We start from the raw sequence: 51,482 nt of genomic DNA, 5'->3' as shown, positions 1-51,482 counted from the left end.
CCCGCGTCCCCCGCTCCACGTTCTGGTCCCCTAATTGGGGGCACTCACGGGTACGCGGGCCCCGACATGATCACCCGTTCGCCCGGGGTGCCGGGCCCGGAGCCGCCGCCGTGACGGTGGGCGGCGGCTCTCTCTAATTCGTTTGTGAGAGTGGAGGAATCGTGCGTATCGGTGTGATGATCGGACCCGAGCGCGGCGACACCGCGCGCAAAGCCGCCCGGATGGTCGACGACATCAAATGGGCCGAATCGGCCGGTATGGATACCGCCTGGATTCCGCAGATCCCCACGGATTTCGACGCGCTGGTGACGGTCGCGCTGCTCGGGTCGGTGACCGAGCGGATCGAACTCGGTACCGCCGTGGTGCCGCTGCAGGCGCAGCACCCGATCGCGCTGGCCCGGCAGGCACTGTCCGCGCACGCGGTCGCCGGCGGGCGGCTCGCGCTGGGGGTGGGGCCCTCGCACCACTGGATCGTGCAGGATATGCTCGGCCTCCCCTACGAGAAGCCTGCCGCCTACACCCGCGACTACCTCGAGGTCCTCGAGCCGGCGCTCAACGGCCCGGGGACCGTCCAGGTCTCGAACGGCACCTTCACCGTGCACAACCAGCTGGATCTCGGCCCGATCGCGCCGCTGCCGGTGCTGGTCGCCGCGCTGGGCCCGGTCATGCTGCGGCTCGCCGGCGAACACACCGACGGCACGATCCTGTGGATGGCCGACGAACGCGCTATCGCCGATCATGTCGTACCACGGATCACGAAGGCCGCCGCCGATGCCGGTCGCGCGGCGCCGCGGATCGTGGCCGGGCTGCCCATCTGCCTGTGCGCCGCGGGTGAGATCGACACCGCCCGCGAGCGCGCCAACCGTATTCTCGGCGAAGCCGAGGTCTCCCCGAACTACCAGCGGCTGCTGGAAAAAGGCGAGGCCAGGGATATCGGCGATATCTGCATCGCCGGTGACGAGGAAGCCATCGCCGCCGGTCTGCGCCGCTACGCGGAGGCGGGCGCCACCGACCTGTCGGTGCGGCTACTGCCCATCGGCGACAGCCGCGACGAACTCATCGCCTCCAAACGCCGCACCCGCGAGACGATCGCGCAGATCGCGAAGGACCTCCGATGAGCTGGTGCCTCCGCCGCGGTGCCGGCCGCCACCGGCCGCATGCATCCGCACCGCAGGAGCTCCGATGACTTCGGGGCCGTTGAGCGGTATCCGGGTGCTCGAGGTGGGCACCATGCTGGCCGGCCCCTACGCGACCATGATGCTGGCCGATCTCGGTGCCGAAGTGACCAAACTCGAACCCCCCGGCGGCGATATCTCGCGTAAGGTCGGCGATTCGTATTTCGCCAGTCTCAACCGCGGCAAACGCAGTATCTGCCTGGACCTGGCCGCACCCTCCGGGCAGCAGCGGCTGGGTGAGCTGGCCGCGCGATCCCATGCGCTGCTGGTGAATCTGAAACCGTCGGCGATTCGCAGACTCGGACTCACCTACGCGGCATTGCGCCGATACAACGAACGCATCGTCTGTGTCGCACTCACCGGGTTCGGTCTCGACAACGGCGACGACCCCGCCTTCGACTATGTGGTCCAGGCCTCCACCGGGGTCGCCGCCCTCACCGGTGACCCGGCCGGGCCACCCACCCTGCCGGGCTATTCGTCCGCCGACAACTCCACCGGTCTCACCGCGGCCCTCGGTCTGCTCGCCCAGATAGTCTCCGGGCAGGGTGGCCAGATCGACGTCTCGCTCCGCGACGTGATGTTCTCCCAGCTGAACTATCACGCCGCCGCCTACCTGGACAACGGGATCGAACCGCAGCGGCGCCCGTACGGCGCGCATTCGTATTACGTCCCCGCGCAACTGTTCCCGACCGCGGCCGGTTACCTGGCGCTGTTCGTGACGCACGACGGATTCTGGAGGGCTTTCGCGAAGGAGGCGGGCATCACCGGTTACGAACTCATGGCCGAACGGGCGGCCCACCGTGCCGAGGTGCTGACCCTGGTGACCGAAGCGCTGGCTTCCGATACCGCGGTCTCCTGGGAGGCCCGCCTCCGCCCGCTCGGCGTCCCCGCCGCCGCGGTACGCACCCTGCCGCAGGCGCTGGAGGCCACTCCCGAGGTGGTCGTCGGCGCGGGTACACACCGCCTGGTCCGGTCCCCGATCCGGGTGTCCGGCTGGACACCGGAGTACCGTCGCCCGCCCCGCCTCGGCGAACACGGTGATTCCGGCTGACGGGGTAGTGGCACAACGCGAACGTGGCGAGCTGCTGTCCCGCGGATCAGCAGCGCTCGCGGGCCCGCAGACCCTCCTGGGTCGCCGCACGGTTGCGGTAGGTACGCTCGGCGAAGTCGAGGAAGGTTTCGATATCGGCGAGGTTGGACGGCGCCCCGAGGGATACGCGGATAGCGCCGCCGCTGGGCAGCCCGAGGGCGGTGACGTACTCGTCCATGGTGGCGAGCCGGGTACCGAACAGGCGGCGCAGGACGGGCAGGCTGATCCCGAAGGCGGCCTCGCCGGCTCCCGGGTTACAGAAACACCCGGTACGCAGGGATATTCCCGCCGCCGCGGACTCCGCCGCGATCAGGCGCTCGTCCAGGACGGTGCCGTCGGGGTCGAGGAAATTGAAGGCGACGGTTCCGCCCCGGCGCACGGTATCCGCGGGACCGTAGAGGCGGATCATCGGTGCGCCGTTGTCGTGGGTCAGTGCGGTCAATCCCGCGAGCAGCCGGCCGGTGAGGGCGGTGACCCGGCGATGGATCGTGTCCATGCCGATATCGTGCAGCCAGCCGATGCCGAACGTGATATCGGGAATGGACAGGAAGTTCAGTGTTCCATCCTCGAAGGCGGATTCGTCGCCGGCCATGACATGCCAATTGCCGTGTAAGCTCGCCGCGGCGATGGTGCCACCGGCGAACCACGGCCGGCGCAGCGCGGCCAAGGCGGTACGGCGCGCGACCAGACAGCCGACGCCGGTGGGGTAACCGAACAGCTTGTACCAGCTGATAGGTACGAAATCCGGTTTCACCACGCCGAGATCGAGTGTATTGGCCGGGAGGTACGCGGCCGCGTCCAGCAATACGTCGTAACCGTATTCGTGCGCGATATCCACCCATTCCAGTGGATGCTGCACCCCGGTGAAATTGCTCTGCGCGGGATAGGCGAAGAGGCCGCGGCGCGCAAATTCCGTGCGCCGGAAATAATTGCGTGAATGTAACGCTCTGTAAACCGTATCGTCACTCGTCCGCAGATCGGGTGTGTCCAACGGGACATAGGTAATCGGTGTTTTCCGAGCCCGGGCGAACTCGCGAATGCCGAGGACAGAATTGTGGTTGTCGGCGGTGACGACGAATCGGGACCGGCGAGTGAACCCGTACGCTTCACCGACCAGACGGCAGGCCGCGGTGGCGTTGGCGGTGAATATCACACAGTATTCCTCGGGGTCGGCACGCAGATGCGACAGCACCGCGTGCCGCGCTCGATCGACCACTTCGGTTGCCGCCGTGGACGTGGGATTCTCCGAGTGCGGGTTACCGAAACATTGTGCGGCCAGCCGTTTCCGATGAGCCCGGTGTTGCGCGTCCGCGGCCAGCCCGGCGCCGGCGAAGTCGAGATACACCACCCCGCCCTCGTCGAGATACCGGTACTCCGTATCCCGCAGCAGGTCGAGGGAGTCGGTGGGCTCGTCACCGGGCCGGGTGGCGAGGAGATCCGCCGGTCCGGCCACCTCCTGCGCATCATTTCTGGTCATATCGGTTCCCTTCTGCCACGAATATCGGCTGGACATTCGTGGCCGGTGCCGATCAGAGTTCCGCAAAATCGGCGCCACCGCCACTCGGGATTGTCATTCATGAGAAGGCTGCCCAGCGCCTCGGCACGGCCGGCCGGGTTACTGTGTGCGGCGTTCGCCCGATTTCCGTTCCGCACCACCTGGACAAATCCCTATGAGACACACACTCGACCTCTGTCAGGAAACTCGATGAACCCGCGGCCCACGATCCGGTACCGGAGCGTGAATTCCGGTCGACGTTTCCCGATCAGGTGTTGAGTATGCGGTCCCGGTGGAAGACGGTGGCTTCGGTTGGTTGCGCCGGCTTCCGGGGCGGCGAACTGTTCGATGTTGCCGAGCAAGGCCGGAGCGTATCCGATGAGAATTTCCTCCTGGGCAGGTCGCCGATCTGCCCCCCGCTATCGAATCGGCCTGTGCGTGGTGGCCGCGGCCGCGCTCGCCACCAGCGTGACCGTGGTCCTGACCGGTGAACCCGATGCCGGCGCGACGGCGAATGTGGTTGTCTGTCAGGCGGGTCTGGACGGTCCCCACGAGCACACGATGGAGATGCCTCGGCAGGCGGCAGACGCGCTGGTGGTCACCACCAAGTCCTACTTCGGCCCGTGTGCCCGTTACGGCGAGAGCAAACCGCTCGGAAAGGGCGCACTCACCGCTTTCTCGCAGACCGCCGCCGACGGCACCCCGCTGGTGATCGGCGTGGCCGCCACCGACGGGGTCTTCGACGCCCTGCCCTACGATCCGCCGACCGACGAGCAGTACTGCTACGACAAGAACGGTGACGGCACAGTCGCCCATCACGGCGAATGCGCCGGCGGTTACGAGCACATCATGGCCTTGCATCCTGACGTCGCCGGCCGCGAGGACATTCCGTTCACCTACGCCATGGTGAACTGGAACCCGCACGGCCACATTCCCGCCGGGGTCTGGGACAGCCCGCATTTCGATCTGCACTTCTATCTGAACGACAATGCCGACCGCCTGGGCATCCGCCCAGGGCCGTGTCTTCAGTTGACACATTGCGACGACTACCCGCTCGGCAAGCTTCTGCCCGCGGCGCAATACCGCCATCCGGACTATGTCGATCTCGACGCGGTGGAACCGGCCATGGGCAACCACCTGATCGACAGCACCACCCCGGAACTGCACGGCGGACCGTTCACCCACACCTTCATCTACGGTTCCTGGAACAACGAGATCACCTTCTACGAGCCCATGGTCAACCTGGATGTCTTCACCGGAATGCGCAGCGGCGCCGCCGGTGATTTCTGTGTCGATCTGAAGCTGCCGCAGGCGTGGCAGAAGCCGGGCTTCTACCCGACCCAATGGTGTATGCGCCATCGGGACAACCGCGCGGAAACCCTCGTCACCTTGGAGAATTTCGTCTACCGCACCGCGGCGTAGCTCCGCGTCCGCTCGTACAACGCGTTTCGGGCGGTCAGACGCGTGCGAGGCCGGCGGTCCCTGGGCACCGCCGGCCTCGTCGAGCGGCCGGGGAACTCCTACCTTTTTGCGGGTCAGGTCGTCCGGCCGGCGCGCAGGGCGAAGCCGTCGCACAGGGCGGTCAGGCCGAGGTGGAGCAGGTCGAACTGGGCGAACCGGTCGCCGGTGCCGTGGAGTTCGGCGAGCGCGGGCGGGGTCGGGTGGACCGGGTTGCCCGCCAGTAGTGAGCGGAGCCCGTTCTCGTCCGAGTCGTCGACCCCCTTGCGGGCCAGGAGCGCCGAACTGATGTGGGGGAGGGTGGCGCCGGAGATGTAGTTCCAGACCGCGAAGGACATCTCGGTGGCTTGGTGGGTGGAGACGCCGAGTTCGCGGAAACCTTCGACGAGCCAGGCCAGGCATTGCAGACTGCTCGGCCCGAAGCTGTAGCGGGGGGTCGCGAACGCCAGGAGGACCCAGGGGTGGCGCTGGTACAGCTCCCAGTCGATGTCCCCCGCGATCCGGACCCGGTCACGCCAGGTCCAGTTCTTACCGCCGACCGCCGGGTAGGGGTAGCGGCCGGCGACCTCGTCGGCCATGGCGGCGATCAGCACGTCTTTGTTGGCGATATGCCGGTACAGCGACATCGCGCCCACCCCCATCCGGTCGGCGATCCGGCGCATGGACAGCGCGTCGAGGCCGTCGGAATCGGCGAGGGCGATGGCGGTATCGACGATGGCGGCTCTGGTGAGCTTGGGTTCGGTCATCGGACGCCTGACTTCGACCTCGGAACTGACATGCGTACACTGTACCCCGGACCATGCGTACGCCGTACGCGTCAGGGAAAGGGAACCACTGATGACGAACCTGGAGGCACTGCACGCCGCGCCGGAGGCGGGCGGCTCGCGCCGTGCCTGGCTCGGCCTCGCCGTCCTGGTACTGCCGGTGCTGCTGGTGTCGATGGATATGTCCGTACTGTTCCTGACCTTGCCGACCCTCACCGTCGACCTGGACCCGTCGGCCGCCGAGCAGTTGTGGATTCTCGATATCTACGGGTTCCTCATCGCCGGCCTGCTCATCACCATGGGCAACCTGGGCGATCGCATCGGCCGGCGGCGCATCCTGCTCGCGGGTGCCCTCGTTTTCGGGATCGCCTCGGTGCTCGCCGCCTTCGCGCCGACCGCTCCGGTGCTGATCGCGGCGCGGGCGCTGATGGGTATCGGCGGGGCGACCCTGCTGCCGTCCAGCCTGGCGCTCATCAGCACCCTGTTCCCGGACGCCCGGCAGCGCGCCACCGCGATCGGGGTATGGACCGCGTTCTTCGCGGGCGGTTCCGCGGTCGGGCCGATCATCGGCGGGGTGCTGCTGCATCACTTCTGGTGGGGGTCGGTGTTCCTGATCAACGTCCCGGTGTTGCTGGTACTGCTCGTCTTCGGGCGGCTGGTGTTGCCCGAGCACCGGGCCACCGCGCTGGGCCCGCTGGACCTGCCGAGCGTGGCGCTGTCGATCGGCGGCATCCTGCCGGCGGTGTACGCGGTCAAGCACGCCGCCGAATTCGGGATCGACTCGCCGGCGCTGGTGTCGGCGCTGATCGGTGGCACACTCCTGACCTTGTTCGTGCGCAGGCAACGGCGGATCAGCGAACCACTGCTGGATCTGCGGCTGTTCGGGCACGGCCCGTTCTCCGTCGCGATCGGGTCCAGCCTGGCAGGCATGATGTCGCTGGCGGGGCTGAGCTACCTGTCGAGCGTCTACCTGCAGTCGGTCACCGGCCGTGACCCGCTGGCCGCCGCGTTGCTCGGTATCCCGATGGCTGTCACCGTATTCGTGTTCTCGATGACCGGTTCGCGGGTCGCGCAGTGGCTGGGTGTCCGGGCGGCGTTCACGTCGGCGCTGGCGGCCGCCGCGGCCGGCAACCTGATGCTGTTCGGCGTCGGTGTCGACGGCGGCACCGGCTGGTATGTGGCGGGGTCGGCCCTCGCCGGTGTCGGCTACGGGATCGTGTTCACCCTGGTCTCGGAGGTGGCTGTGTCCTCGGTGCCGCCGGAGCGGGCGGGTTCCGCGGTGGGCATCTCGGAGACCAGTTTCGAACTCGGCAACGCGCTCGGGCTGGCACTGCTCGGCTCGCTGGCGGCGGCGATCTTCCGCTCCGGCGGTGATTTCGCGCCGACCATCGGCGAAACCATCCAGTTCGCGGACAACAACCCCGCACTTGTGCATACCGCGCGGGAATCGTTCGTCAGCGGTATGCACGTGGCGACCACGGCCGGTGCGGCCGTACTGCTGGCCATGGCGGTGGTCGTGCTGGTCGCCCTCCCGCGCCGGACCCGTTCGGCCCCGCCGGAACACCCGGCCGTCCACGGGTAGCGATATCGCTTCACCGTGCGCGGAACCTGTTGCGATACTCGGCCGGAGTCACGTTCAGCCTCCGGCGGAAGGCCCGGGTGAGCGTATCGACGGTGCGCAGCCCGCTGAGCGTCGCGACCCGCTCCAGCGTGTCGTCGGTGGTTTCCAGGCGGTGCCGCGCGGCTTCGACCCGCGCGGCTTCGATATAGCTCGCCGGTGTGGTGCCGAGTTCGCTTTTGAAGATCCGGGTGAGCTGTCGTTCGCCGACGTGTATGCGCTCGGCGAGGTCGGCCACGGTGAGCCGGTCGGTGACGTGCCCGGTGATGAAGTGGCGCAGTTCCTCCACACGCCGGGTGGTGGACACGGGCTCGAGCGGCACGCTGAACTGGCTCTGCCCGCCGGGCCGCTTCAGGTACACGACGAGTTGCCGCGCGACCCGATGCGCCAGCTCCTCACCGTAATCGTCGGCCACCAGCGCGAGTGCCAGGTCGATACAGGCACTCAAACCGGCGCCCGTCCAGACCTGTCCGTCGCGGATGAAGATCGGATCGGGGTCCACCGTGACCGCGGGATGCTCGGTCGCCAGCTGCCCCGCGGTGGACCAATGGGTGGTGGCGCGCTTCCCGTCCAGCAGACCCGCCGCGGCGAGGATATGCGCGCCGACGCAGACCGACGCGACCCGCCGCGTCCGGCCGGCGACCAGGCCGACCCATTCGACGACCGCCGGATCGGCGCGGGCCGTGATCCGGCGCCGCGCGTCGACCTCCACCGCACCGGGCACGATCAGGGTGTCGATCGGACCGGCCGCGACCGAATCGAAGGTGATGTCGGGTAGCACCCGCACTCCGGCCGACGTGGTGACCGGGTGGAGGGTCTGCGCGGCCAGCACCACCCGGTATCCGGTGGGTTCGTCCGATTCGCGCCGGACGAGCCCGAATACCTCGGGCGGCCCCGTCACATCCAGCAGATCGACCTGGTCGAACAGGACCACGACGATCAGCCGTTCCCGCGATCCCACGGCAGCCATAGGGCACCACCTCCTTCCGGACTGCGGCAGGCCCGCTTCCGGTTGATGTCGGAATTTGCAGGTTACATGACATTGGCGACATCACCGGTCGTCCCTAGCGTGGAAACAGCCACCCACCCGGGGTGGTTTCGATTGATCACTTCAGGAGAGAACACCTATGAGCACCACGCTGCGCGAGCTCAACGGCTTGAACCAGGAACCGGCGTCGCTACGGGAGGCGACACTCATCCTGGTCGACTACCAGAACACCTACACCCGCGGCGTGATGGAGCTCGACGGCTGGCGGCCCGCCCTCGCCGCCGGCGCGGATCTGCTGGCCCGTGCGCGGGCCGTGCACGCGAAGGTCATCCATATCGTCAACGACGGTGGTACCGGATCCCCCTACGACCTCGGCGCCGAGATCGGCCGGATCCATCCGGAACTCGCGCCGGTGGACGGTGAACCCGTCGTGGTGAAGACGACGCCGAACGGTTTCCTCGGCACCGATCTCGGCGAGCATATCGACGCCGCGGGTCGTGAACAGGTCGTCCTTGCCGGATTCATGACCCATATGTGTGTCGCCTTCACCGCCGCAGGGGCCTTCCTCCGCGGTAACAAGCCCACTGTCGTCGCCGATGCGTGCGCTACCCGGCCGCTGCGGACCGCCGCCGGGGAGGTATCGGCCGGGCAACTACACACCAGCGCACTCGCCACGATCGGCGATCTCTACGGCGTGGTAGTTCCCTCGGCGGCCGGCCTGTCGTGACCGCACCGCGGCGCAGGACATCGGACCCCGGACAGTAGGCCTGTGTTCCGCCGGCCGCTACCGGTCGCGCCCCCCCCCGACCGGGCCGGGGGGGGGGGGGGGTTGTGTTTTTCGGGCGCCGGGTTTTCTCGCGCGGGGGGGGGCCACTCTGCTGTTCAGCGGCGCCAGAACAGGTGGTGCACCATTCCGCTCGGGCTGGGGACCTTCTCCAGATGGAACCGGTCCAGTAGTTCCTCGGGACGTTCCCACAGGCGTTCACCGGCGCCGAGCTCGTTCGGGGCGACGGCAATGTGCAGGGTGTCGATCAGATCGGCGGCCAGGAACTCGCGGACCGTCGCCACGCCGCCGCCGATCCGCACATCCTTGCCGTCGGCGGCGGCGAACGCCTGCTCCAGCGCCTTTTCCGGGGCGGCGTCGAGGAAATGGAAGGTGGTCTCGCCGCGGGTGAACGAGGGGCGCGGATAGTGGGTGAGGACGAACACCGGGGTGTGGAACGGCGGTTCGTCACCCCACCAGCCCTGCCAGTCGTAGTTCTCCCAGGGTCCGCGTTGCGGGCCGAATTTGTTGCGGCCCATGATCTCCGCGCCGATATTGCGGGCGAAATCGCGGGTGAAGTAGTCGTCGAGGCCGCGCGTGCCGCCGGGATCGGTGCGGTTGGGCCAGCTGGCGGTGGCACCGGCCCACGCCATCATGACTGCCGGATCCGCGTGGCCGAAGGGCCGGTCGAGGCTCTGTCCGGTGCCGGCGCCGTAGCCGTCGGCGGAGATGGTGAAATTCTGCACGCGCACGAGTGGGCTCATCTGAAACTCCTTCTGATTTCGTTCTGCAACCAGTTGCGAACCTAGCCTAGACTGATCTCATGACGCAACCAGTTTCTCCGGCGGTGCTGCCCGTAGCACCCGGCAAATCCGGCTGCCCGATCAATATGACCATGGAACTGCTCGGCGACCGCTGGAGCCTGATCGTGCTGCGCGACATCATGTTCAGCACCAACACCCACTTCCGGGAACTGCTCGGCGCCTCCATGGAAGGGATAGCGTCCAATATGCTCGCCGCCCGGCTCGCCAAACTCGTCGACGCCGGACTGCTCAGCCGCGAGGACGACCCCAGCCACCGGCAGAAGGTCGAATACCACCTCACCGAAGCCGCCATCCAGCTCGTCCCCCTCATCACCGAACTGGGTGCCTGGGGCGCCCGCTGGCTACCCACCACACCCGAACTGGCCATCCGCGCGCAACTGCTCGCCGACGGCGGCCCCGCGCTCGGGCAACGCTTCATGGACGAACTCCGCGATATCCACCTGCACCGGCGCCGGCCACCCGGCGACGGAGTACTCGCCGAACTCACCGCCGCCTACCAGGAAATCGCCCGAGCCGAAGCCCATCCGGACACGTAAGGCACCGAACCCGACCACCGCCAGTAGCGTGCAGGGTATGACCCTCGCACTTCCCGCGTTCGCCCGGCAGGCGTGGACCCTGCTCGAACCGCTGCACGCTGTCACCTACTTCTCCCCCGAACCGCTCCACGCGCTGAAAACCGCCGGATACCGCGGATTCTGGATGGGCTATTTCGCCGGCCGCAGCGCACCACTCGGACCGGTAGGCCCGGAAATCGTGCACGCGCTGTTCTACAACTTCCCCGTCGACCGGATCGCGAAAGCACTACCGTCGGCGTGGGAATTCGCCCCGCCGGAGGCGGCGCTCACCGCCCGGGAACAGGGCGCGACCGCCGCCCTGCGCCGCCAGCTGGGCGGCCTCGCCACCGGCCCCGACCTGGCCGCGGCCGCCGACCTCGCCTGCCGCGCCGCCGCGGCGGCCCCGCTGGAAGGCCGGGCCCTGTTCGCCGCCAACCGGGCATTGCCCGAACCCGCCGACCCCCTCGCCCGCCTGTGGTACGCCGCCACCCTGCTGCGCGAACACCGCGGGGACGGGCATATCGCCGCCCTGCTCGCCGCCGGAGTCGGCGGCCGGGAATCCCATGTCCTGCAAGCCCTGGCCAACGGCACCGACCCCGGGATCTACACCGTCTCCCGTGACTACGACGACCAGGAATGGGCCGCGCGCCACGACACCCTCCGCAACAGAGGGTGGGCCGGCGACCACGGTCTCACCGACACCGGCGCCGCCGTGAAACAGGAGATCGAGGCCCGGACCGATACCGCCGCCGCTTCCGCCTACACGGTCCTGACAGCCGAGGAACGAGACGAACTGCTACGCCTGCTGCGTCCGCTGGCACGCGCAGTGATCGCCGCCGGGGAAATACCCCGCGTCACCCCGATCGGCCTGGACCTGGGCGAGGCCGCGTCCGCCCGCTGAACCGAGTCGACGAGCGCCGCCCCGGCCCGGCAGGATCGCGGATATGACGCGCACCCACCATTACGAATGCCGCACCGACTGGACCGGGGCCGGCGCCACCGGAACCGCCGACTACCGCTCCTACGAACGCTCCTACGTCACCCGGGCACCCGGCCTCCCGGAGTTGCACGGTTCCTCCGACCCCGCCTTCCGCGGCGACGACACCCGCTGGAACCCAGAACTCCTGCTGGTCGCCGCACTGAGCCAATGCCACCTGCTGTGGTGTCTGCACCTGTGCGCAGTGAACGGGGTGACGGTCCTCGGCTACCACGACGACGCCCGGGCGACCATGGCCGAAACCGGCGACGGCGGCGGCCACTTCACCGGAGCCGAGCTCCGGCCGATAGTGACCGTCGCGACCGCCGACATGGTCGAGCGGGCCCGCGCACTCCACCACGATGCCGCCGCGAAATGCTTCATCGCGGCCTCGGTGAACTTCCCGGTGACCCACACACCGCAGGTGACGGTGGCCGGCAGGTGAACTCACCGGCGACACCCAGGCCGGCCGCGCGGGATGCCGCTACCAGACCAGAGTGAGCTCCGGGATGCGGACGCGGCCGAAGAACCGTTTCGCGATATCGCTACCGTCGAAGTTGTAACCGTTCATGATCTCCGCCAGCTCCGTGGCCAGCTCCTGCAGTTGCGGGCTCACCCGCTCGATACCGTCCTCCTCGACCCAGCCCCAATCCCGGGGCACATTGTCGATGGTGATATCGATACACCCATGATGCGGCAGATCCACCGTGATCTCGATCTGCACCGGCGCATCACCCAGCGGATCCCGCAACGCCGGCTCGCCGGGCCGGCTGGGGCGCGCGAACATGAGCCGCGCCAGCGCGATATCGGCGCGGATCATCTCCGCCACCGCCGGCAGATCCGCATGCTTGCCCACCCGATGATGGCGATCACCGTAGGTGCGGTCACCGATCGGCGCGTCGCCGCTGCGGGCCAGCAGCCGATCCAGCATGCGCTGGGCTGTCGCCCGCTCGCCGACCCCGGTATTGGGGTGCTCGATAAGAGCACGCAGGCGCATGATCCGATGGCTCGCAATGATCGCCATAGCAGCAAAGAGTAGCGAAACTCCGACGGATCCGGCGGCTCAGTCGGGGGCGCGTCCCCCCGAACCTCCCGCACTCGCGATCACCGAGGTCAGATGCTCCTCCGGGCTCAACGCCTCCCCCTCCCCGGACGACACCGCCAGCGGTGAACGCAGCGCCGTCCACACCTCCAGCACACCGAACGCCGTCATACCGCAGCCGGCCACCACGGCCAGCATCTCGATACTGCCGAACGGCGCGATCGCGATCACCAGACCCGCGGTCAACGTCGCCAGACCGAACAACTCCTGTTTCCCCCGGCCGGTCACCTCGTCGTCGTCCCATACACCCGCCACCGCATGCGCGATACCGCGCACCGACCACGCCAGCCCCAGCCACATCGCCAGCAGCAGCGTCCAGTTACCCGCCCGGAAACACAGGGTCGCCGTCACCAGCGAGACCACCGCCGCCAGCAACAGCAGCGCCCGCGGGAAACGACTCAACCCGCTGCCGAACGCCACCGCCGCCAGCGACACCGCCCCGCACAGCAGCGAGAACATGAACAGGTTTCCCACCACACCCAGCGATTTGTCCGGCCAGGCTACTGTGGCCACCCCGATCACCACCGAACAGACACCCATAGCCAGTACGGTCTGGCGAACTCCACGACCGAATACCGGAGCGTCCCCCGCTTCCTCGTAGGTCGGCATAGTTGAATGATATGGCCAACAGGCCCGGATTGCCGAACGGTTGCCATTACCCGCGGTATGTCGCGAACCGGCGGCGGCGACCCGCACTCGCGACACCACCCGCCAAACGCCGCCACCGAACGGGTACGGCACTACAGTCGCAGCCAGACACCTGCCCAGGGCGCCGATCAGGAGGGCCGTCGTGACCGTTCCCGCACTGGCCTGGGCGTGCACCCTCGTCCTGATCGCCGCGCTGTTGCTGTTCGACTTCTTCTTCCACGTCCGCAGCGCCCACACCCCCACCCTCCCCGAAGCCGGAATCTGGTCGGCCGCCTACATCGGGATCGCCGTCGCGTTCGGATTCGCGGTCTGGGGATTCGGCGGAACCACCATGGGCGTCGAATACTTCGCCGGCTACATCACCGAAAAAGCGCTGTCGGTCGACAACCTCTTCGTCTTCCTGATCATCATGACCACCTTCCGGGTGCCCAGCGCCGCCCAGCAGAAAGTACTGCTCGTCGGGATCGTGTTCTCTCTCATCGTGCGCACCGGATTCATCTTCGTCGGCGCCACCCTGATCAACCGCTTCGCCTGGGTGTTCTACCTGTTCGGCGCCGCACTGCTCATCACCGCCGGAAATATGCTGCGCCCCGAAGGGGAAGACAGCCACGCCACCGACAACATCGTCCTGCGGCTCGCCCGCCGCTTCCTGCGCACCAGCGACGCCTATGACGGCGACAAACTGTTCACCACCGTCGACGGGCGCCGGCATATGACCCCGATGATGCTCGCCATGGTCGCCATCGGCGGCACCGACGTCCTGTTCGCACTCGACTCCATTCCCGCCATCTTCGGGCTCACCCAGAACGTCTTCATCGTCTTCACCGCCACCGCCTTCTCCCTGCTCGGCCTGCGCCAACTGTTCTTCCTCCTCGAAGGCCTGCTCGACCGCCTCATCTACCTCGGCTTCGGACTCGCCGCGGTCCTGGCCCTCATCGGCGTCAAACTCGTCCTGCACGCCCTGCACGAGAACAACGTCCCGTTCATCAACGACGGCGAACCGGTACCGGTCACCGAGATCTCCACCGGTCTCTCGCTGGCCCTGATCGTGCTGATCCTGGTCATCACCGTCATCGCCTCACTGCTCAGCCCCGCCGGGCGCGCACAAACCGCGGTCGCCAACGCCCGCCGCCACGCCACCCGCTACCTCGACCTCGGCTACGAAGCCGACCAGAACCTGCGTGAACGCACCTACAACAAGATGCTCGACGAAGAGAAAACCCTCACCGGACTACCGGTCAAATACCGGCGGCGCATCCGGGAAGGCGAAAAAGAACTGATCGCACTGCTGAAACGTGCGCACGTCGTGCACGCGGACCGGATCGCCCGGATGCAAGCCGGGCTACCACTACGCATGTGAGTCCGGCGCCCCCTCCTGCTGCTCGTCGAGACGAGCCACCAGCGTTTTCGGCGCGACGACCCGGTAGGCGTCGGTGACGATTTCGGCGATCTCCGCCCAATCCACCGGAACATCCAGATAGACGCCGAGCCAGCCGCGATGCCCGACATACGGCGGGCGGAAAAACCGTTCCGGTTCCGCGGTCACCAGCGCCTCCTGCGCGCCCGGCGGCGCGGCACACCAGAAACTCAGCCGATCGTCGTGATGGTGATCGGCGTAGGTGACGAACGTCTTCTTCCCCCGAATGAACCACGTCGGCTCACCGTGACTGAGCCGTTCGGTGGTCTCCGGCAACGCGGTACACAGTCGGCGCAGATTCGACAGCGGGTCCTCGGGCATGCGCTCACCGTAGCGCGCGGAGCGCCACGCCGGCGTGGACGAATGGAAACCGCCGGGACCGGCGCCCGGTCACCAGGGAAGGATCTGCTCGACACCGTCGCCGCGGGCCCCGGCCTGCACCACCGGCCTATCGGGCCGGCTCGGCGAACCACCGGCAGATCGCTAGTAGGACGGTATCGTGCGCCGCTCGGCGCGACGGCGCAGGATTTCGGCGGTGTGGTCGTCGGCGGGCAGGAAAGCCTCCAGGAGGAGTTCGGAAAGGGTGATGTCGACGGCGGTGGCGAAGCTGGTGATCGTGGTGATCAGCCGGAGTTCGCCCTCGGGGCTGCTCAGGCGTAGGGGGACGGCGAAACCGAGGTGGTCGGGGCCCAGGTGTGCCTCCGGGAGATAGCTCTCGAGTTCGGCAATGAACTCGTCCAGCCCGGGATCGGGGCTGCGCAGGGCTTTACCACGCAAACCTTCGGTGACATGGCGGCCCCATTCGGGCAGATTCTGTACGCGCCGCGCCAGCCCATCGGGATGCAGGGCCAAACGGAGCACGTTGATCGGCGCGGTGATCAGCTGCGCCGCGCACCCTTCGGTGAGGATGTCGATCGCGGCATTGGCGGCGACCAGCCGGCCGTAGGGCCGGGTGACGACCGCGGGGTAGGGCAGATGTCCGTCGAGAATACGCTCCAGCGCGATGCGGACCGGACCCAATTCCGGCGTATTCAGGTCGGATTCGGGGAAGATCGGAGCGTATCCTGCTGCGAGCAGCAAACCGTTGCGCTCACGGAGCGACAATTCCAGCGATTCGGCCAACCGCACCACCATGGTGCGACCAGGTCGCGAGCGTCCCTGCTCCAGAAAGCTCAGATAGCGCTGGCTGGTATCGGCGCGAACGGCCAGATCGAGCTGGCTCATATGCCGTCGGGTTCGCCAGCGCCGCAACTGCTGCGCGAACGCACTCGGCTCCACCACCGTGGTCATGACTCCAGTGATATCCGACCCGACGCGCCCGCGCCATTCCCTGCAGGGAATCGCGCCGCAGCATCGAGTTCGCAAAGCTCTGAGCCATGAGCAAGCGATTCGATGACACTGAACTGACCGCCTTCGCTGAGCGTTACACGGCCCAGTGGAACGAGGCCGACCCGGAGCTGCGGCGTAAGCGGATCCATGAGATCTGGGCGCCGGCCGGTGCGCAGATCCTGGTCGATCCGCCGGTGGAAATCCGGCAGGCGGCCGCACAACTGGGCTTCGTGGTGCCCACACTGGAAGTACGCGGCCACGACGCGATACAGGCGCGGGTGGCTCGCGCCTACGAGATGTTCGTCGCCCCCGGCGACCACCTCTTCGAGGCGGGCCAGGCCACCGAACTGCCCACCGGTCTGATCGGCCTGTCGTGGTCGATGGTCGCGCGCGCCGACGGCGCAGTCGCCGGCGGCGGCTACGAGGTCATCGGCCTCGACGCCGACGGCCGCATCTGCTTCGACCACCAGTTCATCGAGGGAGTGCGATGAACTGGTGGTCGCAAGCGGCCCCCTCTGCCCCGGCGGCCCGGCCGTGAGCGCGGGTGGCCTCACTGAACCCGGCTGCCCGCTTCGTACTTCGTGCGCTTCGTCCTCTCTGTGCCCGGAATCCGGGGCAGCCATCGAGTTCGCGTAGTACGGCGTTCTATCGGTCCGTCCCGGTGGACGACAGCAGCGCGTCGAGTTGGCTCTCCGCACGTTCGGCGCGGGCCAGAGTCTGCGCCCGCGCCTGATCCAGCGCCTCGATCCGCTGCGCTGCTTCGGCGCGGAGCTTCTCGACCTGGGCGGCCGCCTCGGCGCGGGCAGCGGCCGACTCCGCCGCCGTCGAACGGCGCAATTCGGCGAGCTCGGCCCGGACGGCATCGTATTCGGTGCGCAACCGCTGCAATTCCGCCCGCGCCTCCCGCGCCGCCTCCGCACGTTCGGCGGCCGACTGTTCGGCCCGCTCCAGTGCACGGTCGATATCGGTGGCCCGCTGCACCGCAAGATCCCGATCGGCCGTGGCAGCGCGCACTTTCTGAGTGCACTCACGGCCGGCGCGTTCGATATCGGCCTGGGCCGCGCGGCGGATGCGGTCGATCTCCGTGGTGCATTCCGCGCGCACCCGCTCCACCTCGGCGGCCGCCTCGCTTTTCGCGGCACGCACATCTTCCTCCGCGATCCGGCGGGCCTCGAAAACCTCCTCGGCGGCGCGGGCCGAGATCTTTTCCACCTCGCTCAGTGCGTCGTCACGCGCGGCCTCTGCCTCGGTGACCCGCTCCTGCGCGGCGGCGATGCGGGCCTCGGCGGCTTCCGCCGCCGCGATCGCATCCTCGGTGGTTTCCTCGGCGCGGGCGCGCGCCTCTTGGGCCTCGCGGCGAGCCTTTTCAGCCGCGGCCGCGGCCATCTCGGCTTCGGCTATCCGGTGGGCGGCGGATGCCTGAACCGCCTGTACCTGTGCTTCGGCGGCCGAGGGATCGGCGAGCGTGCCCATCTCTTTGACCGCCGCGTCGAGCGTGGTGCCCAGTTGTTCGGCCAGGCTGCGGAATTGAGTGAGGAGTTCGTCGGCGCGGAGGCGGGCCGCGGTCACCGGGCCACTTTGCGTCACTGTGACGGAATCGGGCGGGGTTTCTGCGTCTTCTTGGAGCCGTTGCCTTTCGCGCCATGCGCGCCACCGGGTGTGGTCGGGACGGTCGCAATACTCCGACGGCCGCCCGGGGCCGGTGGGGCGTGGAATCGGCTGAGAACAGCCCGGATAGTTGCAGGTACTCGGCACCGGGAAATCGTAGCGTTGGTTTCGTCGAATCAAACGTAACGACACGAAACGTAATTCCGGGAAACCGACTGAGGCCCTGGCGGACTCGCCGGATCCTGACCTCCGATAAGTGAACATTATCGGCAGCCAGGACGATAGGGTTGCGGGAGAGACATTCCTGACCAATACGTTTCGTTACGTTGGCGCAAACCAAACGTATTGTGCGACTCAATTACCGAGGAGAACCCAGGTGACCGAACCGGCCGTGGAACTACCCGACACCGTCCGCACCGAACTCCGCCGCGGCGTCACCAGCGTCCTCGTCGACACCGCCGCACTACGCAGCGTCCGCGAACGCTTCGACAGCGAACAAGCCACCGCGCTCGGCCGCTACCTCACCGCCTCCCAATCCCCCAACACCCTGCGCGCCTACCGCACCGACTGGGTCGCCTGGGCAGCCTGGTGCGCCCGCGAAAACCGGCAAGCACTCCCCGCCGACCCCCTCGACGTCGCCGTCTACCTCGCCGCCGCGGCCGACGCCCGCACCACCACAGGACGCCCCGCGTACAGCCCCGCCACCCTGGAACGAAAATCCGCCGCCATCGCCGCGGTCCACGCCGCCAACGGATTACCCGCACCCACCCGCAGCGACGTCGTCCGGCTCACCCTGCGCGGCATCCGGCGCACCCGCCGCACCAGACCCGACCGCAAACGACCGATCCTGCTGCATACCCTCGGCGAACTCCTCACCGGCCTACCGGAACCCGGCTGGCCCGGCGAACCCGCCCGCCGCCGCGACACCCTCCTCCTACTCCTCGGCTTCGCCGGCGCACTGCGCCGCAGCGAACTCGCCGGCCTGCGCCTCGCCGATGTCCACTTCGGCACCGATCACGGCACCGGCGAACCACTCCTGCTGATCCACCTGCCCACCACCAAAACCGATCCCACCGGAATCACCGAACAACACGTCGCACTCCCCCGCGGCCGCCAGGCACACACCTGCCCCGTCTGCGCCTGCGCCGAATGGCTACGCCTGCTCGCCGCACACACCGACAACCCGGCACATGTCCGAACCTGGATCGAGGAACTCCCCGGCCGCGAGCCCCATATCCACCGCTGCCACGGCTACCACCCCGACCCGCGGCTCACCCCCACACAATCCCTTTTCCCCGCGATCAACCGGCACGGCGGCATCGGCGACACCGCCCTCTCCGGACGAGCCGTCGCCGAAATCGTCAAACGCTACGCCGCCCGCGCCGGACTCGACCCCACGCTCTTCTCCGGCCACTCCCTCCGCGCCGGCTTCGCCACCCAGGCCGCCCTCGGGGGCGCCGCCGACCGCGAAATCATGCGCCAGGGCCGGTGGAGCAACCCCCGCACCGTCCACCGCTACATCCGAACCGCCGACCCCCTCGCCGACAACGCCGTCACCAAACTCGGCCTCTGAACACCGAGCCGCCCTACCGCGAGGGCCGCGCGGTCATGACGGTGCGGTCTCGATCCGGCATCGCCCGGTGCCGGGGGTGCGCAGAGCGCCCGCCGTCGCGACCCGGTCGCGTCCGATAACCGCGAGTGAGTGTCCTACCAGCGAAAACACCGCGGATTTCGGACAAACTCGGAGGGGTTCGAGGGGGCCGCACTGTGCGAGGATATTGAGCGCTCCACGAGTCAGTCCGTTTCAAAACCCCCCTTTGGAAGGATGCTCAGATGGCGCAAGACACCAGTACCGCCGCCCGCACCAGCACCGGCAACGGCAGCGGTCAGCAAGTCCAGAACATGGAAATGCTGCGCATGGGCCTGGACGAGATCCGGCAGGAAGCACAGCAGGCGCGGCAATACGCCCAGCAGGCACAGAATCTCGCCCGCCAGGTGCAACAGCAGGCCCGGCAGGTCCAGCACCAGTCCCAGATCGCGCAGAGCGCGGCCAACCAGGCCGCCCAGCAAGCCCAGCAAGCCCGCCAGCAGGCACAGCAGGCACAGAACCAAGCCCAGCAGGCGCAGAGCGAAGCCGACCGGTCGCAGAGCCAGGCCCAGCAGGCCCAGGCCGATGCCAACCAGGCCAACCAGCGCTGTCAGTCGGCACAGGACCAGGCCGACCAGGCCGCCTACCTCGCCCAGCAGGCCGAGGAACAGTCCAGCCGGGCCCAGGACCGCGCGATGCAGTGGGAACTGCAGATGCACCAAATGCGCCAGCAGGTCCGCCAGATGTAGTTCGACCGGGCACCCGCAGGGCAGTAGCCCCGCAGGCCCGTGCGGGGCCCGGTGTATCACCGGGCCCCGCACTCGTCGACGGGCACGGGCACGGCCGAACGACGCGATCGGACCGCAGGCTACGTGTTCGGCGGCTTACATGAGCCACCGCAGGGGTGCGGCGGATTCCGGTATAGATAATCGAGGCAGCTCACAATTGCGCTTTTGATAATCACCGCGTGTCGCGGTCGACGTCGGTCTCGGTCGTGAGGGTACGCGCCGAACGCTACCTCGTAGGACCTACACCGTACGAAAGCGTGCGACAGCTGGTTCGACGCGACACGGCGTCTTATCAATCCGATCGAATACGGGAGAAGATCATGCGGGAGAGCGCTTCGGGAGCCTCCTCGGGGATCCAGTGGCTCACCCTGTGCAGCACCTCCAAGCGGTATTCCGCCGCCACATACTCCACCGACGCATCCACACCCGACCGGGTCACGGCCATATCGCCATCACTCCACACGAAAGTGGTCGGCACCTCCACCACGGGCACCGAACTCCACGAATCACCCGCCGCGCGATACCAGTTGAGCGCCGCCGTCATTGCCCCCGGCGCACTCAGCCGGGCGATATGCCGCGCCACGAGATCCGCCGGAACCGCGTCCCCGAAACCGGCCCGCAATCCCGCGCATCCGTCGGCCAGCAGTAACTCCTCGGGCGCATCGGGCTGCTGGAAAAACGCCATATAGCCGGACCGTTCCGCCTGCTCCGGGTCGATCTCGCGCGCCCGGGCGAAAGCCGCCGGATGCGGCACCGATACCGCGGTCAGCGACGTGATCCGCTCCGGATGCCGGGCCGCCACCTCCCACGCCACGATCGCGCCCCAATCGTGGCCCACCAGATGGACCCGCTCCAGGCCCAGCGCATCACAGAGTCCGACAACATCGGCGCGGAGTTCGGACAGGCTATAGGAGTCCACGTCATCGGGCCGGGCGCCCGGAGAATAGCCGCGCTGCTCAGGTGCATAGGAACGCACACCTTGTGCCGTCAACCGCTCCGCCACCAGGTCCCACGATGCGGCGCTCTGCGGAAAACCGTGCAGTAGCAGCACATCGGCCCCGCGGACCGGCTCGCCCGGGTGAATCCGCACCTCGAACTCGAACTGGGCGACGGGCACCGTGCAGACTTCGGCCATGCGGGCATGCTAGCCAAACCCGCGGCAAGCTGCTAGACAGCTGTATAGATAGTTGTCCGAAGCGGTCGGCGGTCCCGCCCGGCCCGGCACGGAGGAATCCCTATGAGCACACCCGGGCAAGTCGCGATCATAGTCGGCGGCGCCTCTGGAATCGGCTGGGCCACGGCCCGGCTCATGGCCGGCCGCGGCGATACCGTGATCATCGCCGACCTCGACGGCCACGCCGCGAGCACCCGCGCCGCCGAGCTCGGCGGAAACGCCGCCGGCCATCAGGTGGAAGTGACCGACGAGGGCGGTATGCGGGCACTCTTCGACACGGTCACCGCCGACCACGGCCCGATCGGCATCGTCGTCGACTGCGCTGGGATCTCCCGGCCCGGAACCATCGCCGATCTCTCACTCGCCGACTGGAAAGCCACCGTCGACGTCTGCCTCACCGGGGCCTTCCTCACCGTCAAAGAGGCCGCCCGCACCATGCGCGACGGTGGGTCCATCGTGCTCGTGGCCTCCCTGAACGGCCGGCAACCCGGCGTGGGAATGAGCGCCTACTGCTCGGCCAAGGCCGGGGTTCTGATGCTCACCGAAGTCGCGGCCATGGAACTCGCACCACGCGGAATCCGCGTCAACGCGGTCAATCCGGGCTTCGTCCACACACCACTCACCTATGGTGCCACCCTCGTTCCGGGGCTGGTCGACGAATATATCGAGAACACACCACTCGGCCGCGCCGGAACCCCGGAGGATGTCGCCGGCACCATCGGTTTCCTGACCTCCGCCACCGCAGGTTGGATGACCGGCGCCGCCGTCGACCTCAACGGCGGCGCCCACACGATGCGGTACCCGGACATCGTCCAGCGAGTCGCCGATATGACCGCATCCGGCAACGACAACTGAGGTGGCCCCCTCTGTCCTTGTAGTGGGTGGGAGGGTTGCTGGATTGGTTGGTGCCACTGGATGGTTAATACAGTTATTAATGCGCATATCGCAGTAGGGCAAAGATATGCCTGAAAGGCTCCCAGAGGATCAGCCGGATATCCCGGGTGCTGGGCCCTGTATGCGATACCGGGCCCAGCACCCGGGATACGTCGCCTCCTCGGTGCCCCGGTCTCGGCTCGTCGCAGCCACTCCCCTCCCCTGGTTCCGGGGAGACAACGCCCCTACGCCGGCACCTGGACACCACCGATTTCCCGCTCGAGCAATTCGGCCAGCCGCAGGGGGGTCCGGTCCTCGTACATCGGACCGATGAGCTGCACCCCGACCGGCAGCCCCTCGGGCGAGCGGCCCGCGGGAATTGCGGTGGCGGGCAGGCCTGGCATGGTGGCCACGCCGGCCAGGACGAGTTGGTCGAAATACGGGTATTCGACGCCGTCGATTTCGATGCGCCGGTCTTCCAACCCCCCGTCGTGGTTGTGCGGGAACGCGGGCGTGGGGCTGATAGGGCACACCACGGCATCGAACTCGGTGAAGAGCTGCCGCCAGCCGTGGCGGTGAAGTTCGCGACGGCCGCTCGCCGCGACCCAGTCGCGGTGGCTGAGCACCATGCCACGCAACCGTGCCGCAGCCGGACTTTGGTCGTCCGCGCTCAGGGCGGCGGCATGGGTTTTCAGTCGTTCGTACTCGTCGGCCGCAAGGCCCGCGGCGGCGTTCGACAGCATCAGCAACATGTAGAGGGTCGCCGCTTCGGTCGGATCAGGCAGCAGCGGACTGCGCCATTCGACACGGGCACCCGCGTCGGCGAGAGCCGCGGCGACCCGGTGCACGCCTGCCCGCACGGCCGATCCGGTCGGAATCAACGGGTGGTCCTCGATGATCAGGACACGGAAATCCGCCAGCCGTTCGTGGCGCGCGGGCGGCAAGGCGATGCCGTAGGCGCGGCCGTGGGTCAGCGGATCCGGGCCCGCCATCACGTCGAGCAGCAGTGTGAGGTCGCGGGCGGTGCGCGCCATCGGACCGGCGACAGCGAGGTCGAGATCGACCGGCAACGCCGGTGCGGGCGGCGCGACCATACCGCGGGCCGCCACCAGCCCGAGGGTCGGCTTATGCGCGTAGACACCGCAGAAATGCGCGGGGGTACGCAGTGAACCGGCGAGATCGGAGCCGATCGACAGTGCCCCGAACCCGGCCGCCAAGGCCGCCGCGGAACCACCGGACGAACCACCGGACGTACGGCCGTGATCCCACGGATTGCTGGTCGTGCCGTAGATCTCGTTGAAGGTCTGGATATCCCGCAGCATCACCGGCACATTCGTCTTACCCAGCACCACCGCGCCCGCGGCTTTCAACCGCGATACCTGTACCGCGTCCTCGGCCGGCACGTGATTCCGGTACTGCGGCATGCCCCAGGTCGTGGGTAGCCCGGCCATGTCGTAGGACTCCTTGACCGTCACCGGAATACCCAGCAGCGGCCGGCCCTCGCCGCGGGAGCGCGCCCGGTCGGCCGCGCGGGCGGCGACCCGCGCATTGTCGAAGTCGGGTACGCAGATCGCGTTGATCATTGTGTCGTCGCGTTCGATGCGGGCGATCGCCGCCTCGGTCAAATCCACCGAAGTCACCGCACCGGCACGCAAAGCAGCCGCCAGCTCTTCGGCCGGCCGAAAATTCCAATCCATGAATCCGACGCTATTTCCCCGCCGCAGAAGCCATAAAATGCCGCGTCGCACAACACGCATTTCGGGGTCCGTAGAACTCGCGCGGAAACAGCGGTAATTGCCTGACCAGCAGCGATGTCGGGCTTCCGGTTATGAGTTGATTGGGCTACACGCGCGGTGCGGGGCGCTGGTGATGCGGTCGAGGTGGAGCGGCCGACGCTGCACTCCTCCGCCAGGTCCGCAAGGCTCGCGTCATCGCGATCGTGATCGGCGGTGGATCGTTTCCGGGCGGTGACAGGGGTTTGGGCTGCTTGCCCTCGAGGCGGCCCGTCGCGCGGCCCTTGGCCATGCCTTCGCGGGGGCGCATGTGGCCGAGATCGGCCTCCATGGCGAGGGTCTGGAGGAAAAGCTTGCCGAACGGGTCGGCCCAGTCGTAGAACTGGGCGACGAGCCCGACAGGATCTCCCGTCCGCGCAGGCTGGTCAGGATCTCCTCGGCTTCGGCCATGTTGCGCGCGTGGGCTGATGTCTGTGGCCACCACGTGATCTGGCGGCCGGAAAACCTTCCTTATTCGCTATTTAGCTACGGTGCTAAATTGTAAACATGACCGAGTTCGGGCCCGAAGAGGAAGCTGGAGTGTTCCGCGCACTGGCCGACTCCACACGTCGACAGATCTTGGAGGACCTCCGCTCCGGCGAGTTGACCGCAGGTGATATCGCCGCGAGGTTTCCGATCAGCGGTCCCTCGATCTCCCGGCATCTGGGCGTGCTCAAGGCAGCCGGGCTCGTCCGAGAGCGACGAGCCGCCAATCGAATCTACTACTCGCTTGTCGAGGAACGACTGGCGCTGTGTGTCGGCAGATTCCTTAGCGCGATCTGCCCGGAACAGGTCATCGTCAGGCAGCGCAGACCGCGAACCAACAAGAACAGGGGAACCTGATGAGACCTCCGCGGATGTCCAGCGTCGTCGAGCGACGCCTTCTTGTGAACTATCGAATCGAGCCCGAGGTCGCCGCGCGCTTGGTGCCGCCGCCGATGCGCCCTCAATTGGTTGACGGCCGGGCAGTTGCCGGTATCTGCCTGATCCGCCTCGGACAGTTCCGCCCCAGTTGGCTACCCGGCTGGGTCGGGATGCGCACCGAGAACGCAGCGCATCGCATCGCTGTCGAGTGGGATGGTCCGCAAGGACTCTCGACCGGCGTGTACATCTCGCGCCGCGACAGCGGTTCGGCGATCAATGTCCTTGCCGGTGGCCGACTGTTTCCGGGTGAGCACAGTTCGGCGCGGTTCGACGTGCGAGAAACAGCGCAAGACCTGCACGTGGCCTTCACCAGTCAAGACAAGTCGATCTCCGTGAGCGTGGACGCCCGGACCGCCGAGCGGTTCCGAGGAAGCGAACTGTTCGCCGATCTGGTGCAGGCATCGGACTTCTTTCGGCGTGGCTCGGCCGGATTCTCGGCCACACGTGGCGGTCAGTGCCTTGATGGGCTCGAACTCCAGACGGACGGATGGCAAGTCGAGCCGGTCGATATCCAATCGGTTCGGTCTACGGTCTTCGACGACCGGGACCGGTTCCCGCCAGGCAGCGCGGTGCTCGACTGCGCCTTACTCATGCGGCAGGTGCCGGCGACCTGGCACCCCCTTCCGCCCCTGCGGGTCGAGGCCGGTTCCACGCCTGCAGGGAATAGCGCACATCGGGAGTAAGTGCACTGCGCCAGTCATCGGGCGGGTAGCCCCGGACCCAGCGCCCCGTACACGCCGGATCATTCAGTCCGATGTGCAGATGCGCGCGGCTGTTCACGGTCATCGAACCCGCACCGAGCAGCTCGCATCACCTGGATTCACAGCTGCCCGGTGCGGATCGCCCGAGCTTGCCCTACTTCAGGTGCCGGGCGAAGAACCGGTTTCCGGCATCCCCCTCGAACTCCGGGACACCGGTGTGACCGCCCATATTGGCGTGCAACGTCTTCTCGGATGAGCCGAAGGCGTCGAACAGATCCAGGGCCATCTGCCGGTCGTTCCATTCGTCGTCCCACTGCAGCAGCACCAGCAACGGAATGGTGAGCCGCCGGGCCTCCTCGAGGATGCTGCGGGGTACGAAACTACCGGCGAACAAGAGGGCAGCCGAAATACGCGGATCCACCACCGCCAGCCGGACGCCGATCGAGATCACCCCGCCCGAAAACCCGACCGGGCCACCGATCTCCGGCAGGGTGAGGAGGGCGTCCAGGGCGCCCTGCCATTCCGGAACCGACATGTCGACCAGCGGGAGAACGAGCCGGTCGATGATCTCGTCGTCCACCGGGTCGCCCGCCGCCAGCGCCCGGCGCAGGTCCGCTCGGGCCTGCTCGGCGACGGCGGAACGGGGCCGGACACCGCTGCCGGGGAGTTCGATGGTGGCCGCGGCGAAGCCCTCCCCCACGGCGTGCCGGGCCCGGGCCGCCAGCCGTGGATACATCATGTCCAGTCCGCCGGGGTGGCCCACGAGGATCAGCGGTGCCGGGTTGCGGACAGAATCGGATGTCCACAGGATGCCGGGAATCTCGCCGAGCGTGAATCCGCGTTCGAGGACGCCGTCGTCGAGGCGCTGCTCGGAAGTGAAGTGCATGGTCGTGCCTTTCGGGAGCTGATGAACGGCGCTCCCGGACGACCTATCGCCCGACCGTGATCCCAGCGAGGAGCACCCATGTCGATACTGCGTTCACGGGTATCACCTCCTCGTTTCTCACACGGCCGCCGGAAAGATAGCAGGGCCGGCGGACACCGGGCAAACGATTTGAGCCAGGCGCGGTCCTGTAGGCGATGTACTTGCCTGACGGGGAAGCCGGAGGGAGAACCGATAGCGCCGACATTCGGGTGGGCAGGTCCTTGGCCTCGATGTTTTGTGGAGCTTCGAAAAACGTGGCGTGAAGATATATTGAGCTAACACATGGTTAGATGCGCATATCCGCGTATCAGTATCTTTCTTATGGGCAGGCGGGTTGGGTGGTGAAAAGTATTGCGCCCGGCGGTGTCCCGTTAGGCTTGTGCGTCGGGACCAGTACCGCACCGAGCCGGCCACGGCCGCGTGCAGAACAGGAGGCCGACTCGATGGTTGCGTGGAATCGCCGCCGATTTCTGGCCACCGGCACACTCACCGCCGGGGCGCTCGTACTGGGCTCGGCGACGGCCGGTGCCCGCCCTGCTCCCCCGCTGGAGGTGGCGCCGCTCGGCCGCGAATTCTTGTGGGGAGTGGCGTCTTCGGGGTTCCAGTCCGAGGGCCGGGCGCCGGACAGCAACTGGACACGGTATATCGCCGCCGGGAAAACCGAGGACCCATACCACGACTCCGTCGATTTCTACTCGCGGTATCGCTCGGATATCGCGCTCGCCGCACAGCTGGGCGGGCGGGTCTACCGGATCGGGATCGAATGGGCCCGGGTGCAGCCGCGGCCGGGCGTATGGGACGAGGACGGGTTCCGGTTCTACGACGACGTCATCGACAGTATCCGCGCGGCCGGGATGCGGCCGATGCTGACCCTCGACCACTGGGTCTACCCGGGATGGCAGGCCGAGCGGGGCGGCTGGCGGCGCGCCGGCATGGTCGACGACTGGCTCGCCAACGCCCGCACCGTCGTCGACCGGTACGCGGCCGCGGACCCGCTGTGGATCACCTTCAACGAGCCCGCGGCCTACCTCATGAACGAGGTGCGCCACGGCGGGATAGCGGTCACCGATATCCCGGCGATGCAGGACCGCCTGGCCCTCGCCCACGACGCCGTGTACGACCATATTCACCGCGTACAGCCGGGCGCGATGGTCAGCAGCAATGTCGCCTACATCCCGGCTGCCGAGGACTCGATCAACGGTGCGTTCGTGGACCGCATCGGGGCACGGCTCGATTACATCGGGATCGACTACTACTACGGGTTCTCCCCGCACAGTCTGCTCACCCAGTTCCCCGATCCGGGCAAGCTGTGGACGCTGTCCCTGCAGCCGGAGGGGATCTACTACGCACTCGACCACTACGCGCGGCGCTTCCCCGGTAAGCCCCTCTACATTGTGGAAAACGGTATGCCGACCGAGAACGGCCGGCCCCGCGCCGACGGCTATACGCGCGCCGACCTGCTCCGCGACACCGCCTACTGGCTGCAGCGCGCGGCCGCCGACGGGATGAACGTGATGGGCTACAACTACTGGAGTCTCACCGACAACTACGAGTGGGGTTCCTACACCCCACGGTTCGGGCTCTACACAGTCGATGTCCTGACCGATCCGTCCCTCACCCGCCGCCCCACCGACGCGGTGGCCGCCTACACCGCGATCACCCGGCACGGTGGTGTACCGGGCGACTACCGGCCGACTCGGGCGCCGGCCGCCTGTTCGATCGTGGACGGACTGTCCAGTTGCACCGATCAGGTGACCGTGCCGCGCTGACGCTTCACGCGCACCACCGAGCCGGTGTACTGCCGCGGTCGGTGGGTCGTGCGAGACTGGCCGGGTGAACGGGGAGAAGGAAATCCGCGACGACAGCGCCGACACGTCCACCACCGGCTCACTGGACCGGGGGGACGTGATCGGCTCCGGGGTGCTGTGGCTGGCGAAATGGGCCCTGTGCGTGGTGGCCATCGCGGCCGGGGCCTGGGTGCTGGGGTTCCTCGCGGCGAAACTGTGGGTGGTGCTGCTGCCGGTACTGCTGGCGATCGTGATCGCCACTGTGCTGTGGCCGCCCACCGGACTGCTGATGCGTATCGGGCTGCCGCCCGCGGCCGCCGCATCGCTCACCCTGATCGGTTTCATCGGAGTGCTGGCGGGCGGGATCGCACTGATCGTGCCGTCGGTGGTGGATCAGGTGCCCGAACTTTCCGACAAAGCCACCACCGGTATCAACACCGTGCGCGATTGGCTGCAGGGTCCGCCGCTGAACATGCGCGACGAACAGCTCGATTCGGCGGTGGACGCGGTGGTGTCGCGATTGCAATCCAGCGCCGAGCAGATCGCGTCCGGGGTGTTCACCGGGGTCAGCACAGCGACATCGGTCCTGGTGACGTTGTTCCTGGTGCTGGTGCTCACCTTTTTCTTCATCAAGGACGGGCCCAAATTCCTGCCGTGGCTGCACAAGTTCCTCGGTGGGCGCAGCGGCCGGCATTTCGAGGAAGTGCTGGTGCGGGTGTGGCAGGTCCTCGGCGGATTCATCCGCACGCAGGCGGTGGTCAGCTTCATCGACGCGTTCTTCATCGGTCTCGGGCTGGTGATCCTCGGGGTTCCGCTGTGGGGTGTGCTGACGGCACTGACCTTCGTCGGCGGTTTCATCCCGATGGTGGGTGCCTTCGTGGCCGGGGCACTCGCCGTCCTCGTGGCCTTGGTCGGCAACGGGTTCACCACGGCGCTGATCGTGCTGGCGATTATCGTCGCGGTCCAGCAGCTCGAGGGGAATGTGCTGCAACCGGTGTTGCAGAGCCGGACCATGAAACTGCACGCCGTGGTGGTTCTGCTCGCGGTGACCGGCGGCGGCACGCTGTACGGGATCACCGGCGCGTTCCTGGCCGTCCCGGTGGTGGCCGTGGTGGCGGTGGTGGTCCGCTATATCAGCGAGCAGATCGATGTGACCGTCGCCCGGTCGGCCCGCGGTGCGGACAACGACGCGCGGCCGCTGGTGGTCGACAAGGAGGCCGGGGTCACCGAGAAGTAGGCGCTCACGCCACGAGCAGTGACTCCAGCGCCGCGAGATGCGCGTCGAACACCTGCCCCCGATCGCTGAACGTATCGGCGCCGTACATATCGAAGACGTCGAAACTCACGGCCCCGAACAGGCCGCACCAGACGGTGAGCGCCCGGGCCAGCGCCCAATCGGGCAGATCCACCTCGAACTCGTCCCGGATACGGCGGAAATCCCGGGCCAGCGCGCCGGGGACCGGCGGGTCCACGGCGGGGCGGATCAGAAGCTGCCGGTCGTGGGCTCGGGCGATGATCCGTAGGAGGGTGACGATCACCCGGGTTCCCGGGGTGATCGTGCGGTCGGCGGGGGCCGCGTAACCGGGAACCGGAGTGCCGAACAGCAGGCCGTACCAGGCGGGTTCGGCCAGCGCCCAGGCGCGGACGGTACGCGCGGTGATCCGCAAGCGCTCGAGCGGATCGTCCGGGGCCTGCGCCAGCGCGGCGTCGACCGCGTCGCCGAGGGCGTCGTAGCCCTCGATCACCAGCAGGGTCAGCAATTCGTCACGGCTCCGGACGTAGCGGTACACCGCGGAGGAAACCACCCCGAGATCGCGGGCCACCGCGCGTAAGGAGAGAGCGGCGGCGCCGTCGGTGGCGAGATGTTCGCGCGCGATACGCAGGATATCCGCCATCGTCTGGGCGCGGGCGCGGGCACGGGGGGTCGTCACCGGACCAGCCTGCTCAATTTCGAGAGCAGTGTCAACAAAGGAGATCACCGCTCCCGGCTACCTGTGTTAATGTAACCGCCAGTCACTGCTGACCCTTCCGAACCAAGGAGAAGTCCCATGTCCGAGGCGGCCACGGATTTCGATGTACTCGTCGTGGGCTCCGGGTTCGGTGGCAGTGTCACCGCCCTGCGCCTCGTGGAAAAGGGTTACACCGTCGGCGTGCTGGAGGCGGGCCGGCGCTATGCCGACGACGAGCTTCCCCAGACGAGCTGGGACCTGCGCAAATTCCTGTGGGCGCCGAAACTGGGCTGCTACGGCATCCAGCGGATCCACCCGTTGCGCAATGTGCTGATCCTGGGTGGAGCGGGCGTCGGCGGCGGTTCACTGAACTATGCCAACACTCTCTACGTCCCACCGGAGCCCTTTTTCCAGGACCCGCAGTGGCGCGATATCACCGACTGGCGCGCGGAACTCACCCCCTACTACGAACAGGCCAAACGGATGCTGGGCGTGGTACAGAACCCGCACATCACCCCGGCCGACGAGGTGTTCCGGAAGGTCGCCGAGGATATGGGCGTCGGCGACACCTTCGTCCAGACACCGGTCGGGGTGTTCTTCGGCGAACCCGGCAAAACCGTCGACGACCCGTATTTCGGTGGTGTGGGCCCGGCCCGCACCGGATGCGTGGAATGCGGCGATTGTATGGTCGGCTGCAAGTTCGGTGCGAAGAACACGCTGGTCAAGAACTACCTGTACCTCGCCGAACAGGCCGGGGCGAAGGTCGTCCCGATGACCACGGTCACCGAACTGCGACCCAGGCCGGACGGGAGCTGGGTCGTGGCCGCGGAACGTACGGGGGCCTGGATCCGCAAACAGCGGACCACCTACACCGCACGCCAGGTCGTCGTCGCCGCCGGCACCCTCGGCACCCAGCGGCTGCTGCACGCTATGCGGGATCGCCGGGTATTGCCCGAACTGTCCGACCGGCTCGGCCTGCTCACCCGTACCAATTCCGAATCGATCGTCGGCGCGGCCACCCGGAAACTCGCACCCGGGCAGGATTTCACCCGCGGTGTCGCCATCACCTCGTCGATCCATCCGACCCCCGATACCCATATCGAGCCCGTGCGCTACGGGAAGGGGTCGAACGCGATGGGTCTGCTGCAGACACTGATGGTCGACGGCGGCGGCCGGGTTCCGCGCTGGCTGCGATTCCTCGGGATCGCGCTACGGCATCCCCTGCTGCTGATCAGTTTCCTCAGTGTCCGCAACTGGAGTGAGCGCACCATCATCTCGCTGGTGATGCAGCATCTGGACAACTCCATCACCACCTACACCAAGCGGGGCCTGTTCGGCCGGAAACTGACCAGCCGCCAAGGGCATGGGCAGCCGAACCCGACCTGGATTCCCGCCGGCAACGAGGCGACACGACGGGTCGCCGAACATATCGGCGGTACGGCCGGCGGCACCTGGGGCGAGGTGTTCAATATCCCGCTCACGGCACATTTCCTGGGCGGCGCGGCCATCGGCGCCGACCCGGAGTCCGGCGTGATCGACGCCTACCACCGCGTCTTCGGGTACCCGACGCTGAGCGTCGTCGACGGGGCCGCGGTCTCGGCGAACCTGGGCGTGAATCCGTCGCTGACCATCACCGCGCAGGCGGAGCGGGCGGCGGCGTTCTGGCCGAACAAAGGCGACCGCGATCCCCGGCCGCCGCAGGGCACGCCGTATCGCCGGCTCGCGCCCGTCGCGCCGAAGGCCCCGGTGGTACCGGAGTCGGCGCCCGGCGCGCTGCGGCTGCCGATCGTGGCCGTCACCGACTCTGCCGCGGCGCCGGTCGCCGCGGATCAGCCTTTGAAGTAGACGAGCTGGTGACTGGTCGCCAGCAGGGTGCCGTCATGACCCCACAGGTGCGCGTTCTGGTCGAAATGGCCGTGCGCGAAGCGGTTCGCGCGGGCACTGCCCAGCAGGTACTCGGTGCCCTGGGCAGCCAGTTCGGCGGCGGTGGCGTGGTAGTAGACGGTGAGGGAGATCGTCCCGGCCGGTAGGTACTGCCCGCGGCGCAGGAAAACCCGCGGGTAGAAGGCATCCGACATGGCGGTCAGCGAGGCGAAGTCGACCGGCCGGGCGGGACGGTCGCGCAACCAGAGAGTGCTCACCGAATCCGGACTGGCCGGCTTGTCGTCCCCGGGCGCCACGTCCGGCACCGCCCCGGTGACGAACCGCAGGTCGTAGTTGCGGCCCCAGGCGATGAAGTCCGGGAACTCCTGCGGGACGGCATGCTCCGGGCCCGGCACCAGCGGCTTGGCGAGTTCCAGGTCGGACCAGGTATCGCGCCGGATCCCGAATACGGCCGTCGCGGTGGTGGTGATCGCGCCGTTCTGGGCGAGCTCGAGCTGCCAATGCTGGTTCGTGCGGTTGGTGCGCACGGGGCGGACGGTGATCTCGAAGGGGCCGTCGGCGATCGGGCCGGCGTAGTTGACGGTGAGCGCCAGCGGATCGCCCATTCGATCGGGGTGCGCTTCGACCGCGCGCAGCAGCGCCGCCGCGGTGACACCGCCGAACGGGCCGACCATATTCGCGTAATCCGGGCAGGTGCGGCCGGTGGCCCGATGCGCGCCCGCGTACTCGGTGGCGATGGCCGTATCGAACGGATGGGGTGGCGCGTCGATCCCGGTCACGGGGTCCTCCTCGGAAATGTGCCGCTTCACGGTGGTGGAACGAATATAAGTATGACAACATACATAGGAATGGGAGGCAACAGGGAGCGGTGCGATGCCACGACATAAGGATCCGGACGGACCCCGCGCGGCCATGATCCGCAGCGCGATCTCGCTCATCCGCCGCAGAGGGGTCGCGGCGGTATCGTTCGCCGATGTCCTCGAAGCCAGCGGCGCACCCCGCGGCTCGGTATACCACCACTTCCCCGGCGGGAAATCACAACTGATCACCGAAGCGACCCGGGTGGCCGGGGCCCGGGTCACCGGCGAGCTCACCCGCGTGCTGGGCACCCCGGAAACAGCGGCCGCGCTGCGCTCACTCGCCGAAACCCTCGCGCGCGGCCTCGATCGCGGCGATTACGCGATCGGCTGCCCGATCGCGGCGGCGGCGCTGGGCAACGAACCCGACGCGGTCGCCGCCGCGGGCGCCACCTTCGATTCCTGGCGCGATCTCATCGCGGAAAAACTCGTCCGGGACGGGGCCGCGGCACCGCGCGCCCGCTCGGTCGCCGTGCTGGTGGTCAGTGCGCTCGAGGGAGCGCTCATCGTCGCGCGGACCGAACGCGACCCCGCCGCGCTCGATACCGTGGTGGCGGAACTGAATGTGCTGTGCCGGTCGGCCGTCGACGCCGGTCACTCCACCTGACGTGTCTTGATGGCGTCGCGGGAGATGTAGACGTCGTACTCCCCCGGCGTGGCGATCACCGCGTTGCCGTACGCGGAGCGGACGAACGGCGAGGTGAACCAGCGGTTCTCGGTCATCTCGCGGAAGAAGTCGCGGTCACCGCCGTTGAGGAAGATGTGATCCTGCCGGGTCGCGACACCGTCGAGCCGCTGCCCGTACAGTCGCGACACCTTGTAGCCCGAATGGAACCCGAGCGCGTTGACCCAGGGTTCCAGCTCCACGATCTGCGCCTGCAGCACCCACAGGTCACCCTCCACCCGGTGCGTACTGCGCTCGGTGGTGCCGCCGTCGGCGTCGAACAGGGTCATATCGACCTCGAGCTGGTGCTCCGCCCCGGAAACCGGGGACACCACGATATGGGCGGCCCGCACCTCCCCCGTCAATCCCAGATAGGTCTGCACCAGGGTGGCCACCCACAGCACCAGCGCTGCGACGGCCAGCAGTGCGAGTCCACCGCCGCCACGCAGGATCGTCGCCCACGGCCCCTTCCGGCGTAGTACCACAAGGGCCGAAATCACCAGGGCCACACCGGCGATGATCACGGCGATCGCACCGGCCTGCAGTAGCCCGAAATCCACCGGGTAACTCATGGGCCGGTTATACCCCGCCCGCGAACTCCCGGCAGCGCGAACAACGATCCCGGTGTTCACTTCCTCCCGCCGATCCCCGCGGCGAAGGAGTCACAGCACTCCACGCCGCCCGCCACCGGTGTCCGGGACACCCGGGCGAACACGCCCCATACCCCGGTCGACTCTCGTATCTTTGCGCTACACGATGTGGAAAGGTGCGAAGGTGACAGAAGTCAGTGCGGACTATGTGATCGTAGGATCGGGGTCGGCGGGTGCGGTGCTCGCCGACCGGCTCAGTGCGGATCCGGGACGTTCGGTGATCCTGCTGGAGGCCGGTCCGGCGGACAAGGACAAATTCATCCGGATCCCGGCCGGCTTCTCGAAACTCTTCCGCAGCCCGTACGACTGGAACTATCTGACCGAACCACAGCCGCAGCTCGGCAACCGGCAGATCTACTGGCCGCGCGGGAAGACCTTCGGAGGCTCCTCCTCGCTCAATGCCCAGATGTGGGTGCGCGGCTTCCGCGCCGACTACGAGGACTGGGCCGCGGCGGCCGGGCCGGACTGGGGTTTCGAGAAGGCGGTCGCGCAGTTCCGCACCATCGAGGATGTCGAGGGCCCCGCGGGCGAGGATCACGGCACCGGCGGCCCCTTGCATATCTCCCATCAGCGCAGTCCGCGGCCGTCCACGGCGGCCTACCTGCGCGCCGTCGCCGAACGCGGCTTCCCGGTGGAAACCGCGAATCTGCCCGAACCGCAAGGGTTCACCCAGACAATGGTCACCCAGTACCGTGGCCGGCGCTGGAGCACCGCCGACGCCTACCTGCGGCCCGCGATGAAACGGCGGAATCTGCGCGTCCTGGCCGAGGCCACCGCCACCAGGGTGCTGTTCGATGGCGATCGTGCGGTCGGCGTCGAGTTCTCCCGGGGCGGCAGCCTCCAGCGGGCCTCCGCCACCGTGGAGATCATCTTGTGCGGCGGGGCGATCAACAGCCCGCAATTGCTCATGCTGTCCGGAATCGGGGACCGCGCCGAACTCGAGCGGCACGGGATCGAGGTCCGCCACCATCTTCCCGAGGTCGGGGCCAACCTGCAGGACCATCTCGTCGCGGGCCTCGGCTATTCGGTGACCGCCGATTCGCTGTTCGCCGCCGAGAAACCCGCCCAGCTGGTCAATTACCTGCTCCGCCACCGCGGCATGCTCACCTCGAACGTCGGTGAGGCCTACGGTTTCGTGCGCAGCGATCCCGGCCTGGACTACCCCGATCTGGAACTCGTCTACGCGCCGGCGCCGTTCTATCACGAGGGCCTCGTCGACCCGACCGCGCACGGCGTCATTCTCGCGACCGTGTTGCTGCGCCCGCACAGTCGCGGCACGATCACCCTGGCCTCGAAAGACCCGCACGCCAAGCCCGTGATCGACCCGAAGTATCTCTCCGACCCCGGCGGTGCCGACCGCGCCGCGCTGATGACCGGATTGCGCTACTGCGCCGAAATCGCCGGCACCGCGGCCATGAAGGACGTACTCGGCCCGCTGTGCTATCCGCCGAACGCCGCAGACGGTATGGCGGAGGAGACCCGGACCGAATCGCTCGAACAGTACGCGCACACCCTCTACCACCCCGCCGGCACGTGCCGCATGGGGTCGGACGAATCGAGTGTGGTGGATCCGCAGCTGCGGGTCCGCGGCGTCCACGGGCTGCGGGTGGCCGACGCCTCGATCATGCCCGTCCTGGTCCGCGGGCACACCCACGCACCCAGTGTGTTCATCGGCGCCCAGGCCGCCGAATTCCTCACCCGCTCCTAGCGGGTTCCGACTGCCGCGCCGGGCGCGCGTCGGGGGCCGGCCTCGCGGGGGGCCGGGCGGCCCCCACCCCCCCCGGCACCCTGGGTGGGTGGCTCCACACCCCCCCTCCCGCCGCGCCGCGGGGGGCGCTGGACCGGGAGCGGGAAGCCGCTCAGGAGGAACGGCGTCGGGAACAGGTCCGTCAGGAGGCCGAGCAGCGTCGGAGGGAGGCCCTGGCCGCAGTTCCCGCCGAGCCGGACTCCCCCGGGCGCCAGGCCGCGCTGGCGGTAGCGGCCGCCACCGGCCAGAAGGCGATCAGTTCACGCGCGCTGCGCCGCGCGAAGGCCCGTGAGGCGCAGCAGGAGCTAGCGCGGCAGGCCCTGAATAGCTGACCTAGGACCACACACGAGCAGTGCTCCCGGTGTTCGCGCAGCGCGCCTAGCTAGGTGTGCTAGCAGAGATAGCTAGGTGTGTTTCTGCTGGTAGCGGCGCTAACAGCCGTTTCGGTCCATGAACTCGCGGAGGGCTTGGTCGGTTACTGAGGCGATCGAGATGGACCGGTCACCGGTCTCGTAGCGCAGTTTGTCCACCGCCCGAGCGACGCGGTCCTTGGTGGAGGGGCGTATCCGGACGTTGTGCTGCGCGATCAGTTGCTCCTCCAGCGGCACCGCCGGCGGGGGAGTCGGTCGCACTGGGGTTCGCTCCTCTGCAGCCACCGGCGGTGCGCTGGGCTTATCCGGGATGCTGTCGGCCGGGTGCCGCCGCGGCGCCAGGGCGGGTTTGCGTTCCGGTGAGGGGTTCATACCGTGGCTCCAATCGGTTTCAGCAGGCCGAGTTCGGTAGCGAGGTCGGTGTAGGCGACCTGCAGGGACAGCGACTTCCCGCCCCGGTAGAGGTGCTGGGGGATCTGGGCGGAGTGCGCGTCCTGGCGGGCGGCGAGGTCAGGAACGACGGTGCGGCAGACTTTTCCGTCCTGGCCGTAGACGCCGAAGCCGGCGCGCAGCTCCTCGGTGCGGAATCGGTGCTCGCCGATCCCGCGGTACTTCGAGATGACGATCGCACTGAACTGCAGGTCCCGGTTCGGGCGCCGCTGCACCCGGGCGATGGTGTTCTCGATCCGGCCGACGCCCTTGACCGAATCGGTGGTCGGCTCGGTGACCACCACGACCTCATCGGCGGTGAGCAGGGCGCTGAACAGCAGCTTGCCCAGCGACGGGGGAGTGTCGAACAGGACGCACCGATAGGCGCTCAAGTCGACGCCCTCCAAGGCGGCGTCCAGTCGCCACACCATGTCCGCGTTCCCGGAGTCGTCCAGGTCGGCAAGGTCCTCGTCCGCCGGCGCGATATCGACGCGATCCCAGGCCGACGCCACGACCACATCGGCCAGGCACCCCGGCTGCGCCTTGGAGTCGTAGACGTCCTTGATCGTGGGCTGGCCGTCGGTGACCTGGATGCCGACACCGTTGGTGGCGTTGCCCTGCGGATCCAGGTCCACGAGCAGCACGTTCCCGCCGCCCTGGGCCTCATCGCACGTGGCGATGGCGCTCGCCACCCCCAACGCGGTCGCGGTCTTACCCACACCGCCCTTTTGATTCGCCAGCACCACCCGCCGGGGCCGGTGCTCGGTACTCACGCTCTCTCCGCTCACAGAGCGAACCTAACACCTATAGCAAGTATCAATAGCTAACCAAGCTAGCATAGCTAGCAAATTTTGTTTCGTTCTGTTTTAACGTAAAAACGATATCAAATAACGATGAAAATAAACGTAATATGGTAAGATTGGAGTATGAGTGAACAACCCGATTCCCCGCCCGGCGCCGCGCCACAGGCCGATAAGCAGCGGTTTTGCCAATTCCCCACCGGCTACGACCCGGAAACCGGCGAATGGGCCTACTGCGAGCAGCCGCTACCTGCGGCATCCGGGCGGGGCCGGCCGTCCGACTACTGCGGACAGACCCGGCTCGATCCGGACGGCGTCATGCGGGCGCACGACCGGGCCACGGCGTTCCAGCGCAAGCAGAACCTGCGCGCTGGCGGGGGACCGCGGCGCGAACAGCCTCCGGCGCGGCCGGTGACCTCGGCGCGGGCCTCGCTGGCGGAACTGCTCGCGCAGTGGGAGATGGTGACCACCGCGCACCGCGCCCAGTTGGAGGAGATCGTGGCCGCTGCGCACCAGGTCGTTTCCACCGCCGGTGACCCCGACGCCGCTGCCGCCGAGGTCACCATCGCGCGCCGGGAAGCCCAGGCCGCCGTTGATGCCGCCAATGCCCGCGCCGACGAAGCCGAAGCCGAAGCGCTCGCCGCCCGCCGCGAGCGGGACCGGGCCTTGGAGGACAAGAACCTCGCCGAGGGCGCGGCCGAGGATGCTCTGGCCAGCCGCGACGAGCAGGTCGCCGCCGCCCGCGACGAGGTCGAACAGGCTCGCGCCGAACTGCAGGCCGCGCTGGCCGAGCGGGACCGGGTCGCGGCCGAAGCCGCCGAGCAGGTCGCTGCGATCAAAGCCGTCACCGCCGCCGAGATCGCCACCGCGCGTGAGGAAGCCCAGGCCGAGATCCGCGAGATCCGTTACGCTGCCGACCAGCAGATCACCGCCGCTCGCGAGCAGGTAACCGCCGCGCAGGCAGCTCAGCGCGAGGCCGAGCGGGACCGCGCCGGCGCCGAACAGGCCGCCGCCGATGCCCGCGAAGAGGTTCGCCAGCTGCGCGCCGACCTCGATACGACCCGTGAACAGCTCAACGAACTCACCCGCACTGCCCGCGCCGAACGCGATCAGCTGCGCACCGAGCTGACCGACGCCCGCGCCGAGGCACGCGCCGAACGCGACCAGGCCCGCAGCGACCGTGACCAGCTGCGCACCGACCACGCCGCCGAGATCGCCCGCGCCCGCGAATCCGCTGCCGCGCAGGTCGAAGCCCTGCGGCAGGCCCTGACCACTGCCGAGAACACCATCAGCCGACTCGAATTCGAGATCGCCCGCCAGAAAGGCACCCAGAAATGAGTACCGACCCCACCACCGGACAGATAGAACCGGCGAAGAAGGTGAAGGTCACCGCGGAGCGGGCGGTCACCTTGTTCACCGCCGGGATCGCCTCGATCGTTGCGGCGCAGGGCATGTACGTCATGTTCTCCCAGGCGCTGGAGATGCCGGTCCCGCTGCAACTGCTGTGCTTCGCGTTCATCGAGCTGATGGTCGTGGCCTCCGCGATGCGGGCCCGGCGCTCCCAAATCGACACCGGTTCCGCCGGCGTTGACGGCATCGCGATGTGGGTGCTGACCATCCTGTCCGGTGTCCTGGCCGCCTCCCACGCCACCGAGGACGTGGGCCTGCTGGTGCTGCGACTCGCCGCGCCGCTGGTCGCTGCGTGGGGCTGGGAACGCTCGATGGCTTTGGAGCGGCGGCAGATCACCGGTGCTGCCGGCGGAATGAACTGGCGGATCTCTCCGCGCCGGTTGATGGTCCGCTGGGGCCTGGCCGACCCGACCGACCGCACCGCCGGTGAGGTCGCCGTCGAGCGCCGCCTCGAAGACCTCGCCCGCGCCGCCGATGCCGTGCGGATCGCGCGCGACACCAGTAACGCCCGGGGGAAGCGTCGCGCCATGCAGAAACTGCACCGCGCGATCGACAAAGCCACCTCCGATGGTGTGGTCCTCGGTCAGCCTGAGATCCGCGCGCGGCTGGCCGATCACCTCGAAGGCCGGTTCAGCGCCTACAGCCTGCCCGACTACCGGCCGGCCACGAACTGGGCCGACCCCGCCAGCATCGTGCGCGGCGCGCGCAACGCCCTGGACGCGATCGAACCGAGCGCGACCGAGCGCGCGGAATTCGACGCGCTCACCGGAGAGCTCGACCGCGAAATCGCCGCGCGCGAACAGCTCGCCGAACTCGAACCGCCCGCGAGCACCGAGACCGATCGCGCGCACACAGTTCCCACCCCCGGGGACGCCGAGCGCGCACCGATCGCGCGCGTCACCGATGACCGATCGCGCGCGAACAACCCAGAACCGATCGCGCGCGAACAAGTCGAAGAGGCAGAACCGATCGCGATCGACACGGACGACCGATCGCGCGCGAACCCCGGCGCCGATCGCGATCGACACATAGCGGAGATCCTCGATCAGGAACTGACCGCGGTCCGGCAAGAGCGCCGCGCGGGCCGATCGCGCGCGAACTCGGTCGCACCGATCGCGCGCGAAGACCACCCGACCGGCCGCGCGCCGATCGCCGATCACAGCCCCACTGAGCTGGGAACCGATCGCGGACCGATCGCCGATCACACCCCCGACGAGGAGCCCACCGAGACCACAAACGAACACCCCGTCGCGCGCGAACCCCGCCCCGTCGTCTCGCTCGTTCGCCCTGCCGCTCGGGCGTCGCGCGCGATCGAACACCCGGCACCGCGCGCGATCACCAGCCGTCCCGATCGCTCGCAGCCCGCGCGCGAACCTGCCGTCGACGGTGCGCTCGCACGCGCGGTCGATCGCGCGCCGCGCGCGGTGAAAGCCACCGCACCGATCGCGCGCGACGGCGACGGGGAAGAGGTCGATCGCGGACCGTTCGCGCACGAGCTGTCGCGCGCGCAGGCGCTCGACTACGCGCGCGCGGTCATCGATCGCGAGCTGTCTCGTCAGCCGGTCGAGGTCCTCGCGCAGATCTTCGAGGCCCGCTCACGAGGGCTCAAGGCCAACCGCATCGGGAAGGAGATCGTCGGTTTGCCGCACTCGACGGTGGGTCGGGCGCTCACCGCGGTCAGCAAGGTGACAGGCCCCCGCGCGATCGACTGAGGCGCGGAGAAACTCAAACAAGCGACGAGACCCCGGCAACCGTTACTTGCCGGGGTCTCGTCTCGTCTGACCTTACTGCGCTGCGTGTTTCCCGATTACCTCCGGTGTCCGGCCGGCCATTATGTCGGCCAAGGCGAGCGTCGCGTGGATCTGGGCCTGGGCCTGTAGTGCGGTGACTCGCTGCCACATCACCCGTTCGGCGCTCTCGCGACCGGTGTAGGTGTAGTTGCCCCACCCGGATTCCCCGGGCAGTTCCGCTGTTGTGTCGAGTGCGGCCTGCAGCTCTCGCCCCGCCTGCGCCGCGAGATCCGCGGCCAGTTCTGCATGCATCTCCATGCCCGGAAACCGTAGCGGCCGGGCTCCGCCGCCGGAGCCGAATTTCTCTGCTGTGGTCCCGTTCCGAGTGTCCTCACGTACCGGACCGCTCCGGTACTCTGGTAGGGGAGAACGAATGCAGCGAGCTAATAGTTATGGGCCATAAATGGCCATCACCCCGGGGACGGGGTGTCGCTGCGCTGAGCCGGAGGAGGGCTGCGGTGGCAGGGGAATCGCGAAGTCGGCGGGCGTCCGCGAAGCGGGTGCGGCAGGCCAATGTCGACGGTGGTCGACCGCATCGGATCAAGGTGTCGCTCACCGATGCCGAGCATGCGGAGTTCACCGAGGCGGCGGCCAAGGCGGGGGTGAGCGTGCCGCGGCTGCTGGTCGAGTCGGCCAAGTCGGAGGGCCGGGTGGAGGCCGGCCGAGCGCACGCGGTGATGGGCCTACTGGAGATCGACGAGCAGGTCCGGCGCGAGCGCAATAACTTGAATCAGCTTGTCCGGTACACCCACCAGCACAAGGACGCTGCGGTGTTCCCGGAGGAGCTGGTCGCGCGGCTGCTGGATGCGTTGGCGGCAAGCACTCGGGCCTCGATCGGGCTGGAGTCGGCGGCGCGGTGGGTGATGGGGTTGAACCCGGCGACGACTGCCACGTCGATCGATGTCGACGAGGATCTCGCGCTGAGTAGCGAGTGGGCCGAGTCCGATCCGTCGGGGCGGTGAGCGGCGATGATGCCGAACATCAAAAAGGGCAGCTATATGACCGATCTGCTGGTGTATCTGGCGGGGAAGGGCCGGGCGAACGAGCACCGCGATCAGCGGGTGATCGCTGGTGATGTGGTGGTGGAGGCGATCTACGGTGGCCGGCCGTTGTCGACGTTGCAGGCGGCCGAGCTTGCGCGGCTGCTGGATTCCCCGAGGCAGCTGATCCTGCGCGGTGCTCCGGTCCCGTCGGTCGATCGCGCGAAGGCCCGGGCCCTGGTGGAGCAGGGGATGGATCGCGCGGAAGCGGTCGCGGCTGCGACGCGCGATCACAACACGTGGCACTGTTCGCTGAGTTTGTCGCCGGAGGAGGGCACGCTCAGCGACGAGACCTGGGCGGCGCTCGCGCACGACTTCATGGCCGAGATGGGCTTCGCGCACCGGGATGACGATGTCCCGGATGCTCGGTGGTCGGCGATCCATCACGGCCTGAACGCCGGGGGCGGCGATCACATCCATATCGCGATGGCGGTGGTGCGCTCCGATGGGTCGTGCACGGATCTGTATCTCGATTACGTGCGCGCGCAGCGGGCCTGCAACCGGCTGGAGCACAAGTACGGGTTGCAGGTGCTGGCGTCGCGGGAGGAAGGCGGCACCGAGCGCGCCACCACGCCGGCCGAGCGGGCCCGCCAGGAGCGGGTGGGTGCACCGGAGACCGACCGCGAGGCGATGGAGCGGCGGGTCCGCGCGATCGCGGCGGCCGCGGGCAGCGAGGCGGAGTGGCTGCGGGAACTGCGCGCGGTCGGGATCCTGCCGCGGCCGCGCTGGGAGAAGGGCGGCCAGGACGAGGTCGGCGGCTACAAAGTCGAGATGCGGCCGCAGCGCAACGCCGACGGGAAGCTGGAAAAGGCCCTGTCGTTCAGCGGTGGATATCTGGCCAAGGACCTGACCTTGCCCGCGCTGCGGCACTGGGCCGGGTGGGATCAGTCGCCGCAGGCCCGAGACGAGGCGCTGGCCGAATGGCGTAAGGGCCTCGACCAGTTCGGGCGTCCGAAGATCGGTTCGGAGTTCGACGAGCGGCGGGTGATCGACGAACTGGCGCGGTTCAGCGCCCACGCCCGCACCATCCGTACCGCCACGCTCGGCTTCGCCGCCCTCGCCGTCGGCTTCTACCTCTGGCACGGCCTGACCTACGAAACCGGCAGCATCTACGAACCCGCCTACCTCGCCTGGCTGAACGGCTTCCTGGCGTTGCCCATCATCGCCTGCACCATGGTCGTCACGGTATTCGCCTTCACCGGATCGGGGATCGTCACCGCGCTCACCGGCCACAACACCGGCGAGTTCCGGGACGCCCCGCTGGGGCTGGGCACGGTGAAATCGTTCGCGCACACCGGGGTCACCCTCAACGACCAGCCGCAGATCCGGATCGAGTTCAGTGTCGAGGGCGCGGACGGCAAGGTCTTCGACGCGACCGCCAAAACGATTGTGCCGCTCACCGAACTGTCGCTGCTGGCCCCCGGGGTGGTGCTGCCGGTGCGGTACCGGCCGGACCGCCCCGGTGCCGTGCAACTCGACCTGTCCGGCGACAGCGCGGCCGCCCAGCGCGCCATGAACGAATCCCTGATCCGGAAGGGTTTCACCACGCCGGAGAAAGTCGATATCGCCGCCCGCGGTATCGCCGCCCAGGCGGTCGTCCAGTCGCTGACCGTGCCCGGCGAAATCCGCGACGGATACTCCAAAGTCGCGGTGGGGCTTGCGGTCACCCGTCCCGACGGAAGCACCTTCAGCACCACCACGGAGAAGTTCCTGCCGCCCACCGCGATCGGCAACGTGCAGGTCGGGCGTATCGTCACGGCCCACTATCTGCCGGAGAACGAACAGGAGGTCGTACTGTCGATCCCGGTCAACGCGTGAACAGCCGCGACCACTCTCGACCACTCTCGACCGACGACCCCGGCCCGACGCGCCCGGGTCGTCCTGCGTGGCCGAGCCTGCTCACCACACGTGATCGCGGGCGAGTTCCGCCTTCGCCTGCGCCAGCAAATCCTCTTGCAGGGGCCGGCAGTATGCCCACCAATCAGGATGGGTCACGGGATCACGGACCACGTCGTGCAGGCCGCGGGCATGGGCGACCATCCGGTCCCGCAGCGCGTCCGAGCAGATGATCTCGACCTGCTTCTCCGCCAGCCAGACCCGCTCGATCAGCGGTTTCACATCCTCCGGTGTACCGCCCCGCTCGCGGATATCGAACTCGCCCTGCAGCCGCTGCGCCGCCTCGAAGTAGGCGAGGATCGCGGATTTCAATTCGTCGCGATGGGCAAGACGGCTCTCGGCGAGAAACCGAAGCTTCGACTGGCGTCCCGAATTCCGCTGCACCAACAGCGTTGCGGAGGCGCCGAGCCCGGCACCCAGCAGCGGCATGAGACCGGCGAGCACTGTCGAAACCACTCCTGACGACATGGTGCGATCCTGCCCGAACGGCACAGCGCCGACCACCCGGGAAACCGGGACCGCTACCGACCGGCGGTAGCCCACCGCCGTGGCACTGCCGGAAGGCGCCGCAGGGCGATCAGCTGAAATGAACGATCGATACGGCGCCGGCGAGAATCGAGTACGCAGCGAAGGGCAGCAGGGTGCGGGTCTGGAAATACCGCTCCAGATACCGCACCGCGAGCCACGAGGACAGCCCGGAAACGAGCGCGCCCACCAGAATCGGGCCACGAATCGCGGCGGCGGCCGGACCGGCCAGTTCCGGTATCTCCACGATTCCGGCTCCCAGGATCGCGGGGGTGGCCAGCAGAAAGGCGAACTTCGCGGCATGCGGATGTTCCAGCCCGCGCCACAAACCTCCCACCATGGTCAGTCCGGCGCGGCTGAATCCGGTCAGCAGCGCACCCAGTTGGGTGCAACCGATCCCGATCGCGTCGGTGGCACTCAAGGCCGCCATCGGGCGGTCGGACCGCCGGGGCGGATTGGTGGCACTGCTGACGGCACTGACGCGGGCTCGCTGCAATGCGAACCGCCGTCCGTATTCGGCGAGCGACGGTTCATTGCGCCGGCGCAACCCCTCGCCCACCAGCAGGACGACACCGTTGAGCGTCAGGAAAACCGCGGCGCAGACGGGCGCCGCGAACAACGCGTGCAAAGGATGCACCGCCGGCGGCCCGATCACGGCGACCGGCACGGAGGCGATCACGATCAGCCAGGCCAGCCGCTTCGGTACGGTATCGAGCCGCCGGGTGCGCACCACGCCGACGAAACCGCCCGCGATCGCCCACCAATCGCGCCAATAGTGGCCCAGCAGCGCCACCGCCGTCGCCACGTGCAAAGCGACCACGAAGGCAAGATAAGGCGTATGCGCACCGGATTCCTCCGCCGCGACCAGCTCACCCCAATCGCCGCCGACCCAGCCGGCGACCAGCACGGAGTGCCCGAGGCTGGAGACCGGAAACAATTCGGTCACACCCTGCACCGCACCGATCACACAGGCTTGCACGTAGCTGAGCACCGCGCGATTTTTGCACAGCCCCGTTCCGCCACCCGCGCTCCGGGAACGACTTGCCGTGGCCGAAGTGGTTGCGTCGGTCGGCGGTTGGCGTCAGGCCCGTGTGACCGGCGAGACGGTATTCCGGGACATGCCCCACAAGGTCCACCGCACCGCCCTGGTCCTCGCCAGTCCGGTCACGCTGGCGATCACCTTCGACACTCGCCACCGCCCCTGACCCGCAGTCCCGGGGGTGAACGCCTGAATCGCACCGTTCGGGGCAAATCAGCGTGCGGAACGCGGAACCCGAGCCCGGCCGCATTGCGAGCGCCGATTCGCGATCCACAGACAGTGGTACAGTCTCTTTCGTTCGAGCTCGGGAGGGTTGCGTGACGGAGATTCAGCCGTTACGTCCGGCGAATTACGCACGGCAGGTATGGGGATGGGATACGAATTCAAAGTCACGCCGGGTGATCTGGACACCGCGGCGGCCAAGCTGGAGGCACTTGCCGACGCCGGCTCAAAAGCTGTCGAGTACACGAAAAATAACTTCGATCTCGAGGGAAACGCCGGCCTTGCACTGAAACCTTTGATGGATAAAGTGATCGAAATGTGCAGTAAGTTGTCGAATAACTATTCACAGATGAGTTCCCTGACGACCGGAACTGCAACAGAGTTGACCAGTGCGGCAAAAATGTATAGAACAACGGACCGGTCGACCGCCGAGACGCTTGACAAAACATATTCTACGGAAAACGAAAAATGAGTGAGTCGATCGATCCTTCCACCGAGTTGACACCCCCCGAGGTCGAGGGATGGTTTTCTACTGGCGGAAATATGGTCGACATGGCATTGGGTAATGCGTACAGCGTTTCCTACTATCTGCTCCAGATCATAAAGCATACAACCGGCTGGGATCCGGTGGGAGATGTTCAAAATTATCTCGGCGGCGATTGGCAAGCATTACTGAAATCGGCCAAAGCGGCCGAAAACCTTGCCCAGTTCAACACCGCCTACAGCGACGCAGTCGTTGCGGCCGTGAAAGATTTCGAAACCTCCTGGACCGGCAACGCGGCTTCCAGCGCAAACGAGTATTTCAAAGAGTTCACCGGCGCTATCGATAAGCAGCATGATCCACTGGTGAGTATCTCCGATACGATCGCAACCTTTGCGTGGGACGCGTACGGGGTGGCTCAAGCTGTGCAATCCCTGATATTGGAGCTACTCGACCTAGCGCTCAGATGGGCGCTGACGCAGGCAGCAGCGAAAGTAGCGCGCGCGACCACCGCCACCCTCTACGGCGCGGCAGCTGCGGCAGCACTGGAAGCGGTCTGCCTGGCCATTGTGGCGATGATGAAGGCCAAAGCCTTAGAGGTGGTCAGGTTACTGGGACAGATTCTCGCCGGATCGGCTGCGGCGGTTGGCACGTTGTACGGCTTGATGGGCTCGGCCGCCGAACTGGATATGCCGGTGCTCCATGGCGAGTACAACCATCCGGGGGTGATTTGATGGCTCGCGAAGAAGTCAGCCTGGATGACGATCCGGGCATGTCTCGCCATCTGGCGAATGTACTGGGGATTCTTACTTCAGCGCCCGGCATCGACAAGGATTTCAAGGCACAGATTCAGGACATCCTGGAAGGCACGGGAACGATACGAGATCTGGCACAGAGCGAGGCATTCGACAGGGTCGGCGATTCGATCGTCCCCCAAGCGCTTGCGGATTTCGCATCGATACCGGAGGACGAGCGAGAGAGTATGGCAGCACAGGGCGAGGCCATACTCGAGAGCTACCGGAACCAGGCCGGGGAACCTCCGGCATATCAACCCTTCACAGAAAGTGCACCCGCCGCCGATCCTGCGACTCCGCAGACGCAAGAAATCAGCGGCACGCTACCCACGAGTGTGCCAGGTAAGCGGAAACCGCACCGGGAGCAGGTGGTGGGGCCGAGCGATTCGGAAGACGAGGATGATCGTTACTTCCGGGAGCGGAACCAAAACGGCTGGCTCCAATGAGCAGAATTATCCCGGCGCAGGAATTCTACCGCCCCAACAGTGATTCCGAAATATTCAGTGATACGGGCACGTCGGACCCGATGACTCACCAGCGTCCGTGGACACATGAGAACGACGCGATTGTCCGCTTACGCCGGGCGCCGCAACCGCTTTCCAATGTAGGCCGTCTGTGGCAGAAGACGAGGCCGCATCTTCGAGTGGCACCCCTCGAATTAGAAGTCGCACAGCCGTTGCCGGATGTGTGCGCCCCGCATGGCAGGCCGGCGACCGGCACCGCGACCGTGCGAACCTTGTTCTTTGATACCGACGCCCATCCACGGTTCCCCAACCGCCGAGGCCTACACGAGTACCTAAGAAAAGGGTGGCGGACGGAAGCGGGTATCGCCGCACCTGTGTCGACGATTGTCGGCGGCGAGTGGCCGATCTGCCCTCGGTGCGCTCGGCGGGCCCGGACCTACCGCCGTATCGCAATCGGAATACTGGTCTTCATAGTCATCGAATTCGCGGCCTTCCTGACGGTGAGTTTCGCAGGAATCGATTGGTTGAAGCCCTGGCTGGGCTACGCATTCTGCCCTGGTTCGATCTTGGGTTCGATCCTGGCCCTCACACTATTCGACAAATCCGTCGAACCCGTCGCCTTCCGCCCCATCTACGACGAGCGTTTCGCCTTTGTACCAGCCCATCCGCGCTTCCGCCAAGCGCTACAAGGTGATTTCCAACCCTGATTGGGCGATCCACGCCTCACTGCCAGGTGCGGGATCGGACTCGGTGGGCGGTCTCCAACGAGCTGCGAAGTTGGCGCAGGATTTCGTCCGGAGATCCGGGGGTGAGAGCGAAATCTTCGGCGTTGTGGTTGTGGAGCAAGTAGCGGCCGTCGTTCGGATAGTCGAGCCAGAGGAAGGCGTAGCCGTCGTCGGTGGGGCGGGTATCGACCGTGTAGCCGGGATAGACCGTGATCTCGCCGGTGCCCGCGCGGCGGCGGCGGAAGAAGCGCTGCATATCTTCGAGGGGGGACAATTGCGTTGGGTGGCGTGAATATACGGGGGCGTCGAGGTCGCTGCGGCGGCCGCGGATGGGGTGATGATTGCCGGCGCGGAGCGGTGGGAGGCCGGCGACCAGCCGGGGGGCCAATTGGTCGGTGCGGATACGAGCGAGAACGATATCGCCGCCGGAATTTTTTGTGGTCCCAGGTAATTGCGTGGCGAGGACGGCGGAGCGCCCGACTACACCGGCGTGCATCCGCACCGCCTGGTTCTGCGGGGAGCCGTGCACCCCGTAGATTTCCACCCGGATTTCCGGTTCCAGCAATACGGTGAGCGCCTGGTAGAGCGGTTCGTCGAAGACGCCCTGTAGCCTGCGCGCGCACTGCTGCCGGTAACGCTGGAAATCGTCGTCGTGCTCCATCGGGGGTGGCAGGTATTCGAGCGGATACGGCAACCGGTCGCGCCCCATCGCCTCCAGGGCCAGCGTGAATTCGTAACCGCCCAACTGCCAGCGTGTTCCGCTCATACCGTGTCCATCGAGCCTGTGCCCGGCTCGCGCACGGTCCGCCCCTTACGTATGAAGGTCCCGCGGCGATGACGCGGTGCTCCCGCTTCCGGGCCTGCTGCGAACCTCATCCGCCGATGACCCCGCCCGGCGGAAGCACCCGGGGCTGTTCGCCGAGCAGTTCGGTGGTGCGGTCCTGGACGAGATAGTCGGGAGTTTTGTGTTCGTCGTCGTCCTCCCCACGCCCGCGCTGTCCACCGGCGCCCATCATGCCGGGCATGCCGGTCATCCCCCTGGTTGCTGCCGGGGCACCGGAGCGGGTCGCGGGCCCGGCGGTCTGGTTCGGGTTGCCGGGAGTTCCGCTGACGGTGCGGCCCGGCGTACCCGGCGGTTGGCCGCCGGGCGCGGCGAGCATCGGGGCGCCCGGGGTGGTACCGGGTGACCCGGGCGTGGTGGCGTTCGGACGGCCCACCGGATTTTCGAGCGGGACGGTGTTCGCCGGTGTCGTGGTGGCCGATGGGGTGGTCGACGCCGGATTTTCGGTGGCCGCAGGGTTGGTCGCCGAATTCTGCGGTGTCTCCTGACCTGGATTTTCCGTCCCCTGCGGATTAGTGCCATTCGGATTCGTACCGGCGGGGGTGGTACCGCTCGGGGTGGTGCCGGCCGGGTTCTGGGTACTCGCGGGCCCTACCGGCTGTTGTGGTCCTGGGCCCGCACCGACCGGGCTTTTCGTCACCGGCAGCACCGGGGTTTTGGTATCGACCGCCGCGACACCGGGCTGATAGAACTCGATCATCAAATCCTGGGCTTGCGCCTGCGCTTCGTTGGCACGATGCTTGGCGGCCTTGACCACACCATTTCCGGGAATGTGGCCGACGAATTCGTCGAACCCGGACACCTCGACCGGTGGGATGATCGACATCTTCGTCTGCGCGAGATATCCCTGCATGAGGTCGATACCGTTCGCCACCATTTCGAAGCTCTTGACCAGCTTCTGGGCCTCCGTGGTGAACGTCCGGGTGCCCTCGACCGCCGCGTTGGCGGCCTGGCCGCCCCATTTCTCGTCGATCACCTTGTCCACATTCTTCCCGAAGGTGTCGAGCGCGGTGAACAGGTCCTCGGTCAGCCGCCGCCAGCCGTCCGCACCGGCATTGATATCGGCGGATTCCACGGCGGGATGCTGGGCGTTTCCGTTCAGTGCTTCCCAGATCTGCTGGTGAGTCCAGGTTTTGAACGCTTCCTTCGTCGCCGTGGCCGGGGCGTATTCACCGTCGAAACCCTGACCGACCCGGGCGAGTTCATTGTTGATATGCGTCCGGTCGCCACTCCACTCCTGCTCCGCCGCATCGGCGGCATCGGAGGCCCGATTGCGGTTGCCTTCGGACTCGTCGTAGTTCCCGGAGACATCATCGACCGCGGCATCGACAGAGGCGACGGCCGCGACGACAGCAGCGGCGACAAGTAGCGGTGCGGGCATCAGCGGAGTCCTTCACCTGCGGCAGTGGTCTGGGACGAGTTCTGCTGATCGGTCTCCTCTAGTTCGCCGATCATGGCGGCGTAGGTGTCGCGCATCAGGGTCACGACTTGGATCATCCCGTCCAGCCGGTCTACAGCCGAGTCCCCGTTCTCGCCGCCGGATGCTTTCTTCTCGAACTTCGTTTTCATATCCAATGCTGAGGGCAGACCACCGTAGCCGGCCAGGTGATTCAGGCCCGCCGCTTGCCTGCGGAGAGTCCCCAGCGCGACCAGCAGAGTCTGGCACTCTTGCTGGAGCGCGGCCCCTGCGTCGTGCTCGATGCGCAGTTCACCGTCGATCGCGTTCTGTTTGAGACTCTGCCAGTGTTGCTGCTGGTCGGTCATGAGTTTTGTTCCTTGGTGATTCGCGGAGCCCACCGTGCTCCACTCGAGATGACGATGCGGCTACTTCGGAAGATTGGGCTCCAGCAATGCGGCATACTCCGTGGAGATCGCGCAGATATCGCGATCACGATCAGCGTCGAGGAACCAGCTGGCATTGATCTCGAACATGCCCTGCTCGGCTGCGATCGCCGTATAGCAGGAAGTGCCGTCCGTTTCCGTTTCGTCGAAGTACGTCAGCGCGGGACGCGAACCAACAGTGGTCTCGGTCTTCTCGACCAACTTCGAATTCTTCCGTGCCTCGTCGAGGGTGTGTGAGGTGGAATAGACACCGATCATGAGGGTGCTGTCGGGTGTCCGCCAGTTGCACACGCGCCAACTGGTCTCACCATCCGGCGCGTCTGTGGTGACGCTCTTGGTCGAAGGGTCCAGCCCGACATCACGCAACACCTGGTCCGAGAGCTCGGTGCAAGGGTTGAAGATTTCGATCGGACCGGCGGTGGTCGGCGCGATCGTCGCGGTCGCCCCGTCAGTGCTCGATGTACACCCGGTGGCCAGGGCTATTGCGGCCGCCGTAGCGAGCATGGCACGGACGACGTCGGCGGTTCGCATGGATCTCCCCTGGGTCGGTACGGCGGATTACCCCGTCATCACTATAGGACGCAGTCCCGGGGGGGGGGGGGGGGGCGGGGGGGGGGGCCGCGGCCCCGGCCGCCGCGGGCCACCGGTTGGGGGGGGGGCCCGAGGCCCGCGGGGCGGGGCGCGCCCGCGCCGCCGGGCCGGGGGGGGGCGCGCGGGGGGG

54 protein-coding genes are annotated in these 51,482 nt (G+C 67.5%); 30 read left to right on the top strand and 24 right to left on the bottom strand.

Annotated elements, in window-relative coordinates:
* The first annotated feature begins 161 nt into the window (after positions 1–161).
* Both QH276_RS15275 and QH276_RS15270 read left to right on the top strand, forming a co-directional pair.
* Positions 162–1,118, top strand: a complete 957-nt coding sequence (locus QH276_RS15275; protein WP_280401958.1) for a TIGR03564 family F420-dependent LLM class oxidoreductase — start codon at positions 162–164, stop codon at positions 1,116–1,118.
* A gap of 64 nt (positions 1,119–1,182) precedes the next feature.
* Entirely contained in the window at positions 1,183–2,226 is a 1,044-nt protein-coding gene (locus QH276_RS15270; RefSeq protein ID WP_280401959.1) for a CaiB/BaiF CoA transferase family protein, read from the top strand.
* A 46-nt stretch (positions 2,227–2,272) separates the two neighbouring features.
* Here QH276_RS15270 and QH276_RS15265 read toward each other — a convergent pair whose 3' ends face one another.
* Entirely contained in the window at positions 2,273–3,742 is a 1,470-nt protein-coding gene (locus QH276_RS15265) for an aminotransferase class V-fold PLP-dependent enzyme (RefSeq protein WP_280401960.1), read from the bottom strand.
* A gap of 396 nt (positions 3,743–4,138) precedes the next feature.
* Between QH276_RS15265 and QH276_RS15260 the strand changes: the two genes are divergently transcribed.
* Positions 4,139–5,182, top strand: a complete 1,044-nt coding sequence (locus QH276_RS15260; RefSeq protein WP_280401961.1) for a hypothetical protein — start codon at positions 4,139–4,141, stop codon at positions 5,180–5,182.
* Positions 5,183–5,295: 113 nt separating this feature from the next.
* On the opposite strand, the gene QH276_RS15255 is transcribed toward QH276_RS15260, so the two are convergent.
* On the bottom strand, positions 5,296–5,964 hold the full coding sequence (locus QH276_RS15255; protein WP_280401962.1) for a TetR/AcrR family transcriptional regulator: 669 nt from the start codon (positions 5,962–5,964) through the stop codon (positions 5,296–5,298).
* 91 nt (positions 5,965–6,055) lie between these two features.
* On the opposite strand from QH276_RS15255, the gene QH276_RS15250 reads away from it, so the two are divergent.
* Complete coding sequence (locus QH276_RS15250; RefSeq protein ID WP_280401963.1) at positions 6,056–7,564, top strand: MFS transporter; 1,509 nt, start codon at positions 6,056–6,058, stop codon at positions 7,562–7,564.
* 10 nt (positions 7,565–7,574) lie between these two features.
* Here QH276_RS15250 and QH276_RS15245 read toward each other — a convergent pair whose 3' ends face one another.
* Positions 7,575–8,570, bottom strand: a complete 996-nt coding sequence (locus tag QH276_RS15245) for a GlxA family transcriptional regulator (RefSeq protein ID WP_280401964.1) — start codon at positions 8,568–8,570, stop codon at positions 7,575–7,577.
* Between the two features lie 157 nt (positions 8,571–8,727).
* Here QH276_RS15245 and QH276_RS15240 point away from each other — a divergent pair, with 157 nt between their 5' ends.
* Positions 8,728–9,315, top strand: a complete 588-nt coding sequence (locus tag QH276_RS15240; protein ID WP_280401965.1) for a cysteine hydrolase family protein — start codon at positions 8,728–8,730, stop codon at positions 9,313–9,315.
* Positions 9,316–9,470: 155 nt separating this feature from the next.
* Here the strand turns inward: QH276_RS15240 and QH276_RS15235 are convergent, their stop codons facing one another.
* Positions 9,471–10,115: a dihydrofolate reductase family protein gene (locus QH276_RS15235; protein WP_280401812.1), complete on the bottom strand. Its 645-nt coding sequence runs from the start codon at positions 10,113–10,115 to the stop codon at positions 9,471–9,473.
* A gap of 59 nt (positions 10,116–10,174) precedes the next feature.
* Between QH276_RS15235 and QH276_RS15230 the strand changes: the two genes are divergently transcribed.
* The 3 genes from QH276_RS15230 to QH276_RS15220 are packed head-to-tail and all read left to right on the top strand — an operon-like array spanning position 10,175 to position 12,150.
* Positions 10,175–10,711: a winged helix-turn-helix transcriptional regulator gene (locus QH276_RS15230; protein ID WP_280401813.1), complete on the top strand. Its 537-nt coding sequence runs from the start codon at positions 10,175–10,177 to the stop codon at positions 10,709–10,711.
* A gap of 37 nt (positions 10,712–10,748) precedes the next feature.
* Positions 10,749–11,630 (top strand): SCO6745 family protein, encoded by an 882-nt coding sequence (locus QH276_RS15225; RefSeq protein WP_280401814.1) that lies wholly within the window; start codon positions 10,749–10,751, stop codon positions 11,628–11,630.
* A 43-nt stretch (positions 11,631–11,673) separates the two neighbouring features.
* A complete protein-coding gene (locus QH276_RS15220) occupies positions 11,674–12,150 on the top strand; it encodes an OsmC family protein (protein WP_280401815.1) in 477 nt (158 codons plus the stop codon).
* 39 nt (positions 12,151–12,189) lie between these two features.
* Here the strand turns inward: QH276_RS15220 and QH276_RS15215 are convergent, their stop codons facing one another.
* Entirely contained in the window at positions 12,190–12,729 is a 540-nt protein-coding gene (locus tag QH276_RS15215) for a hypothetical protein (RefSeq protein ID WP_280401816.1), read from the bottom strand.
* A gap of 39 nt (positions 12,730–12,768) precedes the next feature.
* Positions 12,769–13,416 carry a DUF308 domain-containing protein gene (locus tag QH276_RS15210; RefSeq protein ID WP_280401817.1) on the bottom strand — a complete coding sequence of 216 codons (648 nt, stop codon included), beginning with the start codon at positions 13,414–13,416 and terminating at the stop codon, positions 12,769–12,771.
* 181 nt (positions 13,417–13,597) lie between these two features.
* Between QH276_RS15210 and QH276_RS15205 the strand changes: the two genes are divergently transcribed.
* Positions 13,598–14,815 (top strand): TerC family protein, encoded by a 1,218-nt coding sequence (locus tag QH276_RS15205; RefSeq protein ID WP_280401818.1) that lies wholly within the window; start codon positions 13,598–13,600, stop codon positions 14,813–14,815.
* On the opposite strand, the gene QH276_RS15200 is transcribed toward QH276_RS15205, so the two are convergent.
* Positions 14,804–15,193 carry an MmcQ/YjbR family DNA-binding protein gene (locus QH276_RS15200; RefSeq protein WP_280401819.1) on the bottom strand — a complete coding sequence of 130 codons (390 nt, stop codon included), beginning with the start codon at positions 15,191–15,193 and terminating at the stop codon, positions 14,804–14,806. The genes QH276_RS15205 and QH276_RS15200 overlap by 12 nt on opposite strands.
* A 162-nt stretch (positions 15,194–15,355) precedes the next feature.
* A complete protein-coding gene (locus tag QH276_RS15195; protein ID WP_280401820.1) occupies positions 15,356–16,162 on the bottom strand; it encodes a helix-turn-helix domain-containing protein in 807 nt (268 codons plus the stop codon).
* 86 nt (positions 16,163–16,248) lie between these two features.
* Here QH276_RS15195 and QH276_RS15190 point away from each other — a divergent pair, with 86 nt between their 5' ends.
* Positions 16,249–16,692: a hypothetical protein gene (locus QH276_RS15190; RefSeq protein WP_280401821.1), complete on the top strand. Its 444-nt coding sequence runs from the start codon at positions 16,249–16,251 to the stop codon at positions 16,690–16,692.
* 154 nt (positions 16,693–16,846) lie between these two features.
* Here the strand turns inward: QH276_RS15190 and QH276_RS15185 are convergent, their stop codons facing one another.
* A complete protein-coding gene (locus tag QH276_RS15185) occupies positions 16,847–17,770 on the bottom strand; it encodes a hypothetical protein (RefSeq protein ID WP_280401822.1) in 924 nt (307 codons plus the stop codon).
* Between the two features lie 415 nt (positions 17,771–18,185).
* On the opposite strand from QH276_RS15185, the gene QH276_RS15180 reads away from it, so the two are divergent.
* Positions 18,186–19,382 carry a tyrosine-type recombinase/integrase gene (locus tag QH276_RS15180; protein ID WP_280401823.1) on the top strand — a complete coding sequence of 399 codons (1,197 nt, stop codon included), beginning with the start codon at positions 18,186–18,188 and terminating at the stop codon, positions 19,380–19,382.
* Between the two features lie 260 nt (positions 19,383–19,642).
* Positions 19,643–20,146: a hypothetical protein gene (locus QH276_RS15175; RefSeq protein WP_280401824.1), complete on the top strand. Its 504-nt coding sequence runs from the start codon at positions 19,643–19,645 to the stop codon at positions 20,144–20,146.
* 331 nt (positions 20,147–20,477) lie between these two features.
* Here QH276_RS15175 and QH276_RS15170 read toward each other — a convergent pair whose 3' ends face one another.
* Positions 20,478–21,320 (bottom strand): alpha/beta fold hydrolase, encoded by an 843-nt coding sequence (locus tag QH276_RS15170; RefSeq protein WP_280401825.1) that lies wholly within the window; start codon positions 21,318–21,320, stop codon positions 20,478–20,480.
* A gap of 102 nt (positions 21,321–21,422) precedes the next feature.
* Here QH276_RS15170 and QH276_RS15165 point away from each other — a divergent pair, with 102 nt between their 5' ends.
* A complete protein-coding gene (locus QH276_RS15165) occupies positions 21,423–22,214 on the top strand; it encodes an SDR family NAD(P)-dependent oxidoreductase (RefSeq protein WP_280401826.1) in 792 nt (263 codons plus the stop codon).
* 263 nt (positions 22,215–22,477) lie between these two features.
* Here QH276_RS15165 and QH276_RS15160 read toward each other — a convergent pair whose 3' ends face one another.
* Complete coding sequence (locus QH276_RS15160) at positions 22,478–23,929, bottom strand: amidase (RefSeq protein WP_280401827.1); 1,452 nt, start codon at positions 23,927–23,929, stop codon at positions 22,478–22,480.
* Between the two features lie 346 nt (positions 23,930–24,275).
* Between QH276_RS15160 and QH276_RS15155 the strand changes: the two genes are divergently transcribed.
* Genes QH276_RS15155 through QH276_RS15145 form a run of 3 tightly spaced genes read left to right on the top strand, consistent with a single transcriptional unit; the run spans position 24,276 to position 25,611 of the window.
* Entirely contained in the window at positions 24,276–24,509 is a 234-nt protein-coding gene (locus tag QH276_RS15155) for a hypothetical protein (RefSeq protein WP_280401828.1), read from the top strand.
* Positions 24,510–24,511: 2 nt separating this feature from the next.
* On the top strand, positions 24,512–24,847 hold the full coding sequence (locus QH276_RS15150; protein ID WP_280401829.1) for a metalloregulator ArsR/SmtB family transcription factor: 336 nt from the start codon (positions 24,512–24,514) through the stop codon (positions 24,845–24,847).
* A 14-nt stretch (positions 24,848–24,861) separates the two neighbouring features.
* Positions 24,862–25,611: a DUF2071 domain-containing protein gene (locus QH276_RS15145; RefSeq protein WP_280401830.1), complete on the top strand. Its 750-nt coding sequence runs from the start codon at positions 24,862–24,864 to the stop codon at positions 25,609–25,611.
* A gap of 172 nt (positions 25,612–25,783) precedes the next feature.
* Here QH276_RS15145 and QH276_RS15140 read toward each other — a convergent pair whose 3' ends face one another.
* On the bottom strand, positions 25,784–26,515 hold the full coding sequence (locus QH276_RS15140) for a dienelactone hydrolase family protein (protein ID WP_280401831.1): 732 nt from the start codon (positions 26,513–26,515) through the stop codon (positions 25,784–25,786).
* 482 nt (positions 26,516–26,997) lie between these two features.
* Here QH276_RS15140 and QH276_RS15135 point away from each other — a divergent pair, with 482 nt between their 5' ends.
* A complete protein-coding gene (locus QH276_RS15135) occupies positions 26,998–28,323 on the top strand; it encodes a family 1 glycosylhydrolase (RefSeq protein WP_280401832.1) in 1,326 nt (441 codons plus the stop codon).
* Positions 28,324–28,387: 64 nt separating this feature from the next.
* On the top strand, positions 28,388–29,578 hold the full coding sequence (locus tag QH276_RS15130) for an AI-2E family transporter (RefSeq protein WP_280401833.1): 1,191 nt from the start codon (positions 28,388–28,390) through the stop codon (positions 29,576–29,578).
* Positions 29,579–29,582: 4 nt separating this feature from the next.
* Here the strand turns inward: QH276_RS15130 and QH276_RS15125 are convergent, their stop codons facing one another.
* Positions 29,583–30,236: a TetR/AcrR family transcriptional regulator gene (locus QH276_RS15125; protein ID WP_280401844.1), complete on the bottom strand. Its 654-nt coding sequence runs from the start codon at positions 30,234–30,236 to the stop codon at positions 29,583–29,585.
* 153 nt (positions 30,237–30,389) lie between these two features.
* Here QH276_RS15125 and QH276_RS15120 point away from each other — a divergent pair, with 153 nt between their 5' ends.
* A complete protein-coding gene (locus QH276_RS15120) occupies positions 30,390–32,135 on the top strand; it encodes a GMC family oxidoreductase (protein WP_280401834.1) in 1,746 nt (581 codons plus the stop codon).
* On the opposite strand, the gene QH276_RS15115 is transcribed toward QH276_RS15120, so the two are convergent.
* Positions 32,120–32,953, bottom strand: a complete 834-nt coding sequence (locus tag QH276_RS15115) for an acyl-CoA thioesterase (protein ID WP_280401835.1) — start codon at positions 32,951–32,953, stop codon at positions 32,120–32,122. The two genes, QH276_RS15120 and QH276_RS15115, sit on opposite strands and share 16 nt — an antisense overlap.
* Positions 32,954–33,047: 94 nt before the next feature.
* Between QH276_RS15115 and QH276_RS15110 the strand changes: the two genes are divergently transcribed.
* Positions 33,048–33,638 (top strand): TetR/AcrR family transcriptional regulator, encoded by a 591-nt coding sequence (locus QH276_RS15110; protein WP_280401836.1) that lies wholly within the window; start codon positions 33,048–33,050, stop codon positions 33,636–33,638.
* On the opposite strand, the gene QH276_RS15105 is transcribed toward QH276_RS15110, so the two are convergent.
* On the bottom strand, positions 33,626–34,267 hold the full coding sequence (locus QH276_RS15105) for a hypothetical protein (RefSeq protein WP_280401837.1): 642 nt from the start codon (positions 34,265–34,267) through the stop codon (positions 33,626–33,628). The genes QH276_RS15110 and QH276_RS15105 overlap by 13 nt on opposite strands.
* Before the next feature lie 202 nt (positions 34,268–34,469).
* Here QH276_RS15105 and QH276_RS15100 point away from each other — a divergent pair, with 202 nt between their 5' ends.
* Entirely contained in the window at positions 34,470–36,053 is a 1,584-nt protein-coding gene (locus tag QH276_RS15100) for a GMC family oxidoreductase (protein WP_280401838.1), read from the top strand.
* Between the two features lie 470 nt (positions 36,054–36,523).
* Here QH276_RS15100 and QH276_RS15095 read toward each other — a convergent pair whose 3' ends face one another.
* Positions 36,524–36,724: a hypothetical protein gene (locus tag QH276_RS15095; protein WP_280406776.1), complete on the bottom strand. Its 201-nt coding sequence runs from the start codon at positions 36,722–36,724 to the stop codon at positions 36,524–36,526.
* Between the two features lie 107 nt (positions 36,725–36,831).
* On the bottom strand, positions 36,832–37,680 hold the full coding sequence (locus tag QH276_RS15090) for a ParA family protein (protein ID WP_280406775.1): 849 nt from the start codon (positions 37,678–37,680) through the stop codon (positions 36,832–36,834).
* Positions 37,681–37,818: 138 nt separating this feature from the next.
* On the opposite strand from QH276_RS15090, the gene QH276_RS15085 reads away from it, so the two are divergent.
* Together QH276_RS15085 and QH276_RS15080 are read left to right on the top strand one after the other, a co-directional pair.
* Positions 37,819–39,030, top strand: coding sequence for a hypothetical protein (locus QH276_RS15085; protein WP_280406774.1), 1,212 nt, complete (start codon positions 37,819–37,821; stop codon positions 39,028–39,030).
* Between the two features lie 41 nt (positions 39,031–39,071).
* Positions 39,072–40,814, top strand: coding sequence for a hypothetical protein (locus tag QH276_RS15080; protein ID WP_280406773.1), 1,743 nt, complete (start codon positions 39,072–39,074; stop codon positions 40,812–40,814).
* Between the two features lie 72 nt (positions 40,815–40,886).
* On the opposite strand, the gene QH276_RS15075 is transcribed toward QH276_RS15080, so the two are convergent.
* Entirely contained in the window at positions 40,887–41,150 is a 264-nt protein-coding gene (locus QH276_RS15075; RefSeq protein WP_280406772.1) for a hypothetical protein, read from the bottom strand.
* A gap of 200 nt (positions 41,151–41,350) precedes the next feature.
* Here QH276_RS15075 and QH276_RS15070 point away from each other — a divergent pair, with 200 nt between their 5' ends.
* Positions 41,351–41,854 (top strand): hypothetical protein, encoded by a 504-nt coding sequence (locus QH276_RS15070; protein WP_280406771.1) that lies wholly within the window; start codon positions 41,351–41,353, stop codon positions 41,852–41,854.
* Positions 41,855–41,860: 6 nt separating this feature from the next.
* Positions 41,861–43,750 carry a relaxase/mobilization nuclease domain-containing protein gene (locus tag QH276_RS15065; protein WP_280406770.1) on the top strand — a complete coding sequence of 630 codons (1,890 nt, stop codon included), beginning with the start codon at positions 41,861–41,863 and terminating at the stop codon, positions 43,748–43,750.
* A gap of 81 nt (positions 43,751–43,831) precedes the next feature.
* Here the strand turns inward: QH276_RS15065 and QH276_RS15060 are convergent, their stop codons facing one another.
* Both QH276_RS15060 and QH276_RS15055 read right to left on the bottom strand, forming a co-directional pair.
* Positions 43,832–44,296 carry a hypothetical protein gene (locus QH276_RS15060; RefSeq protein ID WP_280401927.1) on the bottom strand — a complete coding sequence of 155 codons (465 nt, stop codon included), beginning with the start codon at positions 44,294–44,296 and terminating at the stop codon, positions 43,832–43,834.
* Positions 44,297–44,405: 109 nt separating this feature from the next.
* Positions 44,406–45,344, bottom strand: coding sequence for an undecaprenyl-diphosphate phosphatase (locus QH276_RS15055; protein ID WP_280401926.1), 939 nt, complete (start codon positions 45,342–45,344; stop codon positions 44,406–44,408).
* 55 nt (positions 45,345–45,399) lie between these two features.
* Between QH276_RS15055 and QH276_RS15050 the strand changes: the two genes are divergently transcribed.
* From QH276_RS15050 to QH276_RS15030, 5 genes are all read left to right on the top strand, one after another.
* The gene (locus QH276_RS15050; protein WP_280401925.1) at positions 45,400–45,558 is read left to right on the top strand and encodes a hypothetical protein; all 159 of its coding nucleotides are present in this window, start codon (positions 45,400–45,402) and stop codon (positions 45,556–45,558) included.
* A gap of 204 nt (positions 45,559–45,762) precedes the next feature.
* Positions 45,763–46,086, top strand: a complete 324-nt coding sequence (locus QH276_RS15045; protein ID WP_280401924.1) for a type VII secretion target — start codon at positions 45,763–45,765, stop codon at positions 46,084–46,086.
* Positions 46,083–46,829, top strand: a complete 747-nt coding sequence (locus tag QH276_RS15040; protein WP_280401923.1) for a hypothetical protein — start codon at positions 46,083–46,085, stop codon at positions 46,827–46,829. The genes QH276_RS15045 and QH276_RS15040 overlap by 4 nt, the downstream gene beginning before the upstream one ends.
* A complete protein-coding gene (locus QH276_RS15035) occupies positions 46,829–47,335 on the top strand; it encodes a hypothetical protein (RefSeq protein ID WP_280401922.1) in 507 nt (168 codons plus the stop codon). The genes QH276_RS15040 and QH276_RS15035 overlap by 1 nt, the downstream gene beginning before the upstream one ends.
* A complete protein-coding gene (locus QH276_RS15030; RefSeq protein WP_280401921.1) occupies positions 47,332–48,060 on the top strand; it encodes a hypothetical protein in 729 nt (242 codons plus the stop codon). Before QH276_RS15035 ends, QH276_RS15030 begins: the two co-directional genes overlap by 4 nt.
* A gap of 16 nt (positions 48,061–48,076) precedes the next feature.
* On the opposite strand, the gene QH276_RS15025 is transcribed toward QH276_RS15030, so the two are convergent.
* The 4 genes from QH276_RS15025 to QH276_RS15010 all read right to left on the bottom strand — a co-directional run bounded on the left by QH276_RS15025 (position 48,077) and on the right by QH276_RS15010 (position 51,292).
* Complete coding sequence (locus QH276_RS15025; protein ID WP_280401920.1) at positions 48,077–48,844, bottom strand: ESX secretion-associated protein EspG; 768 nt, start codon at positions 48,842–48,844, stop codon at positions 48,077–48,079.
* 106 nt (positions 48,845–48,950) lie between these two features.
* The gene (locus QH276_RS15020; RefSeq protein ID WP_280401919.1) at positions 48,951–50,300 is read right to left on the bottom strand and encodes a hypothetical protein; all 1,350 of its coding nucleotides are present in this window, start codon (positions 50,298–50,300) and stop codon (positions 48,951–48,953) included.
* Entirely contained in the window at positions 50,300–50,683 is a 384-nt protein-coding gene (locus QH276_RS15015) for a hypothetical protein (protein WP_280401918.1), read from the bottom strand. The genes QH276_RS15020 and QH276_RS15015 overlap by 1 nt, the downstream gene beginning before the upstream one ends.
* A 60-nt stretch (positions 50,684–50,743) precedes the next feature.
* A complete protein-coding gene (locus tag QH276_RS15010; RefSeq protein ID WP_280401917.1) occupies positions 50,744–51,292 on the bottom strand; it encodes a DUF3558 domain-containing protein in 549 nt (182 codons plus the stop codon).
* Positions 51,293–51,482: the final 190 nt, after the last annotated feature.

The organism is Nocardia carnea, from assembly GCF_029869215.1.
Lineage (GTDB): Bacteria > Actinomycetota > Actinomycetes > Mycobacteriales > Mycobacteriaceae > Nocardia > Nocardia carnea_B.
Note: the sequence above shows the minus strand (reverse complement) of the source record. Positions and strands in the feature narration are given on the sequence as shown.

Bases quoted from the DNA above. Each gene is read 5' to 3' on its own strand.
- QH276_RS15270 (WP_280401959.1), top strand. From the start codon at position 1,183: ATGACTTCGGGGCCGTTGAGCGGTATCCGGGTGCTCGAGGTGGGCACC.
- QH276_RS15265 (WP_280401960.1), bottom strand. From the start codon at position 3,742: ATGACCAGAAATGATGCGCAGGAGGTGGCCGGACCGGCGGATCTCCTC.
- QH276_RS15260 (WP_280401961.1), top strand. From the start codon at position 4,139: ATGAGAATTTCCTCCTGGGCAGGTCGCCGATCTGCCCCCCGCTATCGA.
- QH276_RS15255 (WP_280401962.1), bottom strand. From the start codon at position 5,964: ATGACCGAACCCAAGCTCACCAGAGCCGCCATCGTCGATACCGCCATC.
- QH276_RS15250 (WP_280401963.1), top strand. From the start codon at position 6,056: ATGACGAACCTGGAGGCACTGCACGCCGCGCCGGAGGCGGGCGGCTCG.
- QH276_RS15245 (WP_280401964.1), bottom strand. From the start codon at position 8,570: ATGGCTGCCGTGGGATCGCGGGAACGGCTGATCGTCGTGGTCCTGTTC.
- QH276_RS15240 (WP_280401965.1), top strand. From the start codon at position 8,728: ATGAGCACCACGCTGCGCGAGCTCAACGGCTTGAACCAGGAACCGGCG.
- QH276_RS15235 (WP_280401812.1), bottom strand. From the start codon at position 10,115: ATGAGCCCACTCGTGCGCGTGCAGAATTTCACCATCTCCGCCGACGGC.
- QH276_RS15230 (WP_280401813.1), top strand. From the start codon at position 10,175: ATGACGCAACCAGTTTCTCCGGCGGTGCTGCCCGTAGCACCCGGCAAA.
- QH276_RS15225 (WP_280401814.1), top strand. From the start codon at position 10,749: ATGACCCTCGCACTTCCCGCGTTCGCCCGGCAGGCGTGGACCCTGCTC.
- QH276_RS15220 (WP_280401815.1), top strand. From the start codon at position 11,674: ATGACGCGCACCCACCATTACGAATGCCGCACCGACTGGACCGGGGCC.
- QH276_RS15215 (WP_280401816.1), bottom strand. From the start codon at position 12,729: ATGGCGATCATTGCGAGCCATCGGATCATGCGCCTGCGTGCTCTTATC.
- QH276_RS15210 (WP_280401817.1), bottom strand. From the start codon at position 13,416: ATGCCGACCTACGAGGAAGCGGGGGACGCTCCGGTATTCGGTCGTGGA.
- QH276_RS15200 (WP_280401819.1), bottom strand. From the start codon at position 15,193: ATGCCCGAGGACCCGCTGTCGAATCTGCGCCGACTGTGTACCGCGTTG.
- QH276_RS15195 (WP_280401820.1), bottom strand. From the start codon at position 16,162: ATGACCACGGTGGTGGAGCCGAGTGCGTTCGCGCAGCAGTTGCGGCGC.
- QH276_RS15190 (WP_280401821.1), top strand. From the start codon at position 16,249: ATGAGCAAGCGATTCGATGACACTGAACTGACCGCCTTCGCTGAGCGT.
- QH276_RS15175 (WP_280401824.1), top strand. From the start codon at position 19,643: ATGGCGCAAGACACCAGTACCGCCGCCCGCACCAGCACCGGCAACGGC.
- QH276_RS15170 (WP_280401825.1), bottom strand. From the start codon at position 21,320: ATGGCCGAAGTCTGCACGGTGCCCGTCGCCCAGTTCGAGTTCGAGGTG.
- QH276_RS15165 (WP_280401826.1), top strand. From the start codon at position 21,423: ATGAGCACACCCGGGCAAGTCGCGATCATAGTCGGCGGCGCCTCTGGA.
- QH276_RS15160 (WP_280401827.1), bottom strand. From the start codon at position 23,929: ATGGATTGGAATTTTCGGCCGGCCGAAGAGCTGGCGGCTGCTTTGCGT.
- QH276_RS15150 (WP_280401829.1), top strand. From the start codon at position 24,512: ATGACCGAGTTCGGGCCCGAAGAGGAAGCTGGAGTGTTCCGCGCACTG.
- QH276_RS15145 (WP_280401830.1), top strand. From the start codon at position 24,862: ATGTCCAGCGTCGTCGAGCGACGCCTTCTTGTGAACTATCGAATCGAG.
- QH276_RS15140 (WP_280401831.1), bottom strand. From the start codon at position 26,515: ATGCACTTCACTTCCGAGCAGCGCCTCGACGACGGCGTCCTCGAACGC.
- QH276_RS15135 (WP_280401832.1), top strand. From the start codon at position 26,998: ATGGTTGCGTGGAATCGCCGCCGATTTCTGGCCACCGGCACACTCACC.
- QH276_RS15125 (WP_280401844.1), bottom strand. From the start codon at position 30,236: ATGGCGGATATCCTGCGTATCGCGCGCGAACATCTCGCCACCGACGGC.
- QH276_RS15120 (WP_280401834.1), top strand. From the start codon at position 30,390: ATGTCCGAGGCGGCCACGGATTTCGATGTACTCGTCGTGGGCTCCGGG.
- QH276_RS15110 (WP_280401836.1), top strand. From the start codon at position 33,048: ATGCCACGACATAAGGATCCGGACGGACCCCGCGCGGCCATGATCCGC.
- QH276_RS15105 (WP_280401837.1), bottom strand. From the start codon at position 34,267: ATGAGTTACCCGGTGGATTTCGGGCTACTGCAGGCCGGTGCGATCGCC.
- QH276_RS15085 (WP_280406774.1), top strand. From the start codon at position 37,819: ATGAGTGAACAACCCGATTCCCCGCCCGGCGCCGCGCCACAGGCCGAT.
- QH276_RS15075 (WP_280406772.1), bottom strand. From the start codon at position 41,150: ATGGAGATGCATGCAGAACTGGCCGCGGATCTCGCGGCGCAGGCGGGG.
- QH276_RS15065 (WP_280406770.1), top strand. From the start codon at position 41,861: ATGATGCCGAACATCAAAAAGGGCAGCTATATGACCGATCTGCTGGTG.
- QH276_RS15060 (WP_280401927.1), bottom strand. From the start codon at position 44,296: ATGTCGTCAGGAGTGGTTTCGACAGTGCTCGCCGGTCTCATGCCGCTG.
- QH276_RS15045 (WP_280401924.1), top strand. From the start codon at position 45,763: ATGGGATACGAATTCAAAGTCACGCCGGGTGATCTGGACACCGCGGCG.
- QH276_RS15040 (WP_280401923.1), top strand. From the start codon at position 46,083: ATGAGTGAGTCGATCGATCCTTCCACCGAGTTGACACCCCCCGAGGTC.
- QH276_RS15035 (WP_280401922.1), top strand. From the start codon at position 46,829: ATGGCTCGCGAAGAAGTCAGCCTGGATGACGATCCGGGCATGTCTCGC.
- QH276_RS15030 (WP_280401921.1), top strand. From the start codon at position 47,332: ATGAGCAGAATTATCCCGGCGCAGGAATTCTACCGCCCCAACAGTGAT.
- QH276_RS15025 (WP_280401920.1), bottom strand. From the start codon at position 48,844: ATGAGCGGAACACGCTGGCAGTTGGGCGGTTACGAATTCACGCTGGCC.
- QH276_RS15020 (WP_280401919.1), bottom strand. From the start codon at position 50,300: ATGCCCGCACCGCTACTTGTCGCCGCTGCTGTCGTCGCGGCCGTCGCC.
- QH276_RS15015 (WP_280401918.1), bottom strand. From the start codon at position 50,683: ATGACCGACCAGCAGCAACACTGGCAGAGTCTCAAACAGAACGCGATC.
- QH276_RS15010 (WP_280401917.1), bottom strand. From the start codon at position 51,292: ATGCGAACCGCCGACGTCGTCCGTGCCATGCTCGCTACGGCGGCCGCA.